This window comes from Xanthomonas sp. NCPPB 2933 (assembly GCF_056725225.1).
Map to the genome: position 1 here is coordinate 574310 of NZ_CM161518.1, position 56991 is coordinate 631300.

Below are 56991 nucleotides of genomic sequence, written 5' to 3' on the forward strand. Positions count from 1 at the left end.
TACCGACGAAGGCAATGGCGAGCTGTGACTATAATACGAAATGGTCACTTTTGTGCGGATTGTGTTTGAGCGCTAAGCTGTTCGCATGAGCAAAGCATCCAGCTATCCCGTTTCAGGCCGTGGTCCGGCTGACCACGATGTGCGCGACCAGATCGTGGCAGCGGCAACCGAGCACTTCAGCCGCTACGGCTACGAGAAGACGGCCGTGTCCGATCTGGCCAAGGCGATCGGGTTCTCCAAGGCCTACATCTACAAGTTCTTCGAATCCAAGCAGGCCATCGGCGAGATGATCTGCACCAACTGCCTGCGCGAGATCGAGACCGAGGTGCGCGCGGCGGTGGACGAGGCCGAGCAGCCGCCCGAGAAGCTGCGGCGGCTGTTCAAGGTGATTATCGAGGCCAGCCTTCGCTTGTTTTTTCAGGATCGCAAACTGTATGAGATTGCGACCTCGGCGGCGACCGAGCGCTGGCAGTCGGTGATCGCTTACGAGGTGCGCATCCAGAAAGTGCTGCAGGACGTGCTGCAGCAAGGCCGGCAAAGTGGCGATTTCGAGCGCAAGACGCCACTGGACGAGGCCACCCAGGCGATCTACGTGGTGATGCGCCCGTACATGAATCCGCTGTTGCTGCAGCATAGCCTGGAGCACGCCGACGAGGTGCCGCTGCTGCTGTCGGGTCTGGTGTTGCGAAGCCTTTCGCCCTGAAAGTCGATAGTGACTATTGACTGATATGGTCACAAGTCTCAAGATGCGAGCCTTCAACAGCACGCACTGGGATTTCCATGCTTCGCCGCCGCCTCGTTATCTCCACTTTCCTGTGTGCGCTGCCGCTGGCATTGATCGCCTGCGGCGAGGCGCCGCCGCCAGACCCCCGCACTGCGACCCCGCTGGTGCGCGTGGCTACCGTCGAAGAGGCCGGTACGGCAGCACGCAGCTTCTCCGGCACGGTCGCCGCGCGGGTGCAGAGCGATCTGGGCTTTCGGGTCTCCGGCAAGGTGCTGGAGCGGCTGGTCGATACCGGCCAGCGGGTCACGCGCGGGCAGCCGTTGCTGCGGATCGACCCGGTCGATCTCCAGCTCGCCGCACGCGCGCAGCAGGACGCGGTGGCAGCCGCGCAGGCACGCGCGCAGCAGACTGCCGACGATGAGGCGCGCTACCGCGATCTGCGTGGTACCGGCGCCATCTCCGCCTCCGCCTACGACCAGATCAAGGCCGCAGCGGATGCCGCCAAGGCGCAACTGAGCGCGGCCCAGGCGCAGGCCGAGGTGGCCCGCAATTCCAAGCGCTACAGCGATCTGTTGGCCGACGCCGATGGCGTGGTGATGGAAACACTGGTTGAACCAGGGCAGGTCGTGGCCGCCGGCCAGCCGGTGGTGCGGCTGGCACATGCCGGGCGCCGCGAGGCGATCGTGCAGCTGCCGGAAACATTGCGCCCGCCGGTTGGCTCGGTCGCGCAGGCCACGCTGTTCGGCAATGCAGGCGTCACGGTGCCGGCCACGCTGCGTCAGCTGTCCGACAGCGCGGACCGGCTGACCCGTACCTTCGAGGCGCGTTACGTGCTCGACGGCGCATTGGCCGATGCGCCGCTGGGCACTACCGTCAGCATCCGCATTGCCGACGGCCCGGCCGCCAGCACGCAGACCGGGCTGCAGGTGCCGCTGGCCGCGCTGTTCGATGCGGGCAAGGGGACGGGGGTGTGGGTCATTGCCGGCAATCCGGCCAAGGTGAGCTGGCGGCCGGTGACGGTGCTGGGCCTGGACGATGACCATGCCAACGTTGCCGGCAAGCTGGCGCGTGGCGAGCGCATCGTGGCGCTGGGTGCGCATCTGTTGCGCGAAGGTGAGCAGGTGCGGATTGCCAATACGATTGCGCCCGCCAGTGGCGCGACCAGTGCTACCAAGACCGCGAGCGCGGCAGGAGCGCAGCCGTGAGCGAGGGCCGCTTCAATCTCTCGGCGCTCGCGGTGCGCGAGCGCTCCATCACGCTGTTCCTGATCTTTCTGATTTCGCTGGCAGGCCTGGTCGCCTTTCTCAAGCTTGGTCGCGCCGAAGACCCGGCATTCACTGTCAAGGTGATGACCATCATCACTGCCTGGCCGGGCGCAACGCCGCAGGAAATGCAGGACCAGGTCGCCGAAAAACTCGAAAAGCGCCTGCAGGAACTGCGCTGGTACGACCGCAGCGAAACCTATACGCGCCCCGGTCTTGCGTTTACGACGTTGACATTGCTGGACAGCACACCGCCCAGCCAGGTGCAGGAGCAGTTCTATCAGGCGCGCAAGAAAGTGGGCGATGAAGTCGGCAACCTGCCGGCCGGCGTGATCGGGCCGATGGTCAACGACGAATATGCCGACGTCACCTTTGCGCTGTTCGCGCTGAAGGCCAAGGGCGAGCCGCAACGCTTGCTCGCGCGCGATGCGGAAAGCCTGCGCCAGCGCATGTTGCACGTGCCGGGCGTCAAGAAGGTCAACATCATCGGCGAGCAGCCCGAACGCATCTTTGTCGAGTTCTCGCACGAACGTCTGGCTACGCTGGGGGCCAGTCCGCAGGAGGTGTTTGCCGCGCTCAATGCGCAGAACGCCTTGAATGCGGCAGGCTCGGTGGAAACGCGCGGGCCGCAGGTGTTCATTCGCCTGGACGGCGCGCTCGACAGCCTGCAGAAGATCCGCGATACCCCGCTGGTGGTGCAGGGCCGCACCCTGAAACTGTCGGACATCGCCAGCGTCAAACGTGGTTATGAAGATCCCTCCACCTTCATGATCCGCAGTGGCGGCGAGCCGGCATTGCTGCTGGGCATCATCATGCGCGATGGCTGGAACGGCCTGGAGTTGGGCAAATCGCTGGATAGCGAAGTGGGCGCGATCAATGCCGAGCTGCCGCTGGGCATGCGCCTGAGCAAGGTCACCGACCAGGCGGTCAACATCGACGCGTCGGTGGGCGAGTTCATGACCAAGTTCTTCGTCGCGCTGCTGGTGGTGATGCTGGTGTGCTTCGTCAGCATGGGCTGGCGCGTGGGCATCGTGGTGGCGGCCGCGGTGCCGCTGACACTGGCAGCGGTGTTCGTGGTGATGCTGGCCACCGGCAAGAATTTCGACCGCATCACGCTGGGCTCGTTGATCCTGGCGCTGGGGCTGTTGGTCGACGACGCCATCATCGCGATCGAGATGATGGTGGTGAAAATGGAAGAAGGCTACAGCCGCGTCGCCGCATCGGCGTATGCGTGGAGCCATACCGCCGCGCCGATGTTGTCCGGCACGTTGGTGACGGCGGTCGGCTTCATGCCGAACGGGTTTGCCGCTTCCACCGCCGGCGAATACACCAGCAACATGTTCTGGATCGTGGGGATCGCGTTGATCGTGTCGTGGGTGGTGGCGGTGGTGTTCACGCCCTACCTGGGCGTCAAGATGCTGCCCGACCTGAAGAAGATCGAAGGCGGCCACGCCGCGATGTACGACACGCCGCGCTACAACCGCTTCCGCACTGCGCTGGAGCGTGTCATCGCACGCAAGTGGCTGGTCGCCGGCTCGGTGATCGGGTTGTTTGTCCTGGCTATCCTTGGCATGGGCATCGTCAAGAAGCAGTTCTTCCCGATCTCCGATCGCCCCGAAGTGCTGGTCGAAGTCCAACTGCCGTACGGCACCTCGATCACCCAGACCAGCGCCGCCACCGCCAAGCTGGAAGCCTGGCTTGCCAAGCAGGACGAAGCGAAGATTGTGACCGCGTATATCGGGCAGGGCGCGCCGCGCTTCTTCCTGGCAATGGGCCCGGAGTTGCCGGATCCCTCCTTTGCCAAGATCGTGGTGCGCACCGACAACCCGCACGAACGCGATGCATTGAAGCTGCGCATGCGCAAGGCCGTCTCCGAAGGCCTGGCACCGGAGGCGCGCGTGCGTGTGACGCAACTGACCTTCGGCCCGTACTCGCAATTTCCGGTGGCGTACCGTGTCAGTGGTGCCGACCCGCAGGTGTTGCGCGGTATCGCCGCGCAGGTGAAGCAGGTCCTGCAGGACAGCCCGATGCTGCGCACCGTCAACACCGACTGGGGCACCCGCACACCAACGCTGCATTTCACCCTGGAGCAGGATCGTCTGCAGGCAGTGGGGCTGACCTCGACCGCAGTCGCTCAGCAGCTGCAGTTCCTGCTCAGTGGTGTGCCGATCACGCTGGTGCGCGAAGATATTCGCAGCGTGCAGGTGGTGGCGCGTTCGGCCGGCGAGACACGTTTTGATCCGGCACGCATCGCCGATTTCACCCTGGCCGGTGCCAATGGCCAACGCGTGCCGCTGTCGCAGGTAGGTAGCGTGGATGTGCGGATGGAAGAGCCGATCCTGCGCCGCCGCGATCGTGTGCCGACGATCACGGTGGGCGGCGATGTCGACGACCAACTGCAGCCGCCGGATGTCTCGGCTGCGATCACCAAGCAGTTGCAGCCGATCATCGACAAACTGCCCAGCGGATATCAGATCAAGGAGGCCGGTTCCATCGAGGAATCCGGCAAGGCGACTGCCGCGATGCTGCCGTTGTTCCCGATCATGCTGGCAGTCACCTTGATCATCATCATCCTGCAGGTGCGCTCGATGTCGGCGATGGTGATGGTGTTCCTGACCAGCCCGCTGGGCCTGATCGGCGTGGTGCCGACCTTGATCCTGTTCCAGCAGCCGTTCGGCATCAATGCGCTGGTGGGCTTGATTGCGCTCTCGGGCATCCTGATGCGCAACACGCTGATCCTGATCGGGCAGATCCATCACAACGAGGCCGAAGGGCTGGACCCGTTCCACGCCCTGGTGGAAGCCACCGTGCAGCGTGCCAGGCCGGTGATCCTGACCGCGCTGGCCGCGATCCTGGCGTTCATCCCGCTCACGCACTCGGTGTTCTGGGGCACGCTGGCCTACACGCTGATCGGCGGCACGCTGGCCGGCACGATTTTGACCCTGGTGTTTCTGCCGGCGATGTATTCGATCTGGTTCAAGATCCGGCCGGAGAACAGCGGCGCACCGACGCCTGCCAAGTACGCATGAGTTGGGTCTGCGACGGTGGCGAAAGCCCCCGTCGCAGAGATCGCGTGGCAGTGTCGCTCGCGCGATTGCCACTCCACTGCCATTGCAGCCTTGCAGCGGCGCGGCGTCTCAGCGGCTTGACCGAGCTTCCGCCCGAAGGCCAGGGCCGGCACGCGTCGGGGAGGTTCCCGGCTTCGGTCGCAGTGCAGGCCCGAATCCCGCCCGGACAGCCGCCGATTCACCCAGAACGGCCGTGTGGCCTCACAATAGGCGGCCAGTTCCCAACCGATGTCGCCATGCGCAAGACCTACCAGCTCAACCTCGAAGGCAAGAACCGCGATCGTCTGCTGGAGTCCAGCAAGAACGATATCCGCAAGTACATCCGCCGCGAGCGCCGCAAGGACTTGCCGGAAGGTGCGGATTATTGGGACTTCGACATGCGCTTCGGGGTGGACGAGGCCAGCGCCGCGCCGCTGCCGCCGGCCGAGCTGATCCGCTCGATCAATGCGCTCACCAGCGAAGGTGGCGAGCAGTTCTTTGTGGAAATCCTGCGCAAGCCCGGCAAGCGCATCCCGCGCGTGGATGGCGATAGCGGCATGGGCGGCGAGCTGGATTTCGAGCAGGACTGAGTCTTCGCCGCATAGACGTGGCGGTGGATTGCCGCTGCGTTGGCAAGATTTTGCTTGGGCGTGATCAGTAATGCGGGTGGCCGTCACCGCGTGTCACCCTCAGCGGATCTAAAGACAGATCGCGTGGTCTACAAGAGACACGTGTTTGGCAGTAGATGTCTGCTCAGTGCGAAGTCGTAATGCGCAACGCGCCAAGAGTGCACAAAACGGGTATTGACGCGTGCTGGACGCTGCCCGGCCTGCGCATATGCCACGTATCAAGTGCGGTTCCCGCGCCTGCCATCTCCGCGTGACGACGGCGCGTTACGGGTGATCGCTCGCTTCAGTCGGGCTTGCCTGCTTGTGCTGCCGCTGCACGTAATTTGTCTTTCTTGCTTGGCCGTTTGCCCTTGATGCCGCCGTTGTCGTCCGGAGCGCGTGTGTCGGTGTTCGGCGTTTCCGTCGCAGGCGCATCTGTCGCCAGGGTCGGTTCAAATCCGGCAACCACACTGGTCGGCACGCGCAGGCCCTGGCGTTTTTCGATCAGGCGCCATTGCGGCTGGCTCTCCGCAGTGACAAAGCTGATCGCCACCCCGCTGGCGCCGGCACGCGCGGTGCGGCCGATACGGTGGGTGTAGTCCACGGTCGAACGCGGCAGGTCGTAATTGACCACGGCCGGCAGCGCGTCGATATCGATGCCACGCCCGGCCAGATCGGTGGCCACCAGCACCTGCACCTCGCGCTGCTTGAAGGCGTACAAGGTGCGCTCGCGACGGCCCTGGCTCAACTCGCCATGCAACGGCTGCGCGTTGATGCCGGTCTTGGTCAGTTTTTCGGCGACCTTGTCGGCGGTGTGCCGGCTGGCGACGAACACCAGCACATGCGACCAGCCATGTTCTTGCAGCAGATGGCGCAGCAGCTGCGTGCGTTGGCCGGCGTCGACCGCGATGGCGCGTTGCTCGATCACAGGCGCAGCGTCTGGCGTGGCGGCAATGGTGATGCGTAGCGGGTCGCGCAGGCGACGCTTGGCCAGCGAGGCGATGCCGGGCGGAAACGTGGCCGAAAACAGCACGCTTTGGCGCTGCGCCGGCAATAGCGCCAGGATGCGATCGAGCTCGGCGCCAAAGCCCAGCTCCAGCAGGCGGTCGGCTTCGTCCAGCACCAGCGTGGCGACCTCGCTCAGGCGCAGCGCGTTGTGATCGACCAGATCCAGCAGCCGGCCGGGCGTGGCCACCACGATGTCGGCACCACCGCGCAGGGCAAGCAGCTGCGGATTGATCGAACTGCCCCCGGTGGCCGTAACGATCTTGAGCCGGCGCGGCAGATGCGCCGCCAGCTGATGCAGCGTGTCTTCGACCTGCGCGGCGAGTTCGCGCGTGGGCACCAGCACCAGCGCGCCGAGCACGCGCGGTGCAATGTCCGGGGCGAGACAGCGTTGCTGCAGCAGCGGCAGCGCATAGGCCAGCGTCTTGCCCGAGCCGGTCTGCGCCATCGCGATCAGATCGCGGCCCTGCAGCATCGGCGGAATCGCCTGCTGCTGGATCGGCGTGGGCGTGTGGTGACCTGCGCGGGTCAGAGCGGTGTCGAAGAACGGCTGCAGCTGCGGCGACAGCGAGAGATGGGCAAATGACATGCGCCGATTATCCAGGCATTCGCATTGCAATGGTCGGTAGCGCGTCATGCTAAACGCCGATCTCGTCGAGGCGCGGTGCCCTCACCGCTTGCGGGACACGCCGCAAGTACGTCCCTGTAGGCTCGGTGGCGGCATCCATGCCGCCACACGGTCCCGCAATCGGCGAGGACACCGCACCAGACAGTTTGCTGATTGCTTTGCTGAAAGCCATGCACACCGACCATCTCGACTGGTCCTTGCCCGCCCACCATCGCGGGACCTTACGCGGCATGGATGCCGCGTAAGAGCCTACATGGACGTATTTGCGGCGTGTCCCGCGATGGTGGGCGGGCAAGGACCCTGCAGCCAAGCCGCAGATCAGCCGCTCTGCAAGTGATCTATCCGCACTGTCCAACCACTCCAAGACAAGAGAAGACAATCGAAATGTCGAGTCGTAGCGCCATTTAGATGTCGTCAAAAAGCTTGGATAGTCGAGCGCGCGGTGCCTTTTGAGGACACTCCGTGAATCCGTCGGTGCAAGCTCGGTGGCGGCATCCATGCCGCACACGGTCCCAGAATCGGTGAGGACATCGCACCAGCCAACGTGGTCGTGTGCTGATGGGAATCACAAAGCCGGCTGCGCCCACCTGCCGATGAGTGAGTGGTTTTATGAGCTGCGCTCAGTTGGCCAACGCCAGATCGTCCAGCAGTGCACGCAGGAAACGTGCGGCTTCGCCGCCGGTGGCGGCGCGGTGGTCGAAGGTCAGCGACAGCGGCATCACCTTGTGGGTTTCCACCCCGCCCATCACCGGGGTGAGCTGGTAGCGCGCGCGGCCGGCGGCGACGATGGCCACGCACGGCGGCACCACCACCGGGGTCGCGTAGCGGCCGGCGAACATGCCGAAATTGGATAGCGAGATGGTGTAGCCACTGAGTTCCGACGCGGCGATGCTGCGATTCTCTACCTGCTGACGCAGCCGGTTGACGCTCTCGCGGATGCCGTGCGCATCCAGCATGTCGGCATTGCGCAGCGCGGGCACGAACAGGCCTTCTTCGGTGTCCACCGCGATGCCGATATCCACCTGCGTGTGCAGGGTGCGGCTGAGTGCCTCGCCGTCGAACCAGGCGTTGAGCGCGGGCACCGCCTGGCAGGCACGCACGATGCCTCGCACCAGCCGCACGGTGACGTCGTTGCCCGGTTGCCAGGCGTGGATGTCGGCATCGTCGTTGAGCGTGGTGGGCACCACCTTGCTGTGCGCATCGGCCATCACGCGCGCCATGTTGCGGCGCACGCCCTTGAGCTGCTCCGGCTGGCCTTTGGCGACCACGCTGGGTGATTGCGTGCGCATGGGTTTGCCGCTGGCAGACAGCGCTGAACGTTGTTGCGCATCGCTCGCTGCAGCGTTTGTTGCCTGCGTGTTTGCAGCGGCGTGTTGCGCGCCTGCATTCGCGTTATTGCCATTGATCGGCGTGACCGAGGCAGTCGCACGCGCCGCAGACATCGGCGCACTTCCGGCCGCAGCGGCCTGCTTTACATCGGCCATCGTGACCGTGCCATCCGGGCCGGTGGCGCGTACCTGCGCCAGATCCACGCGCAGCTTGCGGGCGAGTGCACGCACGGCCGGCATGGCACGCACGCCGCCGACTGCAATGGCCTGCTCGCTCTGCACGGCATTGGAGCTCTGCATCGCGCCGACCACGGTGCCGGCGTCATCGCGGTCGCTCTCGCCGTTGCTGGTGGAGTCGGCATCGGCGATCTCGCCGCCGTTATCGGAAGCGACCATGCGCGCGCTGTCGCCAGCGGCGTGTTGCCCGGTGCTGGGCGTGTGGGCCGGTGTCGGCGCCGGTGCATGACTGTGTGAGTGACCGGTGTCCTGACCATCGGCGCGCTGCGGCTGCGAGGCATCCAGCGCAAACTGCGCCAGCACCGCGCCGGTGACGATGATGTCGCCGGCGGCACCGGCGAGCTTGGTCACGGTGCCGGAGAACGGCGAGGGCACCTCGACCACCGCCTTGGCGGTCTCCATCGACACCAGCGGGTCGTCCAGGCGCACGCTGTCGCCTTCCTTGACGAACCATTCCACGATGGTGGCGTCGGGCAGGCCTTCGCCCAGATCGGGCAGGTGGAAATTCTTGGCTTGGCTCATGGCAGATTCTCTTGCGCCGCAGGCAGCGGCGGCGTGGTGTCGTCGAGGAGTTCGAGGTCGGCGGCCGGCAGCCAGCCCTGCGTGCCATCGGCACGCTCGGACCACCACCAACCGCCATGTTCGTGATGCAGCAACACGTCCTCGCCCTGCATGGCAACGAGTTCGCGTGCGTCGTAATCGCGCAGGGCTTCGGCCAGGCCGTCGCCCAAGGGGCGCAGCCACGCCACCGGCGCCCAGCCGGCATGACCTTGCCCGGTGTTGACCCAGGCAAAGGCCGGCCATTCTTCATCGCGCACGCCGATCGCCACTTGCTGGCCGGCGTGGAAGCGAATCGGGTTGGCGACTCTGGCGTGGTGGTCGCAGAGCAGGCGGGCGCGCATGTCAGCCGGCGGCCACCGCGCGACGGGCGGCGGTGACGATGCGCTCCACGCTCGGCAGGTACTTCATCTCCAGCCGGAACAGCGGGATGTGCGTGTCGTAACCGGTGACGCGCTCGACCGGCGCGAGCAGGTCGTACATCGATTTTTCCGCCAGCTGTGCGGCGATCTCCGCACCGAAGCCGGCAGTGCGCGGGGCTTCCTGCACGATCACGCAGCGGCCGGTTTTCGCGACCGATTCGGCAATGGTGTCGAAGTCCAGCGGGCGCAGCGTGGCCACGTCGATCACTTCGGCACTGATGCCTTCGCCGGCGAGTTTGTCGGCCGCTTCCAGCGCTTCTTTCACCTGCGCGCCCCAGGTGACCAGGGTGACGTCGGTGCCGTCGCGCAGCACGAAGCACACATCCAGCGGCAGCGCTTCGCCATCGTTGGCAACCACTTCCTTGTACTGGCGATAGATGCGCTTGGGCTCCATGTAGATCACCGGATCCGGGTCGCGGATCGCAGCCAGCAACAGGCCGTAGGCGCGCTGCGGCGAAGACGGCAACACCACGCGCAAACCGGGCACGTTGGTGAAGATGGCTTCGTTGGCTTCGCTGTGGTGTTCCGGCGCGCGGATGCCGCCGCCCCACGGCACGCGCAACACCATCGGGCAATGCAGGCGCCCGCGGGTGCGGTTGCGCAGGCGTGCGGCGTGGCAGATCAGGTGATCGACCATGGGATACACGAAGCCGTCGAACTGCGCTTCGGCCACCGGCTTCATGCCTTGTGCGGCCAGGCCAACGCTCAGCCCGGCGATGGTGGTTTCGTCCAATGGCGTGTCCAGCACGCGCGCACTGCCGAAGCGCTGCTGCAGGCCGGCGGTGGCGCGGAATACGCCGCCGTTGACGCCCACATCCTCGCCCAGCACCAGCACCGCAGGGTCGTGTTCCAGCTCCCAGGCCAGCGCCTGGGTGATGGCTTCGATCAGGGTGATGGGCGAACTCATGGCAATCTCTCCGCGCGTGGCTGCGGCGTTGTAAGGCGCACTGGCCTGCTGGGTGGCGGCGATGTGCGAGTGGGTGTGCTCATCCATGACGGGCCTCCAGCGCCATCACTTCGGCGCGCTGGGCCAGCAACTCGGCCGGCGGGTCGCCGTAGAGATAATCGAACATCGCTTCGACCGGCTGCACCGGGGTGTTGAGATAGGCGTTGACCTCTTCGTCCACGCGCGCGCCGCACTCGGTTTTCCAGGCGGCTTCCTGTGCGTCGTCCCACAGGCCTTGCGCGGTGAGATAGCGGCGCAGGCGCAGCAGCGGTTCTCGCGCCCAGCCCTGCTTGACCTCTTCTTCGCCGCGGTAGCGTCGCGCATCGTCGGCGGTGGTGTGATCGGACAGGCGATAGGTCAGGAATTCGATCACCGTGCCGCCGTCGCCGGCCAGTGCACGCACGCGTGCCTGGCGCATCGCTTCGAGCACGGCAACCAGATCGTTGCCATCCACCTGCAGGCAATGCAGGCCGCCGGCCAGGCCTTTCTGCGCCAGCGTCTGCGCACCGGTTTGCGCCGAGCGCGGTACCGAAATCGCCCAGCCGTTGTTGATCACGCACAGGATCAGCGGCAGCTTGTAGGCACCGGCCGAATTGAGCGCGGCATAAAAGTCGGTCTTGGAACTGCCGCCATCCCCGCAACAGGCCACAGCGACCTGTTGCTTGCCCTGCAGCTTGAACGACAGTGCGGAGCCGGCCGCATGCAGGCACTGGGTGGAAATCGGTACGCAGATCGGGAAGTCGATCGCTGCATCGGCATCGCGCGGGTAATCGCTGCCGCGCTCGTCGCCGCCCCAGTACAGCAATACATCGCGCGGGCGAACGCCGCGTTCGAACATGGTGCCGTACTCGCGGTAGCTGGGCGCGAACACATCGCCGCGGCGCATCGAGGCACCGATGCCCACATGCGTGGCCTCGTGCCCCAGCGAGGCGGCGTAGGTGCCCAGCTTGCCGGTGCGCTGCAAGGCGACCGATTTGCTGTCGAAGGTGCGCACGAACAGCATGCGCTTGAACAGGGCGAGCAACTGTTGCGGATTGGCGGCATCGGCCGGCAGGTCGTCGCGGACCCATTGGCCGTCCGCGTCCATGTATTGCAGATATTCGATCTCGAACTGCGCGGCTACGCTCATTGCGGCGACACCTTCACCAAGAAGTTTCAAATGATATGAGTTGCGATGTTAAGGACCACGCAGCAAAAGGCTGTCCTGCACCGCAGCACACAATGATGCTGGGTTGCACAAAAAAAAGGGCGCGGACCAGGCCGCGCCCTTTGTCGCAGTTCAAACTGCGACGTGTTGCACTGCGATCAGCGGCGGCCGGCGCCTCCACCGATCGGAGTGACGATCAGCGCAGCATTGTCGGCCGGGTTGGCATCGGGCGAGATCGAACTGGCACTTGCCTGCACCCGCACCGCGCCTTCAACCGGGATCGGCTTGGCCGCCACGGTTAGCTGGAACGCGGCCTGCGCGCCCGGCTGCAGTGCCGTGGCGGTGCTGCACATGAAGATCGCGCTGCGCAACGACTGCAGTTGCTTGCTGCAACGCCAGCCGCTGGGTGGCACCAGCAGCGACAACGCCGACACCGTATTGCCCTCGATGCGCACGTTGACGCCGGTGGCGGGTGCGTTGCCGCGGTTGTCCAGCAATACCCGGTAAGTGGCGTTGAAGGCGGTGGTCGGCAGCGTGGCGGGGCCTTCCAGACGGACTGCCAGATCGCTGCGCAGGCGTGGCTGCACTGCCACTGCGGCGGTGTCGGTGTTGTTGTCCGGCTGCGGGTCGGGCGTCTGAGAGGCGACCGAAGCGGCCAGGGTGAGGGTGCGTCCCGCCAGTTCCGCGCCAGCTTCAACCTGCACTGCGAAGCGCTGTGCATTGCCGGATGCCAGCGAGGCGATGGTGCAGGTGACCACCGTCTGGGTGCCGGTTTCCGGCGGTTGGCAGCTCCAGCCCGGTGCGGCGGTGACGCGTGGGCTCACCGCGGCATCGAAGGCCAGTGCCACCGCTGCAAACGCTGCGTTGTCGGGTCCACGGTTCTCCACATCCACACTGAAGTCGATACGCTCGCCTTCGGTGACTTGCGCGCGTGCGGCGTTCACCATCACGCCCAGGTCGGCGCGCAACGCTGGCGTCATGCGCAACAGCACGATGGTGGGATCGTGATCTGAAAGACGCGTAGGCGTGTTGGCATCGTTGCGCGCGGTGCCGGGGAAGTCCGCATTGATGCGCGCGTGGCCCACCGACAACGCGGCGATGTTGGGTGCACGCATCAGCGCCTCGTTGGCGATGATGTGATCCAGCGATTGCACGTTGCCGTCGAAGGCGTACGAGTAACTCTGATCGGGCGTGTTGAACCAGGTCAGATCGGTGTAATCCGGATTGACCAGATCCACCCCATCGCCGTTCACCACGGTCTGCGCATCCGGGGCCGGTTTGCCGGTGACGGTGCCCATCGCATCCACATAGCCGTCGTTGAACTCGAAGGCGTTGAAGTCGCCCATCACCAGCACCTGTTCGGCCGGGTCGAGCTGCTGACGCGTCTGTAGCAGACGCGCCAGATACTCGGCCTGGGCCTGACGCTTGGCGCGGATGCGGGTGCCGGCCGCGTCGTCGGTCTCGGCGCCGTTGAGCGAGCGTTGATGCACCACAATGGCGGTCAGCGGCAGCACGCGGCCGTCGGCCTGATGCACCTTGGCGGTGAGCACCAGCGGCGGGCGATCGTTGAGCAGGCTCACGCCGCCTGCCGGTTCGGTCCAGGTGGTTGCCTTGCCTTCCTGGGCGATGGACACCACTTCCACGCGCGGCACGCCGGCCGACACCGCGCCGGTCTTGACCAGGAAGCCGACATCGATACCGCCGACGTCGTTGCCTTCCTGCAGATAGGCCACGTATTGCGGATCGGGCTGGCCGGCTGCCACCGCATCGGTGTTGATGCGTGCAGCCAGGGTCTGCAGCACGCTGATGTTTTCCACCTCCACCGTGCCCAGGATGTCGGGCGTGTGCAGGTAGTTGCGGATCGCCAGCGAGGCCTTGTTGAGGCGGGCCTGGAATGCGGTCGGGGTGAGCACCGGTTCGCCGATCGCCGGGTCGTTCTGGTCGTCGAAGAAGCGCTCCATGTTGTAGGTGGCCACGGCCACGTCGTCGGCCTGCGGCAGCGGTGCCGGGCGCGGTTGGTCGGCACCGTTGCAGTTCACCTGCGGGGTGCGTTCCGGATACAGCGTGTAGCGGCGGAAGCTGTAATCCAGCGGGCCGGTGACATCCAGCACGACGCAACCGGACGCCAGATCCAGCCGCTCGGCGCCCACGCCTGCACTGCCGACCGCGATCACTTCCGGGTTGGTGTTCCAGCGCGGCACGCCGGCAGGCGAACCGGCCGGCAGCGGGTCGGGCAGTTGCACGCCGGGCTCGCGGAAGGCACGCGGCACACCGGTGACCACGGCATGGAACACGCCATTGCTGGTGGCCGTGGCGTTGGTCTCGTTGACGCTGCCGCCGGTGGGCGCATTGACGGTGAGGCTGGCGGCGGTGACGCGCATGCCCTCCAGCGCTTCGAGCTGGTCGTAGGCGCCGTTCGGGTTGGGGAAGTTCGCGCTCAACGCCACCGGCATCGGCAACGGGTTGCCGGTGGAATCCAGCAACACGGTCAAGCTGCCGCCGATCTCGGTCAATGGCGGCTGGGTCGGGTCGGCAGTGGGCACGTATTCGATCACCGTGCCTTGCACGCGCACGCGGTTGCCGATGGCAGCGGTGTCCGGCGGGGCGCTGCCTGTGTAGACGTAGACGCCTTCGGACGTGGTCGGGTCGCCATCGGTTTCGGCATCCGCTGCCTGCAGGAAGAAGCCGGCGCTGCGGCGAGCAGTCACGATGCCCGAGGTGGCAACCACCTGGCCTTCAAGCGGCGAACGCGCACCCTTGCCCTGGATGGCGTGGATCGGCAGCAGGCTGAAGTCGTCGTTGAGGATGGTGCCGGTGGCGCTCAGCGTGGCCGGCAGCGCGCCGGTGAGGCCGCTGATCTGCAGCGCAAAGGTCTCATCGGGCTCGGGCGTGGTGTCGCCCAGCACTTGCACCGCGATGGTGGCGCTGCGTTCGCCGGCGGCAATCTGCACGCTGGTGGCGGGCAGGGCGACATAGTCGCTGCCAGCCACTGCGGTCCCATTTGTGGTGGCGGCGGTGAAGCGCACCCCGCCGGTGCCGGCCGGCTGGCTCAGGCTCAGCGTGAACACGAAACTGCGGCTGCCGCTATTGCCTTCGGCCTGGCTGACATCAGCCAGCGTGGCGATCGGCTGGCCGCCGCCGCTACACAGGCGCGCGCCACTGGCGGCATTGCGCGGGGCCGGCGCGCCGGTGGCGAAATCGGCCGCGTTGTTGTCGGTATCGGTGCAGCCTTCGCCGCCGCGCAGCACCGCCAGCGTATTGCTGGGGGCCGGCGTGGGTGCATTGCCTTCGGCGCAGCTGGCATTGCTGCCGTAGCCGACCAGGTCGGCATTGCCGGTGGGGCAGGCGCCGCTCAACGCGGCAGCCGTGCTGCTCAGTGCCACCTTGCCGGCGGTGCCGCTCATGGCGGTGGTGCCGGTGGCATCGGGCGTGGGCAGCGCAACGCTGCCGCCGCTGCCATCGGCCTGCTTGACCAGGTAATAGCCACCAGCCGGCACGTTGCCCGCCAATGGCGTGACCTGCCAGCTGCTGCCGGCGGCCGAGGCGTATTGCACCGACCAGCCGTCCAGGCTGACCGTGGTGCTGCCGGTGTTGTGCAGCTCGATGAAATCGCTGCGGAAGGTGGCACCGCTGTTGCCGCCACCGCCGTAGACCTGGCTGATGACAACCTGGGCATTGGCGTGGCCGGCAACTGCCAGCGCACAGAAAAGTAAGGCTGCACGACGCTGCAACACATGCATGAGATGAGAGTCCCCTGGTCCTTGAGACGTGAAACGCTCCCCTGGTCCGGCCACGTCCCTGGCCGGCAGCGCCGTTTGATTCTGCATGAATTTGCAGGCTTAGGTTGACCATATGGTTACACCGGCGCAGTGGCTGCGACTGCGCGGCCGGCGGCCCCATCCAATCCCGACTCTCGATTCCCCAATCCCGATTTCCGATCCGGCTGCCAACCCGTCGCCAGCGCGCTACCCTGGCCGACCCCATCGTCAGCGCTACGCCATGCCCGTCGACAAGAACCTGCGTGACCTGGAACCCGGCATCCACACCGATCTGGAGGGGCGGCTGACCTATGGCGGTTATCTGCGGCTGGACCAGTTGCTCTCCGCGCAGCAGCCCTTGTCCGAGCCGGCGCACCACGACGAGATGCTATTCATCATCCAGCACCAGACCTCCGAGCTGTGGCTGAAGCTGTTGGCGCATGAACTGCGCGCGGCGATGGTGCATCTGCAAAACGATCAGGTCTGGCAGTGCCGCAAGGTGCTGGCGCGCAGCAAGCAGGTGCTACGCCAGCTCACCGAACAGTGGTCGGTGCTGGAAACGCTCACCCCGAGCGAGTACATGGGGTTTCGCGATGTGCTGGGCCCCTCGTCGGGCTTCCAGTCGCTGCAGTACCGTTATATCGAATTCCTGCTCGGCAACAAGAACCCGCAGATGCTGCAGGTGTTCGCTTACGACCCGCAGGGCCAGGCGCGGCTGCGCGAGGTGCTGGAAGCGCCCAGCCTCTACGAGGAATTCCTGCGCTATCTAGCGCGTTTCGGGCATGCGATCCCGCAGCAGTACCAGGCGCGCGACTGGACCGCCGCGCATGTGGCCGACGATGCATTGCGTCCAGTGTTTGAGCGCATCTACGAAAACACCGACCGCTACTGGCGCGAGTATTCGCTGTGCGAGGACCTGGTGGATGTGGAAACCCAGTTCCAGCTCTGGCGCTTCCGCCATATGCGCACGGTGATGCGGGTGATCGGCTTCAAGCGCGGCACCGGTGGGTCGAGCGGTGTGGGGTTTTTGCAGCAGGCGCTGGCGCTGACGTTTTTCCCCGAGCTGTTCGACGTGCGCACGTCGGTAGGTGTGGAAAACCGCGCGCCGAGTGGTGGTGAGGCTGCGAAGGGTTGAGGAAAGAAGCTGAAGCTGGCAGAGCGGAAGTTAGTCCGCTGGAGCAGAGTCCGGTCGCACGCAAGGCGAGGGGTTGGGGTGAGGGTACGAGCGTCATCCTGTGCCATCTCCATCACCAAGCCCCCCAATCCAACCCGCTGGCATCGCGCTCCCGAGTCCGGCGAATTTGACGTGAACATGACGTCTAAGTGATCCTCGCGCGTCGCCCAGGGCTCGCCCTGGTGCACCCAGCCATCACTGAATACGCAAGGGACACCTCATGAGCGTTGACGCTACTGCGCCGACTTCCGCTACCACTCCGCCGCAGCCGCCTGCGCCTCCCGAGTTCCCGACACTGCTCGGCCACCCCCGGCCGCTGTGGATGCTGTTCATGACCGAATTCTGGGAACGCTTTGCGTTCTACGGGATTCGTTGGGCGCTGACGCTCTATATCGTGGCCCAGTTTTACGAGGGCTCCGGCGCCGGCGAGGCACCGGCTAACCGCCTCTACGGTGCGTATCTGGCACTGGTATATGCCTCGGCGCTGTTCGGTGGGTTCGTCGCCGACCGACTCATCGGCTACCAGCGCTCGCTGCTGATCGGTGCAGTCGTCATGTCGGTCGGTCTATTCCTGATCGCAGTGCCAAACGAACAAGTGTTCAAAATTGGCTTGGCGACGATCATCGCCGGCAACGGCCTGTTCAAGCCGAACGTCTCGACCATGGTCGGCAAGCTGTATCCGCTGAACGACCCGCGTCGGGATTCGGGATTCACGATCTTCTACATGGGCATCAATGCAGGCGGTTTTTTAGCGCCGATTCTGACTGGCTTGCTCGCCGACAAATTTTTCGGCACCGAGGCGATGCCTGCCTACAAGTACGTGTTCATTGCCTCTGGTGTCGGCATGTTGATCAGCCTTGTGTGGTTCTGGCTGGGACGTCGCCAGCTTGGGCCGGTCGGTTCGCCGCCGGTTGGCGGAGAAGGGATGGGGCGCACCGTGGCAGTGTTGGTAGGCACGCTGTTCGCCATTCCAATCGCCTACGGCTTGTTGTTGATCGATGCCAGCATCCTTGGCTGGATCCTGACCATCTTGTTCCTTGCGCTGTGCGGATTGATTCTGTTCGAAGGCATCCGGGAAGGTAAGGTACAGCGCGACCGCGCCATTGCCATGCTGATCGTCTTCGTATTCAACGTGATGTTTTTCATGTTCTTCGAACAGGCGGGCAGTTCGTTTAATTTCCTAGCGCAGAACATCGTTGAACGTGACCTCGGCGGCTGGATGTTCCCGGTGGGTTGGTTTCAATCGGTCAACACGCTGGCAATTCTCGTGCTTGGGCCTGTGTTCGTCTGGCTGTGGGTCGCTCTGAAGTCTGCCAATCCGTCGATTCCGCGCAAGTTCGGTCTGGGTTTGATCTTCAACGGCCTGGCCTTTGCGTTGCTGATGTATGCGCTGTCCGCACTTGTGGACGATGCCGGGAAGATTCCTTTCTGGACTTTGTTCATGGTCTATGTGATCCAGACAGTCGGTGAGCTGTGCTTGTCTCCTATTGGCTTGTCGATGACGACAAAGCTGGCTCCGGCCAAAGTCGTTGGCCTGGCAATGGGTGGCTGGTTCTTGTCCACAGCAATTGGTAATAACCTGTCTGGCATCTTCGCTTCCGCGGTCAGTGGCGAGACCGGTATGACCGTGGCCTCTGCACTGAAGGGCTACACTTTTGGCTTCTGGTCGCTGATCGCTGCGGGTGTGCTGCTTCTGTTAATTGCCCCCTTGGTCAACAAACTGATGCATGGTGTGAAGTGAGGAGAACCGCAATGCCGATGAAATCCACTGTCTGTGGCCCGCTGCTGGCGGGCATGTTGCTCACAAGCTTGCTGAGTGCCTGCGGGCAGCCCAGCGAGCAGCAGGAGGCGCCACGGCCGCTGGACACCTCGATGCAGAAGCCGCCCAGCGCCGATCCCAGCCAGCCGGTGTCGTCGGGCAATACGCCCACCGCTGCAGATATCGCCGCCGCCGCTGCGCTCAACGCGCAATACGACCCCTCGCGCGATCCGGCCGCAGATCTGGAGACCGCCAAGGTCGAGGCCAAGCGCGGTGGCAAGCGCATCGTGCTCAACGTCGGCAATGCGGCCTGCGAGCCGTGCAAGGCGCTGGACGAGCTGATGGGCGGCGATGCCGAGCTACGCAGCTTCCGCGATGCGCACTTTGTGGTGGTCAAGGTCAACCGCGATGCGGCCAACGAGAACGCCGCGTTCCTGTCGCAGTTCGCTCAACTCAACGACTACCCGTCGCTACTGGTGCTGGATAACGACGGCAAGCCGCTGACCCTGCAGTCCGGCCCGGAGCTGCGCAAGGGCGAGGGCTACGATCGCAAGAAGCTGTTCGACTTCCTCAAGCAGTGGGCGCCGCCGTAGGCGTGATGCTCGCTGCAGCGTCATGCAAACCCCCGCGCTGCGGGTAGCGCTGTTCACTCAGGCGTCTGATCGCGTCTTGGCGACTCGGCGCAGTGTCCCAGCGCAATAAAAAAACGGCGCTTCCCCGCGAAGGGAAGCGCCGTTTTGTTGACCGAACCGCATGGCCGTGCTGCATGGATTGTGAGTGGTCTGCGCCGAAATGCCGATCACCCACAGCGCCTCTCAACGGTGCGACGGCCTCACTCCTTGCCGGCCATCTTCGGCAGCCCATCCTTGGCCAGCCGGTCGATCAGCTTTTCCAGGATCTGCTGCTCCTCGGCGCTGAACACCGACATCAGCCGCTGCTCCATCTCGTTGACCAGCGGGGCCACGGTCTCGTACACCTGGCGCCCGGCCGGCGACAGCGCCAGCATCGAGCGGCGGCGGTCGTCGCCATGGGTTTCGCGGCGGATGAAGCCGCGCTCCAGCAGGCGCGCCACGGCGCGGCTCACTGCAACTTTATCCATCGCGGTGCGGTCGGAGACTTCACTGGCCGAGGAACCCGGATACAGCGCCAGGATGGTGATCACCCGCCACTCGGGAATAGCCATCCCGTAACGATCACCGTAGACCTTGGCGATGTTGCTGCTTATGCGGTTGGACAGCACGCTCAAGCGATACGGCAGGAACTGCTCAAGGTTGAGCAGCACAGGATGTTGCGGCGGAATGGGGGCGTCGAGATCGCTCATGTTGCACTGTGTCTTGATTTTGGTTTCATTTGCAACTACAAACCGTGGGTGGCCTGCACATTCTCGCGGGTCTTCTGCCACCCCGCATAGCCCTGCGGACGGCCCAGCGTGGAGAAACGACGATGAATGCACAACCGAACACCCCCATCAGCCGCCCCGATCCCGGCATGCAGGTCACCACCTTCGACAATCCGATGGGGATCGACGGGTTCGAATTCGTCGAATTCGCCGCACCCGCCGGCCAGGTGGCGCAGCTGCACGACTATTTTCGCAAGATGGGCTTCAGCCCGGTGCTGCGCCATCGCAGCCGCGCCATTACCGTCTATCGCCAGGGTGGGGTCAATTTCCTGCTCAACGAAGACCCCGATTCGTTTGCCGCCGATTTCGCCGCTGCGCATGGCCCGAGCGCCTGCGGCTTTGCGATCCGCTTCCGCACCCCGGCCGAGACCGTGCTGCAGACCGTGCTCGGCAATGGCGGCGAAGCGGTGCAGGGCAAGGCCGACACGCGCGCAGTGCCGGCGCCGGTGGTCAAGGGCATCGGCGATTGCATGCTGTATCTGGTTGACCGCTACGGCGATGCGGGCAGCATCTACGATGCCGACTACGAGCCGATTCCGGGCGCCGACCAGCACCCGGCCGGTTTCGGGCTGACCTTCATCGACCACCTGACCCACAATCTGTACTTCGGCAACATGCAGCGCTGGTCGGATTACTACGAGCGCCTGTTCAACTTCCGCGAGATCCGCTACTTCGACATCAAGGGCGCCAAGACCGGCCTGGTGTCCAAGGCGATGACCGCGCCGGACGGCATCGTGCGCATTCCGCTCAACGAGTCCTCCGACCCCAAGAGCCAGATCAACGAGTATCTGGACGCCTACCAGGGCGAAGGCATCCAGCACATTGCCTGTTTCACCGACGACATCTACACCAGCGTGGAAAAGATGCGCGAGGCGGGCGTGAGCTTTCTCGACACGCCGGACACCTATTTCGACGTGGTGGACCTGCGCATTCCCGACCACGGCGAAGACGTCGCACGCCTGCGCCGCAACAAGATCCTGATAGATGCGGATGTGGACACCAAGCAGCGCAAGTTGCTACAGATCTTCACCACCAACTGCATCGGCCCGATCTTCTTCGAGATCATCCAGCGCAAGGGCAATGAGGGCTTTGGCGAAGGCAATTTCCAGGCGCTGTTCGAGAGCATCGAGCGCGATCAGATGAAGCGTGGGGTGCTGTAAGTCTGGGATTGGTGATTCGCTATTCGGGATTTGTGGTTGGTGCCATTAATTGCGTCGGTGCGGGTTTGAGTGGCACTCGTTGTGATGCCGAACGCCGCAGCTTGTTAAGTCAGGCGCAGCTTTGGTATGGATCAGGCGAATTACGCAGACAAGTCGCATGTAGCAGCCAATTGCGCGCGCGCCAAGCAACGCATGTGTCTGACAACACAGAGTGATGAAAACGTACGTTGCTGAAGCCCCTCTCCCCACGGGAGAGGGGTTGGGGTGAGGGTACGGTGGAACGATGAAAATCAAACCACCATTACCCACCGTCGCACTCACCAACGCGCGTGCGTTACGCACGGAGATGACAGACGCAGAGCGCGCACTTTGGCGCTGTCTACGCAGCAATCAGCTACAAGGTTTCAAGTTCAGACGTCAGCATCCGATTCCGCCGTACATCGCAGATTTTTGTTGTATCGATGCGGCGTTGGTTGTTGAACTGGATGGATCGCAGCACCAAGCATCCAGCGATCAGGCAAGGACGCGGTGGCTGCAATCGAAGGGATGGACAGTGCTGCGCTTCTGGAACAACGATGTGTTGTTTTCGCTGGATGCGGTGGTTGAGACGATCTGCAAGATGGTCGCTACGCCGTACCCTCACCCCAACCCCTCTCCCGGTGGGAGAGGGGCTTAATTCCAGCCCCTGTGGGGGCCAGTCCGGACGCACCCATGCACAACGACCAGCGTTACATGACCGGCTTCGGCAATGAATTCGCCAGCGAGGCAGTAGCCGACACCTTGCCGGTCGGCCAGAACTCGCCGCAGCGGGTGGCGCACGGGTTGTACGCCGAACAGTTGTCCGGCACGGCGTTTACTGCGCCGCGCGGCGAAAACCGGCGTAGCTGGCTGTATCGCATCCGCCCGGCGGCGGTGCATGGCGCGTTCTCGTTGATCGAGCAATCCGCCTTCCACAACGACTTCGGCAGCGGCCCGGTGCCACCGGACCAGCTGCGTTGGAGCCCATTGCCCTTGCCGTCCACGCCGACCGATTTCATCGATGGCCTGTACACGATGGCCGGCAATGGCGGGCCGGAGGCGATGTCCGGTGTTGCCGTGCATCTGTATGCGGCCAATGCCTCCATGCGCGATCGCTTCTTCTACGATGCCGATGGCGAGCTGTTGCTGGTGCCGCAACTCGGCCGCCTGCGTATCCACACCGAGCTGGGCGTGCTGGAGCTGGAGCCGCAGCAGATCGGGGTGATACCGCGCGGTGTGCGGTTTCGTGTCGAGCTGCCCGATGGCAGTGCACGCGGCTATGTCTGCGAGAACTTCGGCGGCCTGCTGCGCTTGCCGGACCTTGGGCCGATCGGCTCGAACGGGCTGGCCAACGCGCGTGATTTCGAAACACCGCATGCCGCCTACGAACAGCGCGAAGGTGCGTTCGAACTGGTGGCCAAATTCCAGGGCCATCTGTGGCGCGCAGACATCGATCACTCGCCGCTGGACGTGGTGGCCTGGCATGGCAACTACGCGCCGTATCGCTATGATCTGCGCCGCTTCAACGCCATCGGCTCGATCAGCTTCGATCATCCGGACCCCAGCATCTTCACCGTGCTGACCTCGCCCAGCGACACGCATGGCACCGCGAACATGGATTTTGCGATCTTCCCGCCGCGCTGGCTGGTGGCGCAGCACACCTTTCGCCCACCGTGGTTCCATCGCAATGTGGCCAGCGAGTTCATGGGCTTGGTGCACGGCGTCTACGACGCCAAGGCCGATGGCTTTGCGCCGGGTGGCGCGTCGCTACACAACTGCATGAGCGGTCACGGCCCGGACGCGCCAACCTTCGACAAGGCCTCGCATGCCGATCTCGCACGCCCTGATGTGATCACCGAAACCATGGCCTTCATGTTCGAGACGCGTGCGGTATTGCGTCCTACCGGGCAAGCGTTGCAGGCGGCGCATCGACAGGGCGATTATCAGCAGTGCTGGTCGGGCTTGCGTGCGGCCTTTCAGCCACCGTCCTCGGAATGATGCGGTGTCAGAGCGGCTGATAAGACGCCGCGAGCGCTCGGCAGGCGGGTGCGGGTAGCGCGCGAGACTCTCGCCCTCCCGGTCGCGCCGTTGTAGCGTGCGCTGGACGGCGTTTCGGTACGGCCAGTGGCGTGGAATCGCTCGCCTTGCTGGACAAAACGGTGCGCACGAAGGGAAGACGCCGCATTGAGCAATGACCGTGCCGGCTGGCGGTGAGCAGCAGTGGTGATGTCGATCGCTTCAGGCCCTTAGCTAGCCCAGGGTGATATCAGGGCGCACCGCTCGCGCTACGCGTCGCTGCTGGATACCGCTGGTGGATCATGCCGCCTGCAACGTATCCGGCAGCAACTCGCCGATGCGTGCACGCACGCGTTCGGCATAGGTTGCCGAGGTGATCTGCGGCAGTTCGCGTAGCGCCTCGGCAATGGCGGCACCGATGGCGTCTTCCGCGCGCGCGGCCTGCAGCTGACGGTGCAATGCGGCAGCGGCGGGATTGCGTTGCAGTTGCAGGATGTCGAGCAGATACAGCCGTGCATTGGTGGCCGCACGCCGCCGCTGACGCTGCAAGTCTTCTTCGGTCTGCTGCGCATCCGCCAGTTGCACGGGCACAGCGGGCGTCGGCTCAGTCGCAGCGGACGTGCCGGGCGCGCTATCCGCGCCTGCACCCGCTTCACCCAGCTGCAGATATCCCATCGCACACAAGGTCTGCACCAGCGTGGCAGCATCGCCGCCCAGCAACTGCGCCAGCGTCGCCAGGTCGCGCTGCCCATCGGCCAGGATCAGGGTGCGCCGCTGCAGCAACGTGAGGGGGCTGCGGTGCGACTGCAGCGCGGTGACAGCGAGTTCGGTCTTGCGTGGGGTCATGGCGGCAGTCCTGCGAAGCCGTCAGCGTGACCGCAGCCAATGAAGCGCCGATGACACCGGCAAGACGCAATGGTCACACCGGCAATGGTCACAGCGTTCTGCACATCACCGCGCTGCGCGCTGTGTAGGCTGTCGCGGAGCCATAAGGAACGCACGCATGACATCCAGACTGCTTGGTTTGATGGGCGCACTGCTGTTACTGGCCGGCTGCAACCGCGCCGACGATTCCAAAATCACTGTTGAGGCAGCTAGCGCGGAGCAAGTGCCTGTCACCGCAGCCCCCAACGACCAGCCGCCTGGCGAGGTGCCACCGGCCACCGCGCCCGCCGGCACGTTTCCGCCGCAACTGCGTCAGGACCCGGCCGCACTCGCGCGTCTGGACGGCTACGGCGATCTGCGTCTGGGCATGGAGGCGGCGCAGGTGCGTGCTGCCTGGGGCGGCGACTTGCGCGGCGAAGCGGCAAGCGATGGCGGCTGTTATCTGTTGCGGCCGCAATGGGCCGACGATGCACGCCGTTTCGGTTTCATGTTCGAGGGCGACCACTTCGTGCGCTATCAGACCAGCGAGCCCAAGGAACTCGCACCCGGTGGCGGCAAGGTCGGTATGACAGTGGCGCAGCTGCGCGCGCTGTATCCCGATGGCCTGATCGAGCAGCCGCACAAATACATCCCCGGCGCGCTCAGCTTGCGCTTTGCCGATGCGGCGGCACAGTCGGCGCTGGTGTTCGAAACCGATGCCCAGGGCAGGGTGACCAACTGGCGGGTAGGGCAGCTGCCGCAGGTGGATTATGTCGAAGGCTCTGGCTGAAGCGCTTGCCGGATCGCGTTCGAACGCCTGGTGCCGCTCAGTCGATCACCCGCCTTTCGAGGCCTAAGTTCAACGCCTAGTGCTGCTCCGACTCTGGCCCCAGATGCTGTTTCTCGGTTTGTTCGTTCTCGCCGACATCGCCCTGCACCTGCGGTAATCCTTCCTCGCGCATCTCGCTCTTGTTCGGCACTTCCGGGCGGTTTTCCATCATCAGCGACAGCGCCGCCTTGGCCATCATGTGCGCGCTGATCGGTGCGGTGATGAACAAAAAGACGGTGATCAGCAACTCGCGCGGTTGCGGGTCCACGCCTAAGAACAGGTGATAGCCCACCGATGCCAGCAGCACGCAACCCACCCCCAGGGTGCTGGCCTTGGTCGGCGCATGCAGGCGCTTGAAAAAGTCCGACAGCTTCACCAACCCGAACGCGCCGATCAGGATGAAGAACGTGCCGACCAGCAACAACGCGCTGAGCAGGTATTCGGTCAGGGCGATCATTCGACGATGTCCCGGCGCAAGACGTATTTACTCAGCACCACCGTGCTGCCGAAGCCCAGCATCGCGATCACCAACGCGGCCTCGAAGTAGATCGGCGAATCCAGATACATGCCCAGCAGCATCAGTTCGGCGATGGCGGTGATGGAGAGCGTATCCAACGCAAGAATGCGATCGGGCACGCTCGGCCCGCGCAGCAATCGCCACAGCGCCATCAGCATGGCCAGGCCTACCGCGTGCATGCAGATGACGATGGTCGATTCGATGAACATGTGGCCGGTCATGGAAAGATCTCCATCAGGGGCTTCTCGTAGCGGGTCTTGATCTCGGCGATCAACGCGTCCGGATCGTCCAGATGCAGCACGTGCACCAGCAGATATTTGCGGTCGTCCGAGAGCGCCGCCGACACCGTGCCGGGGGTGAGCGTGATCATGCTGGTCAGCGCGGCGATGCCATGGATGTTGGCGATATCCAGCGGCACCCAGATGAAACCGGGATGGATGCGCGACTCCGGGCCGAGCACCTGGCCGGCCACCTTGATGTTGGAGCGCACGATATCGCCTGCGGCCACCAGCAGCATGCGCGGCACCGAACGTAGTGAACCGATCTGCGCAAACTCGCGGTCCAGTCGTGCCGCGAAGATCGGCACCACCCAGCCCAGCAACAAGCCGAGCACCCACTGCTGCGGCCCGAAGCTGTCGCTGAGCAGCAACCAGAACACGAACACCATCACGCTCAACGGTGCCGATGGGAACATCCGCCGCCGCAGCGGCACACGCGCGCTCATGGTTGCCTCCGTTGCGGTGTGGTGGCACGCACCTGCTCCACATACGCACCGGGGTCGCGCAGCTGCGCGCCGGCCGCATCGGTGTAACGCATCAACGGACCGGCGCCCACCGTCATCGCCACCAGGCCACTGAGCAGCAACACGGTGGCGGCGGTTTCCACCGGACGCATGCGGCCACGCCGTTGCGGTTGCAGCTCCGGCGCATCTTCCACGGCTTCGGGTACGCGCCAGAACAGGCGCACGCCGGCACGCGTCAGGCCGATCACCACCAACAGGCTGCTGCCGAGGATCGCGGCCCAGACCGGCGCGACCAGACCATCGGGCACATGCTGCAGTAACGCCGCCTTGGCCAGGAAGCCGGACAACGGCGGCAGACCGGCCACCGCCACTGCGGCGATCATGAACATCGTGCCGGGCATCCCACGCCGTGGCAGTGGCGCGACCACTTCCTTGCGATCGCTGGCACTACCGCGACGCCGGCGGATCAGATCCGACACCATGAACAAGGCGGCGGCCACGAAGCTGCTATGCGGCAGGTAATACAGCCCCGCACCCAAGGCGCCGGCATCGTCCAGCGAGAACGCGATGAACAAGGTCGCGGCCGAAAACACCACCAGATACGACACCATCACTCGCAGCCGCGATGCCGCCATCACCCCGATGGCGGCCATCACCAGCGTGGCGATACCCAGCCACAGCAGCGCGTGCCGACCGAAGCCCTGCAGTGCGCCGGCACCGGCGCCAAACCACAGCGACGACACCCGCAATGTCGCGTACAGCCCAACCTTGGTCATGATCGCGAACAACGCGGCCACCGCGGCCGGCGCACGCGAGTAGGTTTCCGGCAGCCATAGATACAGCGGCAGCAACGCGGCCTTGCTGCAGAACACCAGCAGCAACAATCCCAATGCAGCTTTGGCCAGCGGCACATCCTGCGCCGGCAACTCGGCGATGCGTTGCGACAGCTCGGCCATGTTGAGCGTGCCGAACACACCGAACAACAAGCCCAGCGCGACCAGGAACAAGGTCGACGCACACACGTTGAACACCACGTAATGCAGGCCCACGCGCATCTGCAAGCCGCGCCCGCCGCTGAGCAGCAACCCGTAGGAGGCGATCAGCATCACTTCGAAGAACACGAAGAGGTTGAAGATGTCGCCGGTCAGGAACGCACCGTTTAAGCCCATCAACTGAAACTGGAACAACGCATGGAAATGCGGCGCGCGGCGGTCCCAGCCGGCACACGCATGCAGCAGGCAGGCCGAGCCCAACATCAAGGTGGTCAATAGCATCCACGCCGACAAGCGGTCGCCCATCAGCACGATGCCGATGCGTGCCGGCCAGTCGCCCAGCAGATACACCAGCACCTCGCCTTCGGCGGCGCGCGCGAACAGCGCGATCACTGCCGCAGCCAGCAAGGCCATGCTCACCCACGCCACCGTGCGCTGCACGCGTGGCCCATAGCGACGATGCTCGACAAACAGCGACGCAGACGCACCCAGCATCGGGATCAGGATCGGCAGGATCAGCAGATGATTCATCGCCGCGCCTCGCGCGTGTCCACGCCGGTGGTGGCGTCTTCGTGCGCATCCACATGATCGCTGCCGTTGTCGCTGCGGCTGCGGATCGCCAGCACCAGGCTCACTGCAGTCATCGCAAAGGCGATCACGATCGCAGTCAACACCAGCGCCTGCGGCAACGGATCGGTGTAGTGCATCAGATCGGCGGGCACGTCGTCGCGCAGCACCGGCGCCTGGCCGCTACGCACGCGCCCACCCGCGAAGATCAGCAGGTTGGTCGCATACGACAGGAAAGTCATCCCCAGGATCACATCGAAGCTGCGCGCGCGCAGCAACAGGTAGATCGCCAATGCAGTGAGGACGCCGATCGCGCTTGCCAGTGCCAGTTCCATCAATGCTGCTCCGCGGTGCGTGTCGAACGTTGGGTGGGGTCGATCTCGCCGCGCTGCGAACTGCGCGTGCGCGAAGGTTTGATCGTGCCCATCATCGACAGCATCAACATCGCCGCGCCGAATACCACCAGATACACGCCGATATCGAAGCCCAGCGCGCTGGCCAGTTCCAGCTCACCCAATAGCGGCAACGGAATCTCCACATGCCCGCTGCTCAGGAACGGCATGCCGAACAGCAGCGACCCCGCACCGCTGACCAGTGCGAACAACAGCCCGATGCCGATCAGGCGGATGTAATCGAAACCGAAGCGCGATTCCACCGAGGCGGTGCCCTGAATCACGTACTGCATCAGCAGCGGCACCGCCAGCACCAGGCCGGCGATGAAGCCGCCACCGGGCGCGTTATGACCGCGCAGGAACAGGAACAACGACACCGTCAGCGTGAGCGGGAACATGATCTGCGCCAGATCGGCCGGCACCGGCAACTTGATCGGCGGCCCCGGCATGCTGCGCTCCGGCGCCATGCGCGAGCGCCGCAGTAGTGCATGCACCACCAGCCCGGCAATGGCGAACACGGTGATCTCGCCGAAGGTATCGAACCCGCGGAAATCCACCAGGATCACGTTGACTACGTTGTGGCCGTACGCTTCCGGCAGCGCACGATGCAGCATTTCCCCTGCCACGGTGTGGCTGGGCTGTGTCATCAAGGTGTAGGCCAGGGCGGCCAGGCCGGCGCCACCGACGATGGCAATGGCGGCATCGCGGATCTTGCGCAAGCGCGCAGGCTCGGGCAGCGAGCGCTCGGGCAGGTAATTCATCGCCAGCAGCATCAGCACCAGCGTCACCATCTCCACCAGCAACTGCGTCAACGCAAGGTCCGGTGCCGACAGGAACACGAAGGTCAGGCTGACCGCCAGGCCGGTGCCGCCGAGCACCAGCACCGCCAGCAGGCGCTGCTTGTACAGGAACAGGCTACCCAGCGCGCAGGCAATCATCAGTAGCCACACCGTCCAGCCCAGCAGCGGCATCGGCGTGGGGGCAGGCCAGGCCGGCAGCGTGCCGCCTTGCAGGAACGGGACCAGCGCCACCACCACCGCACTCAACACCAGCAACATCAGCATGCGTTGCAGATTGCCGTTGGTGACCGCATCGGTCATGCGCGCGGTGGCGGCATACAGTGCGCGCAGATTCCAGTTGAACAGCGCCTTGCCTGGCGAGCGGTTCTGGATCGCATACAGGTCCAGCGTGCGGCGCAGCGCCATGTACAACAGCGTGCCACCCACCATGCCGGCGATGCTCATCGCCAATGGCCAGTTCCAGCCATGCCACAGGGCCAGGCTGTAGTCGGGCAACCTGTCGCCCAGGATCGCGCTTGCACCGGCGCGTAGCACTGGCGCGATGGTCCATGCCGGCACGATGCCCACTGCCACGCAGATCAGCACCAGTACCTCCACCGGAATCTTCATCCAGCGCGGCGGCTCGTGCGGGGTGGTGTCCAGATCGCGTGGGCCCTGGCCGAAGAAGGTGTCGTGCACGAAGCGCAGGCTGTAGGCCACGCCGAGCAGCCCGGCCAGCAGCGCAGCGATGCTGGCCAACACACGCATCGCCTGCGGCGCTTCGGTTTCCAGTGCGACGGCAAAGAACATTTCCTTCGACAAGAAGCCGTTGAGCAGCGGAACGCCGGCCATCGCCAACGAGGCGATGATCGCCAGCGCGCTGGTGAATGGCATCAGGCGGCGCAGATTGCCCAGCTTGCGCATGTCGCGCGTGCCGGTCTCGTGGTCGATGATGCCGGCGGCCATGAACAACGAGGCCTTGAACACCGCGTGGTTGAGGATATGGAACACGCCAGCCACCACCGCCATCGGTGTGGACAGGCCGAACAGCATCGTGATCAAGCCCAGATGCGAAATGGTCGAATACGCCAGCACGCCTTTGAGATCGTGCTGAAAGATCGCATGCCAGGCACCCAGCAACAGCGTGATCGCGCCGATGCTGGTGACGGTGTAGAAAAACAGATCGGTGCCGGCCAGTGCCGGGTGCAGCCGCGCCAGCAGGAACACGCCGGCCTTCACCATCGTGGCCGAATGCAGATACGCCGAGACCGGCGTCGGCGCAGCCATCGCATGCGGCAGCCAGAAGTGGAACGGAAACTGCGCGCTCTTGGTGAAAATGCCCAGCAGCACCAGCCCCAACGCATACGGATACAGCGGGCTGGCGCGAATGAGATCGCCGGCTGCCAGCACCGCATCCAACTGAAAACTGCCGACGATGCGGCCGATCATCAAGATGCCGCCCAGCAACGCCAGGCCGCCACCGGCGGTCAGCACGAAGGCCATGCGCGCGCCTTCGCGTGCATCCTTGCGGTGCGACCAGAAGCCGATCAACAGGAACGAGCTGATGCTGGTGAGTTCCCAGAACACGATCAGCAACAGCAGGTTGCCCGACAACACCATGCCGAGCATCGCGCCCATGAACAGCATGAGATAGGCGAAAAAGCGCGAGGCGCTGTCGCGTGCGCTCAGGTAGTAATGCGCATACATCACCACCAGCGCGCCGATGCCCAGCACCAGTAATGCGAACATCCATGCCAGGCCATCGAGCCGCAGCGAGAACAGCAAACCGATTTGCGGCAACCAGGCATGTTCGCTGCGGATTACTTCACCGCGCAGTACCGCAGGTGTCAGCATCGCCAGGATCAGCAGCCCGCCCAACGGCGCGGCCGCAGCCAACCACGCAGTGATCGAACGGGAGGTGCGCCAGAACAGCGCGGTGGCGGCCGCCATCACGAAGGGCAGCGCGAGCAGGATTTCCAACGAAAAAGGCATGCAGGGAACACAAGATTCGCGAGCAGGCCAGAGAGCTTAACAAAACGTTGACTAACGGCCGCGTCAACGTCATCGCCGGGCGCATGCGGAAATCGCCGCTGGATCGTCGTCGCATCGCTGCGTTGCACTCGCTATGCTGGGCTCACCAAGACTGCATCCGAGCCCTGTGACCGCTGTCAATCCCGCCCCGTCCACCGCTGTCTCTGCGCCACGCGCCCTGGTGTTCGGCGGCAGCGGGCAGATCGGCGAACGTCTGCTGACGCGGCTATTGAGCCGTGGCTGGCAGGTCACGGCGTGGTCGCGGCAGCCGCGTGCGGCGCGGACCGGATTGATCTGGCGGCAAGGCGATCTGGCCGTGCCGGCAGCGGCAGGCGAAGCGTTCGAGGTGATCTTCAGCTGTGGCCCGCTGGATCATTTCGCGCGCTGGTATACGGAAAATCCGGTGAGTGCCCCGCGGATTGTGGCGTTCGGTTCGACCAGCCTGGAGGTCAAGGAACACTCGATCGATGCGGCAGAGCGCGATGTCGCCCAGCGCCTGGCAAACGCCGAACAGGCGCTGTTTTCTGCAGCGCAGGCGCGTGGCGCAACCGCAACGGTGCTGCGCCCGACGTTGGTCTATGGCGCCGGACGCGACCGTACGCTCACCCAGATCGCCAGCCTGGCGCAGCGCACCGGCGCGTTCGTGTTGCCGGCCAACGCCACCGGTTTACGTCAGCCGGTGCATGTGGACGATCTGGCCAGCGCCGCGCTGGCGGTGGTCACCCAGCCGGCCACGCAGCAGCGCAGTTATGCGGTGGGCGGTGGCGAAGTGTTGGCCTACATGCAGATGGTGGAGCGCGTGCTGGCTGCGTTGCCACGACCGGCGCGGTTGTATCAGGTGCCGCCGACGCTGTTCGGGTTGGCGCTGAGCGCTGCGCAACGCCTGGGCCGCCTGCGTGGCATGAATGCAGCGGCGTTGCAGCGCATGCGCGATGACCTGGTGTTCGATCTGGAACCGGCGCGTCGCGATTTCGGTTATGCGCCGCGTGCGTTTCGTCCGCTGCCGGAAGAACTCGGCGTTCGCGAGTGAGGTTGATGCGTCGAGCTAGTAGCGCCAACCCAGCTGGCGATATAACTTGGCCAACACCCAGATCGGCCCGATCAGCAGATAGGTCAGATCGGTCAGATCGGTCAGAAAGCTCGGCTTGCGGCCTTCGATCTTGTGACCCACGAACTGTGCGATCCAGGCCAGCACAAACACCGCCACGCCCAACGTGAACACGCCGCCCAGGCCAAGCTTGCTCTCGATCAAGCGACACAGACAGCCGAAGAAGAAGAAGATGCCCAGCATGCCCAACCCCAGCGGGCGCGACAGCCGGTTGTAGTACGACCACACCGCAAACATCGACAGCGCCGCCCACACGCCGCTACTGAACCAGGTGCCGCCCACCGGGATGCACCACAGCAAGGCCACCACCGACCACAGGATCGCCGGCACTGCCAGCATATGGATCTGCTGGTTGGTAGCGTTTTGGTGATCGTCGGAATAGCTGGCGAAATAGCGGTCGATCGGCCGCGCGGTCGTGGTGCGTTCGGTCATGTTCCCTCCCAGGAATGACCCAAGCATACGCGCGCGGATGGCGCTGTGGCAGCCGGCCCTTGCCACGCGCCGGTCGCGTGGCAAGGGCCGGCATGCATCAGTTGACCGACACCGCGCTCCACGCTGCGGCAACCGCGCGGTATTGCGTGGAGGTGCTGCCATACAGATCGGTGGCTGCGCTCAACGTGGCCCTGCGTGCGGTCGCGTAGTTGGTCGAAGAGGTCATGTAGACCGTCAACGCGCGGTACCAGATGCGGCTGGCTGCGGCACGGCCGATCGACGTCAACGCGGTATTGCCGTTGCACACCAGCCCGGCCGGCGTCACGTTCCAGCTGGTGCCCGCACCAAAGCCGCTCGGCACCACCGCGCCCTCGGCCAGCAGATAGTAGAAATGGTTGGCCACCCCCGAGCTGTAGTGCACGTTGAGCGAGCCCAGGCTGCTGCTGTAGCAATCCGGCGAGTCGCCATCCAGGCTCGGCTTGAACATGTAGCGCAACGCCAGCGTGCCGCTGCTGTTGCCGGGCACGATCTTTTCGCCGATCAGATAATTGCCCGGCTGCGCGCTGTTGTTGGCGGAGTACTCCACCATCGCGCCCATGATGTCGGAAGTGGCTTCGTTCAAACCGCCGGACTCGCCCGAGTACACCAACCGTGCGGTGCGACTGGTCACGCCGTGGGTCATCTCGTGGCCGGCCACATCCACCGAGACCAGCGGCGTGAATGTGCTGCCGTCGCCATCGCCGAAGGTCATGCAGAAGCAGCTGTCCTGCCAGAATGCGTTGTTGTAACGGCTACCGTAATGCACACGGCTGCGCGCACCGGCGCCGTCGTTGGCGATGCCGCTGCGCGCATGCGTGGTGCGGAAGTAGTCCCAGGTCAAGGCCACGCCGTAATGCGCATCCACCGCTGCCGTCACCGTATCGCTGTTGGCGCCGCTGCCCCAGGCGTTGTCGGCATCGGTGACCAGCGTGCCGTTGCCGGAGGTGCTGTTGCGCATGTTGTAAGTGGCGCCGCTACCGCGGCTCAGGTCGGTCAACTCGTAACCGCTGCTGCAACGCGTTGTCGATAATCCAACGTTGCCTGCATATAGCGAACGCCCGGTGCCGGTTGCGCTGGTGCCGCCACTGCACACGGTGTGCACCGTATCCCAGGATTCGAGAATGCGTTGATTGACCGCATCGACGATGTAATGCATCTCGGTGGGTGTCTGGTCAGGCTTGATGCCGCTGTAGATCACTTCGTAGACCAGCCGCGGTGCGCCTTGGCGCGCATACAGCGCCAGACTTGCGCGTGGCGCGGCGTCGGGTGCTACATCGAACTGCGCACCGGCTGCGCGCACCGCAGTGTCGGCATCGATGCCCGGTACGATGGCCGGGCGCACGTTGGTGTCCATGGTCTGGCTCAACTGACGCATTACCCCGCGCCGCGAATGCACCACCACATCGCCGCCGATGACCGGCAAGCCCTGATAGGTGCGATCGAAGCGCACATGCTCGGTGCCATCGGCATCGACAATGCTGTCGCGCGCGACAAACGTATCGGCGGTTGCACGATTGGCCAACGCCGCAGCGTTGTTGCCCAACAACGATTGCGCGCGCACTACCGCGGCATCGGCGGAAAGATCCGCAGCACTGGCGACAGCAGGCAACGATAGCGCGCAGCAGATCGCTGCGCCCAACACATGGAATTGCATGACGACTCTCTCCCAGGAAACGTGCAATGCAAAGATCGGCGGCGACGAGCATCAGCCGATCGCGAATGGCAGCAGGGTGCCGGCAGCCAACCTTGCACAGTCTGTGAGAGCGCAGTAGTAAAAATTACAGTTGTGTTGCGTTCTGTGCGCCGCGCCACTTTGCGTTGTGGAGCGCATCGCAGACAGATGCAAGATGCGCTGCACGATTGGCGCTCATCGCGCTGCGGACGCGTATCGCAGCGCTGTTCTACAAGGCCGCTGTTTCTACAAGAATGTGTCGGCGCCCAGTGACACGCGGTGCGCCAGGGAGCATGCAGTGGTGTTCGATTGCGGCATCGCTTTCAATCGTGAGCGACGATGGCGATGTCAGAGCGCGCGCACAAAAAAAGCCGGCCAGAAAACTGGCCGGCTTTGTTGATGCATTGCTGCACCCTTAGCGGCCGCCGATGGCGACCTTGTGCTGCTCGTCCTGCGTCTGTTGCTGCTGCGTCTGGCCAGCCAGCAACTGCGCACTGGTCTGCTCCAGCGTGGGAGCGGGCTGATTCAGATCCACTGCCGCACGGAAGCCTGGCGTCGTTCCCATGACGAACGCCTTACCGTTCTGCACCGTCACGTCCTGCAGCTTGTCGGCAGAATCGATGCCGTTCTGCTTGGCCTGCAAGGTGACGTGGGCCGCCGTCTCGTTGGAGATCATGCTTGGCAGCCTGCTGCGGATCGCGGTGTGCAGCGCATGGTCCGGATGCGAGGCATCGTTCAACGATGGGCCCTTCGGCGCGGCATGCTGCGTCTGGCCTGCCTGCGTCTGGGCCTGCGCCGGCAACGCGGACAAGGCGGCCTGTGTATTGCGGCCCACCACGCCATCGGGCTGCAGCCCATGCTGCTTCTGGAATGCGATCACCGCCTCACGCGTGTTGTCGCCGAAGCGACCATCCTCGGCAAGCCGGTTCCCCTGGGCATCGCGCACGCCAAGCCGGTTGAGGTCCTGCTGCATCTTGCCGACATCGGGATTGTGGTCGCCCTGACGCAGCGTGCCGTTGCCAGCGTGTGTCGATGCTTGAGCCTGACGAGCGCCTGATTCCTGATGATGGCCTTGATTCCAGAACGTCTCCGGACTGGTCAGCTTGCCGTTGGCATCGCGCAGTTGGTAATGCACATGCTGTGCGTACTGGTTGACACCGTTCGGGCCGCGTCCCCCCATCGTACCGATGGCATCGCCGGCAGACAGCGCCTGGCCTTCTTTGACCTTCAGCCCTTCCAGATGCAGGATCTCGTGCGAGTTGCCCTGCGCATCGCGAATCTTGACGGTGCCGTAGTTGCCACCGGCGAACGTGACGGTTCCCGTGACCGGCGAATGCACGGTCGGATGCTGCAGATTGCGACCTGCCTGGCCGCCCTCGTAATTAAAGTCCGTACCGCCGTGCGGACCACGGCTGCCGCGGTGTTCGCCGTAATGACCAGTGATATGCGGATCGGTAGTGCCCTGGCCTGGCAGCATGCGCTCCATCGTCTGCTGGAAGTTACTGCGAGTGGCATGGCTGGGTTCGGCTGGGTGCGCCGCTGGCGCCGAGCGATCCACTGCGTTTCCCTGCGTCTGGGCAAGGCGCTGCTCTACGAACTGGGTGTAATTGTCCAGGTGAGGGGCGATTTCGCGCCGGGATAGAGCAAGGCCACCATAATCTTTGCTGGGACCATCGTGGTGATACTTGTAAATATAATCCTCGTCCTGGCCGCGGCTACGCGCGAGATCGCGGTTGTCGATGAAATGTTGCACCAATGCCTGCGACTGCGTCTGCACATCGAAGCGGTTGGCCGTGGTGACGCCATAATGTGCACCGGTGCGATCAATAAATTGACCCAGGCCCGAAGCAGACGTGGTCCCCGCAGCTGCGTCAGGATTGAAGCCCGATTCGACCCGGGCGATGGCTAGAACATAAGCGGTCTCACGCGATGAAAGCCCGGCATCCTGCGAGGCATCGATGAGGCTATCGATCACCCGCGATTGGGTCTGTGGACTGGCATCGCCCCAGCGACGCGATTCGCCGTGCAGTCGGCCATCTGCGCTGTCGATGGGCTCGCGATAATGGCTCCACGGTTTGATCCGGTCGCTGCTGTACGCAGCGCCGCGTGGCTGAAGCATCTCGGTATAGATCGTGTTGTCGGTCATATCGTGCGTTCCTTTCTATGAGACAGATTCTTCCTTGTAACGGGTGCTGCTCCATGTACTGCGTACTGCGTTCGCCATGCACGGCCATTAGCAGTGCATGAGCATCCTTTGCTCAGGGCTGGAAAGGCACCAGTTCCGGGTGCTTTAGTCCCAACGCTTCGAGCTTGTGTTCGTATTCGTCGTTATTCGGGCTCTGCTGGCCGTCCTGCTCGCGAAGCGGTGGTGCCGCGTGATTCAGCAACTGACCCTTTGCGTCATAGAGGAAGAACCACTCGCAGAACTCGCAACCATAGGGAAGCTCGCCATACTGGATGACGAAGTAATTGGTTCCCTTTCCGTCTTCGGCGCAGCCCAGCCCGACCGCCGTGTAGTCCACCATCTCTGCGGGCGGTGCCAATTCCTGGCGCTCGCCATCGCGCTCTATTTCCACGCGCGTTTTGGGAGAATCACCGCTTTTGGACGGTAGCGCGGTCAGGTGCAGACGCGCGCCAGAGCATTCCTTGATCATGTCATTCTGTCCCTGTTTAGCCGCTTCCATCGAAGCGGGGGAATGGGCGTTGGAGGTTGGTGCGACCGGTGCGCTGGCCGTGTTATCTGCGACGCCCTGCTTATCACCGCATGCGGCAAGCAAGACTGTCAAACCGAGGGCGGGCAGGGTGGAGATAAAGCGTCGCATCAGTTCGCTTCCTTGGAGATAAAAGTGACAGGGCCAGTTATCTATGCCTGCAGGAAAACGCTTCCGGTGGCCCATCGCTTCATAACGACTGGTCGTCCACCTTCACTAGCGTCCAGCAGGGCTGCTGGGCGAAGTGGTAGACCTGCTGGTCGCCGGTGTCCGCTGTGCGGACCAGCACCTGTCGGCCTTCAGCCTCCTCGGAGATCGTGACCTCGCGGCCGCCGTTGCGGGCCGCCTCCAGGTTGGGGATCACCGGCCACTCGACCTTGGCCAGCGGAACCGTGCGCGTCACCGGCGCAGGCTCGGGCTGCGCGTCCGGATCGAGCTGGATCATCGTCAGCGGATCGGCCGTAGCCTTTTCCTGCACTGCAATGTCTGCACTGAAGCGTTTCAGAAAGGCGGGGAAGTCGGCATCGGGACAGCTTGTCGCCGGGGCGGGCGTCGTCGGCGCGGCGGCGGGCGTTGAGGCTGCAGGTGCGGCAGGCGTCGCAACGGTAGCTGGACCCGCTTGTTGAGTGCAGGCAGCAAGCGCCAGGCTCAGTGCCAGGGCATGCAGGGAAATTCGGGAAAGGGCCAACGGATCCTCCTGATCGTATCGGGGGCAGCTAAAGCGCGGGCGCGATTTTATCCGTGTGCTGCTTGCAGATATGTGAAGGCTTGCGGCTTCACCGTTTGCACGAGCTGGCGCGCACCAGGCAGATCAATCGGCTTGGCTACCTGTTCGCCTGACCGTCGTCCCGAAGCCCTTGAAGAAGTGCGCTTGGTCAATTTCGCTGTTCGCCGTGTTGCCCTCGGACGCAAGCGTGTTTCAAAACGGCCGTCGATAATGACTAAGCGGCAGTAATTAAAGTCGTGAGTTTGCCGAGTTTGATTGCCAGCAACTAGATTCCGTTTGAAAACACATCGAGTGCATTTGCACTCACCCACCCCTGCACGCAATCGCCGACATACTGGCCTGGTGCGGCTGCATGGCAGGCATCACCGGCGGTAGGCGTCAAGCGTTTGATCGGCCTGTCGCCATACTGCTCGCACAACGCATTGTCCTTGCATTTTGCGACACTGCTTGCGGGGATTGCGACGACATAATAGTAAAGAGGATGCTGCCCTGCGCGGCCGATGCCTTGTACACAGACGAGTTGGCCCTGCGCCAGATTGGCGTTGGCGGACACATTGCTGCCGGTAGTCGGCACGGCACTGAGTGCGTCCACACCCTGTGCCTGCGCTACGCCAGCAAAAAATCCGTCGTCGCCACAGGTAGGCGAAAGCTCCACGTCGTAAAAGTCGCCTGTCTCCACATTGCCAGCCGTGCAGCCTTTTGCAGTCGCTGCGTCGGTGCACTTCACGCCACTTGCCTGTATCAATGCTGCGAGTTGGTCACCGACAGGACTCTGTGCAGGAGCTGGCGGTGCCGTCGGTGCTGTCGATGTGGTCATCGTCGCGGCTGGGGGCACGGACTCGCCCGCAGTACATGCGCTTAATGCAAGCAGCAGCCCCGGCAGCAACGCGCTGCGGAGCATGGGAAAACTGCACAGAGAGAAACGTGACGGAGCCATCGCGACCTCGTTGAACAATAAAGTGCGCCATTGCAGCGTGCCTGTTGGGAAGAGGCTATCTGCTTCTGCATCGCTGACCATTACACACGCTGGCGCGTGATGGCCGAATTGCCAGCTGTCGCTTTCAGAATTCCAAACGCGTGCGCCAAGTAAGTCGCTTGGCGCTCAGGTCATCGCTGCAATGGTGCAACTTCAAAGCCCCGCAACCGGGGCTTCAAACATCAATCAACCGAAATACCCGCCAACCGCTGCAGTGCTTCGGCATATTTCGCACGCGTACGCTCGATCACCTCTGCCGGCAGGCTGGGGCCGGGCGCGGTCTTGCCCCAGTCCAGGGTTTCCAGATAATCGCGCACGAACTGCTTGTCGTAGCTGGGCGGGCTGGTGCCGAGTTCGTATTGGTCGGCCGGCCAGTAGCGTGACGAATCTGGAGTCAGCATCTCGTCCATGATGTACAGGCGGCCATCGGCGTCGGTGCCGAATTCGAACTTGGTGTCGGCCAGCAGAATGCCGCGTTCGGCGGCAAAATCGGCGGCGAAGCGGTAAATGCGCAGCGTGGCATCGCGCACGCGCTCGGCAAGCTCTGCACCCACCGTCTTGACCATCGCATCGAAGTCGATGTTTTCGTCATGGTCGCCCACGGCGGCCTTGGTGGATGGGGTAAAGATCGGTTCGGGCAGTTTCTCGGCCTGGCGCAGGCCGTCGGGCAGTTCGATGCCGCTGATCTTGCCGGTGCGCTGGTAATCCTTCCAGCCGCTGCCGATCAGATAGCCGCGTGCGATCGCTTCCACCGGCACCGGCTTGAGCTTGCGCGTGACCACGGCGCGCTTGGCATACAGCGCCGGGTCCACACCCTCGGGCAGCACCTGCTCCACGCGGATATCGACCAGATGGTTGGGCATCAGATGGTCGGTCTTGTGGAACCAGAAGTTGGAGACCTGGCACAGCATCTCGCCCTTGCCGGGGATCGGGTCGGGCAGCACCACGTCGAACGCGGACAGGCGGTCGGTGGCCACCATCAGCAGATAGTCGCCCGGCGGCGCATCGGCGGGCAGGCGCTCGCGGGGAATGTCGAAGACATCGCGGACCTTGCCACGGTGACGCAACGGCAGGCCGGGCAGATCGGATTGCAACAGCGTGGTCGACACAGGCACTCCTAAGGACGTCGCAATGACGCTGTCCCCGGGACCCGGCGGGCCCGCGGGTGGGCAGCGGGCCGCGTAGTGTACGGCGCTTCGGTGCGCGCCGCTGGATTTATTGGAGGCCGCCGCGCGGCCGCGTGCAGACCGTGTCAGCCAGGCCGGTCGGGCGTTCGGGTACTATCGCCAACCCGCCTCCCCGCCCCCGATCGCCCATGTCCTGGTACGGAAAACTGCTCGGTGCACTGGCCGGCGCCTTGCTGTTTCGCGGGGCACCGGTGGTGGGACTGATGATCGGCCTGGCGATCGGCCACGCAGTGGACGCCGGCTGGTTCAAGCGTCGTGCGGAAAATCCGTATGAAGCGCTCGGGCTGGAGCCGGACGCCACCACTGCCGAGATCGACCTGGCCTATCGCCGGCTGATGTCGCGCTACCACCCCGACAAGGTGGCCAATGCCGGCCCGGAGGCCCGCAGTCAGGCCGAAAAAAAGGCCAGTCAGATCAACGCCGCCTACGACCGCATCCAGCGGCTGCGCAAGCGCTGATTGAAGGCCTGGCGCCTGGTCTCTGGTCGCAGCGCCCGGCCTTGCAGCGACCCGCTCCGGGATCGAGGCCGAAACCCACGCAATAAAAAAAACGCCTGACCGTTTCAAGGCCAGGCGTCGTGGTCACTCACATACACAAGACTCAGAAACGATACGTCGCCGTCAGCCGCACTGCATTGGCCGAGAAATCGGTGTCGGTGCGACGCAGGTCGGTACCGGCCGGATTAACGCGCAGGAACGGATTGGTCGCCGGTGCGGTGCCCGGCCCGACGCGCACGCGGGTGTCTTCGTCCTCCAGGCGGGTGAACAGGTATTCCACGCCAACCGAGACGTTGTCGCTCAAGCGGCGCTGCAGGCCCACACCGGCCTGATAGCCGTCCGCGCTGTCGCCACCGCTGCTGGTAAAGCTGTTGGCGGTGTTGCTGCTGGAGAAGCTGTGGTCGAACTCGCCGCGTGCCACGCCGGCGGTGAAATAGGCCAGAAAATCGCCCTGCTCGCCAAAGGCATACCCGATCCGGCCACGCAGGGCGGCGGTGCGGTTGAGCTGGCGGGTGAAGGTGTAGAACGCCGGGGTGGTGCTGAAGGCGCTGACGCTGTCGCGCAGGTCGTTGCGGGTGTACTCGGCGACCACGCCGTAGACCCAGTTGCCGGCCTGCCAGTCGTAACCGAGACGCGCGCCATATTCGGCACCGCCCTTGTCCTTGCTGCAGCCACTGGCCGGGGTGCGGCCGGCTGCGGCGCCACCGCAGAAGCCGGGCGAGAACGCATCGGCACCGGTGGCGGTGCTGACCTGGTCGCCATCGCGGCCGTCCAGATTGGTGTCGAAGCCGAAGCGGCCGCCGGAGACGCCACTGACGTCGGCGCCGCCGACATTGGCGCCAATGGAGAAGCCGGACCAGTCGGCCGGGCCGGTTTGTGCCCAGGCGGACGGGGCGAGGGCCAACAGAACGATGGCGGCAGAAGCGAGCGGGGTGGTTTTCATGCGTTCTCCTTAATCGGGCGCAGCGCGCCAGTTCTGTGTGTACGCACGATGGCGGCGCACGGATGCAGGACGCTTTCGTCCTGACGCTTTCATCCTGCGATCGCGGTTGCGAGAATGTGCGCTCCGTTACCTTCCGAGCTGCCCATGCAACCGACGGCGATCGCCCCGTCCATCCTGTCCGCCGATTTCGCCCGTCTTGGCGAAGAGGTGAACAATGTCCTGAAGGCCGGCGCAGACTGGGTGCACTTCGATGTGATGGACAACCACTATGTGCCCAACCTCACCATCGGCCCGATGGTGTGCCAGGCGCTGCGCAAGCACTGCATCACCGCGCCGATCGACGTGCATCTGATGGTCGAGCCGGTGGACCGCATCGTGCCGGACTTCGCCGATGCCGGCGCCACCACCATCAGCTTTCATCCCGAAGCCAGCCGCCACGTGCACCGCACGATCCAGCTGATCAAATCGCACGGGTGCCAGGCCGGGCTGGTGCTCAATCCGGCCACGCCGGTGGACATTCTGGACTGGGTGCTGCCGGAGCTGGATCTGGTGCTGGTGATGTCGGTCAACCCCGGCTTCGGCGGGCAGGCCTTCATTCCCTCGGCGTTGGACAAGCTGCGTGCGATCCGCACCAAGATCGATGCGCTCGGCAAGCCGATCCGGCTGGAGATCGATGGCGGGGTCAAGGCCGACAACATCGGCGCGATCGCCGCCGCCGGTGCCGATACCTTCGTGGCCGGCTCGGCGATCTTCAACGCGCCCGACTATGCGCAGGTGATCGCGCAGATGCGCGCGGCGGTGGATGCCGTGCGATGAGCCAGGCCCCGCTGCAGATCCGCAGCGCCACGCCCGATGACGCCGCGCTGCTGCACGAACTGGTCACCGCACTGGCGGTCTACGAACACGAGCCCGACGCGGTCAAGGCCAGCCCGGACGCGTTGCGCGCCAGCCTGTTCGGCGACGGCGCCACCGCGCACGCGTTGATTTGCGAGCAGGACGGGCAGGCGCTGGGATTTGCGGTGTATTTCTTCAATTACTCGACCTGGCTTGGCCGCAACGGTCTGTATCTGGAAGACCTGTTTGTGCGTCCAGAAGCGCGCGGGCAGGGCGCTGGCCTGGCGCTGTTGCGGCATCTGGCCCAGTTGGCCGTGCAGCGTGGCTGCGGGCGGTTCGAGTGGTCGGTGCTGGACTGGAACGCGCCGGCCATCGCGTTCTACCAGGCCGTCGGTGCGCGCCCGATGGAGGGCTGGACGGTGTACCGGCTCGACGGCGAGCGCCTAGCGGCATTTGCCGCTGGTGCTTGATCCAAGCGCGGCGCGCAACAGCGGCACATAAAAAGAAGGCCGCTCCCATTGGAGCGACCTTCAAGAAAATTGGAGGCTGATCCTGCCCCCGCCCGTCGTCCCTGCTATGGACTTCCATCCTCCGGGTCATCGATGACATGCCAATGACAGCCCGGTGGCAATGCGTATTCACGATGCACGCAGCGGCCCGCTGCTAGCCTGCGCGCATCACTCCCACAGCATTGGCAGCGCGCATGGCCCCGTCCCACTGGCGTCTGATCCTCAACGGCAAGTCCACCGACAATCTGGACCTGCGTGAGGCGGTGGGAACGCTGCGCAAGCGCGGCATCCAGCTCGATGTCCGGGTCACCTGGGAAGAGGGCGACGCCGAGCGTTATGTCGGCGAAGCCGTCGCCGATGGCGTGCACACCGTGGTCGCCGCCGGAGGCGACGGCACCCTGAGCGAAGTGGCCGCTGCACTCGCCCATCACGACACCGATGCCGCTACGCTGCCTTCGCTGGGTCTGGTGCCGCTGGGTACCGCCAACGACTTCGCCACCGCCGCCAACATCCCGCTCGAGCCGCTCGACGCGCTGACGCTGATCGCCGAACGCCCGGCGCAACCGATCGACCTGCTGCGCATCGACGCCGAGCACGGCCCGCATTGGTGCGCCAATGTCGCCAGTGGCGGCTTCGGTACCCAGGTCACCGTGGAAACCGACGAGGGTTTGAAGAAGATGCTCGGCGGCCTGGCCTATCTGATTACCGGCATGTCGCGGCTGGGCCGGATCGACCCGATCAGCGCCCGCTTCAGCGGCCCGGATTTCAGCTGGGAGGGCGAGTTCATCGCACTCGGCCTGGGCAACGGGCGCCAGGCCGGTGGCGGCCAGGCGCTGTGCCCGGAAGCCTTGATCGACGACGGCCTGCTCGACGTCACCATCGTGCCCGCGCTCAACGGCGAAGTGGCCGCCACCCTCGGCACCCTGGTCACCGGCGGCAAACAGGCCGCGCTGGAACGCGTTGCCGTGCGCGCCCGGCTGCCCTGGCTGGAGATGGTCTCGCACCAACCCCTGACCTTGAATCTGGACGGTGAACCTGAGACCTCGCAGCATTTCCGCATCGAATGCGTGCCGGCGCGGTTGCGCATGCATTTGCCGGTGGAGTGCCCGTTGCGCAGCGCTTGAAGCTGGGAATAGGGAATCGGGAATCGGGAATCGGGATTCAAGCGAAGCAACTGCGGCTCAAGCGAAGCAACCGCCATCGCACCGCTGTAAGCCCCTCTCCCTCCGGGAGAGGGGTTGGGGTGAGGGTCCCTGTGCCGACACACATGCCGCTACCAGGCATCTCGCCCTGACATTGGCCAACAGCAAGTCGTCGCAGACAGCCCACAGCCCAATACACCTATCAACGACAAACACGCGCCATCCGGCCCGGATGTCGCTCAGCTTGAAAAGCCACACCCAACAACACACAACCCAACCCACTTTCGCAATTCGCACATCTTCGGTACCGCGCCTGCTGCCCTAAACCAGCAGTTGCGCTACAGTACCCACGTGTCCCGCCTGACGACTTCACGCTCCTTCTCTTCCGCTCGCCGCTGGTGGCGATGGTGGCCCGTTGCCGTCGTCCGCCCCGCCACAGAGTCCCGGAAGGAAAGTCGTCTTGATCACCGCAGAGCAGTTCCAGCGCCAGGCCGCTGAAGGTCACACCCGTATTCCCGTTGTCCGCGAAGTGCTGTCCGATCTGGACACGCCGCTGTCGGTCTATCTGAAGCTCGCCGACGGCGCCTATACCTATCTGTTCGAATCGGTCGAAGGTGGCGAACGCTTCGGGCGCTATTCCATCATCGGCCTGCCCGCGCGGCGCGTGTACAGCTTCCGCGGGCATACGCTGGAAATCAGCGAGCACGGCGAAGTGCTGGAAACCCGCGAGGTTGCCGACCCACTCGCCGAAGTCGATGCACTACGCGCCGAGCATTCGGTGCCGCAGCTCGACGGCCTGCCCGGCTTCACCGGCGGCCTGGTCGGCTGGTTCGGCTTCGAGTGCATCCAGTACATCGAGCCGCACCTGGGCGGCGGCGACAAACCCGACGAACTCGGCACGCCCGACATCCTGCTGATGCTCTCCGAAGAGCTGGCGGTGTTCGACAATCTCAAGGGCCGCCTGTACCTGATCGTGCATGCCGACCCGCGCCAGCCGCAGGCCTATGTGCGCGCCAATCGGCGCCTGGACGAACTGGCGCATCGCCTGCGTCAGGGCGGTGCGGGGTATCCGCAGGCACAGATTTCCGATGCGATCGACGAGTCGGATTTCCGTTCCTCGTTTACCCGCGAGGAGTATCACGCGGTGGTGCGCAAGGCGCAGGAATACGTGCGCGCCGGCGACATTTTTCAGGTGGTGCCTTCTCAGCGTTTGCGCGTGCCGTTCCGCGCGCGCCCGGTGGATGTGTATCGCGCCTTGCGCGCGCTCAATCCATCGCCGTACATGTATTTTCTCGATGTCGGTGGCACCCAGGTGGTCGGTTCCTCGCCGGAAATCCTGGCGCGCCTGCGCGATGGTGTGGTCACCGTGCGGCCGATCGCCGGCACCCGTCCGCGTGGTGCCACGCCCGAGCTGGACAAGGCGCTGGAAGCCGAACTGCTGGCCGACCCGAAGGAGCGTGCCGAGCACGTGATGCTGATCGATCTGGGGCGTAACGATGTCGGCCGCGTTGCCGAACCTGGCTCGGTGAAAGTCGGCGAGCAGTTCGTGATCGAACGCTACAGCCATGTCATGCACATCGTCAGCGAAGTGACCGGTACGCTCAAGGCCGGCCTGAATTACAGCGATGTGCTGCGCGCCACGTTCCCGGCCGGCACCGTCAGCGGCGCACCGAAAATCCGCGCGCTGGAAATCATCCGCGAGCTGGAGCCGGTCAAACGCAACGTGTATTCCGGTGCAGTCGGTTACATCGGCTGGCACGGCGATGCCGACACCGCAATCGCGATCCGCACCGCGGTCATCCAGGACGGCTACCTGTATGTGCAGGCCGGCGGCGGGGTGGTCTACGACTCCGATCCCGACCTGGAATGGCAGGAGACGATGAACAAGGGCCGCGCGCTGTTTCGTGCGGTTGCGCAGGCAGCCAAGGGGTTGTGATGGACGGGCAGGGCAGCGCCGTACGCATCAGTTTTCGCAACGACTACAGCGAGGGCGCGCACCCGCGTCTGCTGCAGGCACTGGTGCAGGCCAGTGCCGAGCAGAACGCCGGCTACGGCACCGATCGCCACAGCGAACGTGCGATTGCGTTGATTCGGCAGGCGGTCGCGCAACCACAGGCCGACGTGCATCTATTGGTCGGTGGCACGCAGACCAATCTGACCGCGATTGCCGCATTTCTGCGCCCGCATCAGGCCGTGATCGCAGTCGAAGCCGGCCATATCGCCACGCACGAAACCGGTGCGATCGAAGCGACCGGCCACAAGGTGCTCACCGTGCCCGCGCTGCACGACAAGCTGACCCCGGCGCTGATCCAGCCGGTGCTTGGCGTGCATGGCAACGAGCACATGGTGCAACCGCGCCTGGTCTACATCTCCAACAGCACCGAGAGCGGCACCATCTACACGCGTGCCGAACTCGACGCGCTGTCGCGTTTCTGCCGCGCGCACGACTTGCTGCTGTATCTGGATGGCGCGCGCCTGGGCGCAGCGCTGACAGCGGATGGCAATGATCTGGATCTACCGACGATCGCTGCGCTGACCGATGCGTTCTACATCGGCGGCACCAAGAACGGCGCCTTGCTCGGCGAAGCCTTGGTCATCGTCACTCCTGCCTTGCAGGCCGACTTCCGTTATCTGATCAAGCAGCGCGGCGCGCTGCTGGCCAAGGGCATGGTGCTGGGCGCGCAGTTCGCCACCTTGTTCGAGGATGGATTGTTCTTCGAGCTGGCTGCGCACGCCAATGCGATGGCGCAGCGTTTGCGCTCAGGATTGCGGGCCGCTGGCGCGCAGTTCACCAGCGACTCGCCGACCAATCAGCAGTTCATCGCCGTCAGCGCGCAGCAGGCCGCGCAACTGGCGCTGCGCTATGACTTCGAGCGCTGGGAAGTACGCGCCGATGGCAGCCACGTGATCCGCTTCGTAACCTCGTGGGCGACCACGGCAGCGTCGGTCGATCGGCTCTGTGCGGACGTCGCTGCGCTCAGCCACTCCGTCTCGCATCCATAACCACCTCTCTCATCAAGGAAGAACCCGATGAAGCAAATTGCCGGTTGGATTTTCGCAAGCCTGCTGATGCTGCCGCTCGCCGCGACAGCACAGGTCAACAGCCTGCCGTCGCAGCCGCATTTGCTGGTGAAGGGCCAGGCTTCGCGGACGGTTGATCCGGACCGTTTCATCCTAGATCTCAAGGTCGTCAAGACCGATATCCAGCCGGATGTAGCGCGAAAGTTCGTCGAAGACCGCGCAAGGCAGGTCTTGCAGGGGCTGCAGCGCAATCGTGTCATGAAAGATTCGCTCTATGCATCGGCGCTGTCGATCTCGCCGCAATCACGCTACGAAAATGGAACAACCGTTTTCTCAGGCACTCAAATAGAGCGCAGGATTCGCGGGACCTTTACCTCGCTGGTGGATGTGCGCGCTTTCCTTGGTGGGCTCGATGCCAACGAGAACGTGCAAGTGCTTTCGCTGCAAAGCAGCTACGCCGACGTAGCGCGGCTGCGTGCCGACCTCAAAGGTGAGGCAGCCAAGCAGTCGCGTGAATCGGCGCAAGGTCTGGCCGCCGCTTACGGCGTGCGCTTGACCGGGATTTACAGCATTTCTGATGTTGCACCGAGCTTCTCGTACGGCATCCAGGCCGGTACTTGGTCGGCCCCAGCATCGCCGACGCCAGCGTCCATCGTGTCGCCTCCGTCACCTCCAGCACCGCAAGCGCCGTCCAGCGGAGGTGGCAGTGCGCAAGGCGAAAGCCTGCTAACCGGCACCATCACCTACACCGAAAACATCTATGCGGTCTTCCTGATCGCGCAATGAGTCCCTGCCGTCCGGATCGTCAGCAAGGAAGGTGTCTATGTCATTGCCGAGCGCCTGCCCACCAGGGCACGCGAACCGCATATCGCGCACCCCGCGCGAAGCAAAATTTGGGCTGGTGACAACGCAAGGTATTTAGGTGCCGAGCGGAGCCAGCTCGCGGACCAGATCGAGCAATAGGCGCAAGCCAGTAGGCAGTTGCCGTCGGCTCGAGTAGTAAAGATGAAAGCCGGGTCCAGGGCTGGCCCAGTCCTCCAGCACGAGCCGGGCAGTGCCTGCCGCAAGCAACGGAGCCAGCACTGGCTCGGGCGCATAGACCAATCCTGCCCCACCTGTGAGTAGGGCCAGGCCTAGCCTGGTGTCGTCAATCGTCATTGTCCCGGGCACGTCGATAGTCAGGAATTCGCTGTCTTTTTCGAGTTCCCAGCGATAGATGCGGTCATTACCCAGCTGGATGCGCACGCACTGATGATGGTGAAGGTCGAGCGGATGCTGCGGTATGCCATGGCGTGCGAGGTATGTGGGCGCCCCGGCGACCACCCATCGGATGTCCGGCGATAGCCGTTGGGCAATCATGTCTTCCGGCACGGTTCCACCGTAGCGAATCCCCGCATCAAAGCCTCCCTCGACGATGTCGATCATCCGATTGGTCGAAACAAGATCGACTTCCACCTTGGGATAGCGTTCCGCAAAGATCGGTAGCACCGGGCCGAGCAGGAGCGGCACTGCATCGTTGATGACATTGAGCCGGATACGGCCGGCGGGCGAATTCCTGTGCTGGTTCAGCAGCTCTATGGCCTCGCCAATGGCTCCAAACGGCCCAGATATCGCCTGCAGCAGCTGTTCGCCGGCAGCTGTCAGCGTGACGCTGCGGCTGGTGCGATGAAGAAGCCTGACTGCCAGGCGTGTTTCCAGTCCCTTGATGGCGTGGCTCAGCGCTGAAGAACTCACCCCAAGCTCTGTGGCAGCACGGCTAAAGCTCAGATGCCGCGCAATTGTCAGGAAATAGACAAAGTCGGCCAAGTCTGCGCGATTAAGATTCATCTGTTTTCATCGGCATTCTGATTTGTAGTGCTGGAGATGATTCGGGCGCCAGATTCATGGCTGATCGTGTGAGTGAGCTTCGTCAAACAAGACCCCGCCTCGCGGCTGTTCTTTGATCGCGACCGCGTACATGGGCCATACGCCAGGTTCGACTTTCATGGACTCGCGTATCTCTGCAGTCGCGCTACGGTTCATTCCTCCTTCCACTTCCCAAGTTCCACGGCGAGCAGGTCGATTGCCAGGCGTGATCGGAGCGGTAAGTAATGCATGGCTGGCCATACCGCGCTGCATTCCATGACCGTGCTTGGCCGATTTCCCCAGATTTCTACAAGCGCTCCACGCTGCATCCGTTCCCGAACCAGCCAGTAGGGTAGCCACGCCAGCCCCATCCCTTCTGTTGCTGCGTCTGCAATCACCTCAAGATCGTTGAGGCGCATGCGTGAGCTGACCGCAACGTCGACTAGCTCACCCTCGGCATTTGGAAGACGCCAGACAAGACCCTGTCCATTACGCCAGTATGGAAGCAATGCATGGTCTGCAAGATCCTCAAGTGTGCGCGGCTCACCATGTGTCGCCAGGTAGTTCTTAGAGACACACAGAACCTTGCGTTGACTTATCAGGCGGCGAGAACGCAATGACGATCCGCTGGCTACTCCTCCATTACGCACTGCCAGATCAAAGCCCTCTGCAATTAAATCCACACTGCGATCACTCAGGTGCAGCTCAAGTTCCAGCTTGGGATGCTGCCGTGCATACGCGCGCAATATAGGCGCCACGCAATGCCGGCCGAACAGGACGGGGAGGGTGACGCGAAGCTTGCCGGCCACTTCGCGTTGGCCGTTCTCCAACATGACCTCTCCGACCCGCAACTCTTCTATCGCGCGAAGGCAGCGCTCGTAGTACTGCTGACCATCTTCGGTCAGGCATTGTGATCTGGTAGTCCGCTGAAAAAGCTGGACGCCGAGCCGATCTTCCAAACGCGCTATGGCTTTGCCCACCGCTGAACGCGTGAGCGAGAGTCGCTGGCCTGCTTTTGCGAAGCCTCCGGCCTCAACAACCTCGACGAACAACTGCACACCATCAAATCTGTTTCGCACGTGATGGTCCTTGCGTTCTCGGATTGTGGAGAAAAGGGGCTGAAGTAGAAATGACGACCGTGGAAAATCCTGGCCGCTCCGCACTGGATACCGGAAAAAAACGTTGTCGTACTAAATCGTTCTTCATTGGATTGTCTGGTGGATTGTCTGGTGGCCTACTTCGTGAGTGTATTGCTCTCATCGCATCGCTGCTGCTTCGTAGAATCCTGGATAGATCTTACGCGAGCTCCTTGTCGCTGCCATTGTAGAAAATGCGGATGCATCCTCCGGAAAAATGGCCGCCAATGCTGGCTCGGCTTCTACTTTATAGTCCCGCAGGTGCGTATCGAATGCACCGGAGACAGATGAGTAATACGCGCCTGACTCGGTCGACTCCGCGCGAGGAGGCACCACAGCACCAAAATTGACAGGTAGGCAGATGCTGATTTCTATCGTATATGACAGCGGTTTTGGCCATACGGCCCGAGTCGCTGAGGCCGTGGCAAAGGGCGCCAGAGAGGTTGACGAGGTCGATGTCAGGCTGATTGCAGTGGCCGATGACAGGATCGACTGGATGGTGCTTGAAGCAAGTGATGCGATCGTTTTTGGATCGCCTACTTACAACGGAATGATCAGCGCGAGGTTGAAGAAGTTCTTTGAAGATTCGACCAAGGCGGCATGGACGCGCATGAAGTGGCGCGACAAGGTCGCGGCAGGCTTCACCAACTCTGGTGCGCAGCACGGAGACAAACTCAATTCCCTGATATCGATGGCGTTGTTTGCCGCGCAGCACGGGATGATCTGGGTGGGTCTGGATCTAATGCCCGGGAACAGTAGCAGCAGTGGAGGCGTCGACGATCTCAATCGCCTCGGGAGTTGGCTTGGCGTGATGACGCAGTCGAACAACGACCAAGCTCCAGAGCTTGCTCCTCCTGCCAGTGATCTCAGAACGGCAGAGTACCTAGGTCGCCGTGTTGCCGAGACGACCCGTCGCTTTTGCAGCACTTGAATCGTCTGACAGCCAACCAAGGACATTGACCATGAGATTGCTTTGCCTCGACATCCCGCAACCGGGTGCAACCCTGGAAAAGTACAAGCCGTATATGCTGGAAGAAGTCCAGCACAGTTGGCAGCGCTACAAGGACGGCGTTATTCGTGACATCTACTTCCGACAGGATCGTCCCGGTGTCGTGATCATTGCAGAGGCGGATTCGGTAGCAGCTGCAAAGTCCGCACTCGCTGAGTTCCCTCTGGCCAAGGCCGGCCTGATCGATTGGGACGTGATCCCGTTCGGACCCTTCTTTAACTGGGAAGTTCTGTTTGCGGCGGGCGGTCACTGACTATTGCTGCTTTGTCATTGGCAAGACTTACTCAAGAATTGAGGAAATCGAAGGGGCGTCTCACGCGGTCAAGCCGATCCTCTGAGCGTCAAGTACACAGAGCGTGGCCTCGCATATGCAAGGCCACGCTCCTCACGCATTACAAGGTGATTCCTGCGTGCCATCAGGAAATAGCCGAGTTCTCTGATGATCAGCCCGGACGCGTCTCCAGATCACCGCCACTCGCTCAGCGCAATCAAGGGCGATCACAGATTCAATTGCGAAGTTGAACTATGCGCGGTTGTTCATGCGATCGAACATTGCTTCTCCCAACTCGCGCGTTCTTGCGGAGATGCCGACAAGCACCTCGTCCTTACCCTGTTCAAGCTGCGCGAATGCCTCGTCGACGAAATTTTCTGCACTGACCATCATGTTGTTGGAGACACCTTCGCTGCGCGTGTTGCCGCCCAAACCCGTATCAACGATAGGGGGAGCGATCTCGATCACACGGATGTTCGTGTCCCTCAACTGATGCCGCAGACTGAGCGTGAACGAGTGGATTGCAGCCTTCGTGGCGCAGTAAACCGGGACATCGGCCATTGGCGAAAAGGCCAGGCCAGAGCTGACATTGACGATATAAGCGTTGGTCTGCCGCTGCAGTAACGGCAATAGATGGCTGATCAAGTGAATGGGAGCAGTGAAATTGATAGCCACTTCTTGGTCGAGGGTGTCCATCGCGGGGTCGGCCATGAAGTCGCGATGCACCTGAATCCCCGCATTGTTGACGATGGCGTTGAGGGTGGGGTGCTCGTCCTGCAGCCACTGTGTCAATGCGTTGCGGCTATTTGGATCTGCCACATCGCAGATGCGCGTGATCAAGGCGGGGACTTCGGCCTTTGCTTGCGCAAGAGAGGAGGCATTGCGGCCGCAGATGATGACCTGGTTGCCGTCTGCGGAGAAGCGCCTTGCCAAGGCAAGACCAATTCCCGTTGCGCCGCCGGTGATGAGGATGGTGTTATGTGTGAGTTTCATCGTCTTGGATCCTTCGCTAAAAAATGGAGAAGGTATGTCGACGATGAACCAGGCATCAGCGGCCACACCTTCGCTACCGGCATGCCGGGGCGGGAGGTGTCGCGGATACCCTGAGGCGGGAGGAGTTGCCATTCACTTGAACAGCGACCGGGCTACCATCCGGTCAGCACTCTTTCGACAGCCGCTTTCTACCATGGCGCCTCTTTCGCTACAACTGCTCTCCTCTTGCGACATTCAACAAACCCAAGGCGAGTATCTGAAAAGGCGCTGATTGCCCACGGAAACGCAGAGCGTCGTTCGGTCTTTGAGCGTAAATGCGTCGACACCAGAAGCCGCTAGGGCGTGTCTTTGGAAAAATGCTCGCATAGAAACTCGACGAACGCGGTCACCTTGGGGCTTACCAGGCGGCGTGACGCATGCAACACCCAGCCTTCGAGCGGCGGTGCCTGTACGACGCCCCATTCGGCAACCCTCCCGCCGGCGATGTCTTCCACCACGGCGGACCGCGGCACCACTGCTGCGCCGGCACCAGCCAGTACTGCGTTTCTGATCAGGAGCGGCGTCGAGTACCAGAGCACCGGCCTGGGGAGGTAGGTGCAAATTTGCCCGTCTTTATCGACGACCTTCCACGGAGGAATGACCTTGCGGCCGATGCGTGTGATGACCTGGAGTTCTACACCGGAGGGAGCCGCTTCGCTGGCTTGAGGACGACTCAAGCCCGGTGGGGCAACCAGCACCAATTGGTCGTTGAGAAAGCGCCGGCCGACCAGCTTGTCGTCCGTCGGAGGGTTGAAGCGAATCACGATGTCGTATCCGTCTTCCACCAGGTCGACAAGGCGGTCTTCAGCAGTCACCTCCAGTTGCACCTCTGGATGCGCGCGCAGGAAGGCGGCGCCGATACGCCCCATGGCAATGTGTGAAAACAGCAGCGGCGCACTGATGCGTAGCACGCCGCGTGGCCGACCGATGCCTGATTTCAGCTCTTCAACCACCTGGGCGATTTCGCCGAAGGGGTCGGACGTTCTCGCGTGGAGAACTTCGCCTTCCGGTGTGAGCCGTAGCGTGTGGCCGCCCCGCTCGACAAGCCGTATGCCAAGGCTCTCTTCAAGCGAACGTACTCGACGAGACAAGGTGGCCTTGGGTTGCCCGCTGGCACGGCTTGCGCTTCCGAAGCCCCCGTGGATGACGACAAGGTTGAAGTCTGCGAGGGCTGCGATATCCAAGGGATGTTCCATTTGCAAGACATCATGTCCAGGTATTCGAGACTATGCGCTTGGTTTGTGCGGGCGAACAATGGCGGCGTCGACAGGATCCCGGAGTTCGTAGGTGCGCTCAGCCTGCGATGTGATTCGGGTTGTCATTTCATTCACTCACGTCTTCAAGGAATGCTCGCATGAAAGCAGTACGTTTCCACGCCTATGGTGGCTCTGATGTCCTCAAGATCGAACAGATCAATGAGCCAGTGCCGGGTCCGGGGCAAGTTCGCATCCGGGTCAAGGCGGCAGCAGTCAATCCGATCGACTGGAAACTCCGTGCCGGATACATGCATGCAATGATGCCGCTTGCGTTTCCCGCAGGAAGCGGATGCGAGGCTTCAGGCGTTGTCGATGCCGTTGGTGAAGGCGTCCCGGCCGATCTGCTGGGCAGCAGCGTGTTTGGCAAGGGCAACGATACGATGGCCGAATACGCCATCCTGGATGAGTGGGCCGCCAAGCCTGACGCACTGACATTCGAAGAAGCGGCTGGCCTCTCGGTCGCTGCCGAAACGGCTGCACGCATCATCGAGCAGGTGGGAGTCAAGCCCGGGGAGACGCTATTGATTAGCGGTGCTGCTGGCGGCGTGGGTTCTGCCGCACTTCAACTCGCGCGTGTTGCTGGTATCCGCACAATCGGCACGGCAAGCGAGCCAAAGCATGACTATCTACGTTCGTTGGGAGCGATCCCGACCACCTACGGCCCGGGTCTTTCGCACCGTGTTGCCGAACTCGCACCAGAAGGGGTACAGGCCGCGCTCGATGTGGTCGACTCTGGAATGATTCCGGAGTTGGTGGCAATCACCGGTAGCCCGTCGAAAGTGGTGTCGATCGCCGATCTCACTGCACCGCAATACGGGGTGACGACCTCCTTTGAGCCGATGGATAAGCAAAGCGCGACGAAAGTGCTGGAGCAGGTTGCGGCACTCTGTGTCGCGGGATCCTTTACGTTGCCGGTAGCGCAGACATTCCAACTGCAGGACCTTGCAGCGGCGCATGACCTGAGTGCCCAGGGGCATGTCACCGGACGGCTCGTTGTGACTTTTGACTGAGCTTGAGTGACGATGATAGATCTCTACTATTGGCCCACCCCCAACGGCCACAAGGTCACCTTGTTTTTGGAAGAGGCTGGTCTGGACTACACGCTCAAGCCGGTCAACATCGGCAAGGGCGACCAGTTCGCACCTGAGTTCCTGCGGATTTCGCCCAACAACAAGATGCCGGTCATTGTCGATCATGCTCCCGCCGATGGCGGTGCACCGCTGAGCGTTTTCGAGTCCGGCGCGATCCTTCTGTATCTTGCCGAGAAGACCGGTCGGTTCCTGCCTGCTGACGCACGCGGCCGCCTTGTTGCTCTGGAGTGGTTGTTCTGGCAAGTGGGTGGCCTTGGTCCGATGAGCGGCCAGATGGCTCACTTCAGCGTCTATGCGCAGGAGAACATTCCCTATGCCATCGATCGCTACACTGCCGAGGTGCGTCGATTGCATCGCGTGCTCAACCAGCGCCTGGCCGAGCACGCCTTCGTTGCTGGCGCCGAGTACGGCATCGCCGACATGGCCAGCCATCCCTGGTTCGAGGTCTATGGCGAGCTGAAGCCCGATTACGACGCGTTCCCGCATCTGCAGCGCTGGCAGGGTGACATTGCTGCACGCCCGGCAGTGCAGCGTGCCTATGCGCTCAAAGACCAGGTGAACCCGAATGCCGGGCAGCCCCTCAGTGATGAGGAGCGCCACCACATGTTCGGCAGACGCTGAGGACTGCTCCGGCAGGCTCCGGGACAGACGCCTTGCGATGGTTGCCTCTGACCTGCGCCTGGTGCCCAAACGCGACAAAGTGATTGCTGAAAAATTCTCATGAGCGCATCCCGGCCCGACCAGCGTCGATGCTCCTGGGGTCTGGTACAACAGCTTGCCATGCGCTCGTGTGCGCATCCCCAGCCCTGTTGGCAACTGAGCCGTCTGTTGGGCAGGAAACTACAGCACGCGATCGCACTGCCCGATACGCAGCTTTCGCATGCTGCGCTGGAGATACGCTCAATGAAGTTCGACACGCCGGCAGGCATCACTCCCATCGACCAGCTCAGGGTGGTCGGCAAGCCCGTGGACCGTATCGAAGGCCCGCTCAAGGTGACGGGCACCGCGCCCTACGCCTACGAGTGGCACGACAACGTGCAGGATCTGGCGTACGGCTACATCGTCGGTGCCGCGATCGCCAAGGGGCGTATTGCGCACATCGACACGACCGACGCTGCGAAAGCTGCCGGCGTGCTGCATGTGCTCACCTACAAGAACGCCCAGGCACTGGCAACCGGCGAGTTCTACGTGCAGCGCTTCCTGGCCGCGCCCGAGGTCGAGCATTATCACCAGCCCGTTGCGGTGGTGGTGGCCGACACCTTCGAGCAAGCGCGTGCGGCGGCTGCGCTGGTGCGCGTGGAGTATGTGCGTGAGGCCGGCCGCTATGACCTGGCGCAGCAGCTGGACAGTGCGCCGATCGCACAGCAGGCGCCATTTGGCGGTCCACCGCAAACCTCGGTGGGCGACTTCGCCGCGGCCTTCGCAGCCGCGCCGGTCAAGGTCGATGCCAGCTACACCACGCCGGATCAGGCGCACGCGATGATGGAGCCGCATGCCAGCATCGCCAGTTGGCAGGGCGATCAGCTCACCTGCCGCACCTCGATCCAGCAAATGAACTGGGGCCGGCGCGATCTGGGCAAGATCCTCGGCATTCCCAAGCAGCACATCCGCTTGCTCTCGCCGTATATCGGCGGCGGCTTCGGGGGCAAGGGCACGGTCCAGTCGGATCTGGTCATGGCCGCACTCGCCGCCAAAGCGGTCGGTAGACCCGTCAAGGTGACGCTGCAACGGCCGCTGATGTTCAACAGCACCATCCATCGGCCAGCGACGATCCAGCGCGTCAGGCTGGGCGCCACACGCGATGGGCGCCTCACCGCCATCGGCCACGAAAGCTGGTCCGGTAATCTGCCCGGCGGGCGTACCGAGCCCACCACGCTTTCGACCCGCGTGCTGTACGCAGGTGCGAACAGGATGACGCAGGTGCGCCTTGCCGTGCTCGACCTTGCCGAAGGCAACGCGATGCGCGCGCCCGGCGAGGCGCCCGGCATGATGGCGCTGGAAATCGCCATGGACGAGCTGGCCGAACAGCTCGCGCTGGATCCGGTTGCGCTGCGCATCCTCAACGACACCCAGGTGGATCCGGAGAACGCGGGCAAGCCGTTTTCCACGCGCGCGTTCGTCGAGTGCCTGCGGGTCGGTGCCGAGCGCTTCGGTTGGAGCCAACGGCTGGCGCGGCCGGCAAGCGTGCGCGATGGGCAGTGGCTGATCGGCATGGGCATGGCCGCCGCCGTGCGCGGTGCACCGATTTCCAAGGCAGGTGCGCGTGCGCGTCTGGATCGCACCGGCACGGTGACCATCGAAACCGACATGACCGACATCGGCACAGGCAGCTACACCATCGTGGCGCAGACCGCTGCCGAGATGCTGGGCGTGCCATTGCAGCAGGTCGTCGTCCGCCTGGGCGATTCCAGCTTTCCGGAGACGCCAGGGTCGGGCGGTCAGCAGGGCGCGGCCTCGGTTACCGCAGGCGTGTATGCAGCGTGCGTCGCCCTCCGTCACGCGATCGCCCAGCGGCTTGGCATGCAGGCGGACGCGGCGCAGTTTGCCGATGGCATGGTGACGGCCGGCACGCGCCGCGTGCCTTTGCGCCACGCGGCAGAGCAGCACGACATCGTGGTCGAGGATGCGATGGAATTCGCTGGCT

50 protein-coding genes (1 of these 50 running past the window's edge) are annotated in these 56991 nt (G+C 63.7%); 24 read left to right on the forward strand and 26 right to left on the reverse strand.

Features of this window, described 5'->3' with window-relative positions; translation table 11 throughout:
• Window positions 1–85 precede the first annotated feature (85 nt).
• The 4 genes from AC1PLU_RS02450 to AC1PLU_RS02465 all read left to right on the forward strand — a co-directional run bounded on the left by AC1PLU_RS02450 (window position 86) and on the right by AC1PLU_RS02465 (window position 5623).
• On the forward strand, window positions 86–703 hold the full coding sequence (locus AC1PLU_RS02450; RefSeq protein WP_023902336.1) for a TetR/AcrR family transcriptional regulator: 618 nt from the start codon (window positions 86–88) through the stop codon (window positions 701–703).
• A 77-nt stretch (window positions 704–780) separates the two neighbouring features.
• Window positions 781–1929: an efflux RND transporter periplasmic adaptor subunit gene (locus tag AC1PLU_RS02455; protein ID WP_481107609.1), complete on the forward strand. Its 1149-nt coding sequence runs from the start codon at window positions 781–783 to the stop codon at window positions 1927–1929.
• On the forward strand, window positions 1926–5015 hold the full coding sequence (locus tag AC1PLU_RS02460; RefSeq protein WP_481107610.1) for an efflux RND transporter permease subunit: 3090 nt from the start codon (window positions 1926–1928) through the stop codon (window positions 5013–5015). The genes AC1PLU_RS02455 and AC1PLU_RS02460 overlap by 4 nt, the downstream gene beginning before the upstream one ends.
• Before the next feature lie 275 nt (window positions 5016–5290).
• Window positions 5291–5623, forward strand: coding sequence for a DUF6172 family protein (locus tag AC1PLU_RS02465; protein WP_006448752.1), 333 nt, complete (start codon window positions 5291–5293; stop codon window positions 5621–5623).
• Between the two features lie 322 nt (window positions 5624–5945).
• Here AC1PLU_RS02465 and AC1PLU_RS02470 read toward each other — a convergent pair whose 3' ends face one another.
• The 6 genes from AC1PLU_RS02470 to AC1PLU_RS02495 all read right to left on the reverse strand — a co-directional run bounded on the left by AC1PLU_RS02470 (window position 5946) and on the right by AC1PLU_RS02495 (window position 15652).
• Window positions 5946–7235, reverse strand: a complete 1290-nt coding sequence (locus AC1PLU_RS02470) for a DEAD/DEAH box helicase (RefSeq protein WP_481107611.1) — start codon at window positions 7233–7235, stop codon at window positions 5946–5948.
• A gap of 659 nt (window positions 7236–7894) precedes the next feature.
• Window positions 7895–9361 (reverse strand): dihydrolipoamide acetyltransferase family protein, encoded by a 1467-nt coding sequence (locus tag AC1PLU_RS02475; RefSeq protein ID WP_481107612.1) that lies wholly within the window; start codon window positions 9359–9361, stop codon window positions 7895–7897.
• Window positions 9358–9741 carry an SH3 domain-containing protein gene (locus tag AC1PLU_RS02480; protein WP_006448748.1) on the reverse strand — a complete coding sequence of 128 codons (384 nt, stop codon included), beginning with the start codon at window positions 9739–9741 and terminating at the stop codon, window positions 9358–9360. Before AC1PLU_RS02480 ends, AC1PLU_RS02475 begins: the two co-directional genes overlap by 4 nt.
• A gap of 1 nt (window position 9742) precedes the next feature.
• Window positions 9743–10813, reverse strand: a complete 1071-nt coding sequence (locus AC1PLU_RS02485) for an alpha-ketoacid dehydrogenase subunit beta (RefSeq protein ID WP_023902342.1) — start codon at window positions 10811–10813, stop codon at window positions 9743–9745.
• Window positions 10806–11894: a pyruvate dehydrogenase (acetyl-transferring) E1 component subunit alpha gene (gene pdhA / locus AC1PLU_RS02490; RefSeq protein WP_229009365.1), complete on the reverse strand. Its 1089-nt coding sequence runs from the start codon at window positions 11892–11894 to the stop codon at window positions 10806–10808. Before pdhA ends, AC1PLU_RS02485 begins: the two co-directional genes overlap by 8 nt.
• A 176-nt stretch (window positions 11895–12070) precedes the next feature.
• Window positions 12071–15652 (reverse strand): lamin tail domain-containing protein, encoded by a 3582-nt coding sequence (locus tag AC1PLU_RS02495; protein WP_481107613.1) that lies wholly within the window; start codon window positions 15650–15652, stop codon window positions 12071–12073.
• Window positions 15653–15911: 259 nt separating this feature from the next.
• Between AC1PLU_RS02495 and AC1PLU_RS02500 the strand changes: the two genes are divergently transcribed.
• The 3 genes from AC1PLU_RS02500 (at window position 15912) to AC1PLU_RS02510 (ending at window position 19196) form a co-directional block, all read left to right on the forward strand.
• Window positions 15912–16805, forward strand: a complete 894-nt coding sequence (locus tag AC1PLU_RS02500; protein ID WP_104592210.1) for a tryptophan 2,3-dioxygenase — start codon at window positions 15912–15914, stop codon at window positions 16803–16805.
• Between the two features lie 259 nt (window positions 16806–17064).
• Window positions 17065–18585, forward strand: coding sequence for a peptide MFS transporter (locus AC1PLU_RS02505; RefSeq protein WP_023902346.1), 1521 nt, complete (start codon window positions 17065–17067; stop codon window positions 18583–18585).
• Window positions 18586–18596: 11 nt separating this feature from the next.
• Window positions 18597–19196 carry a thioredoxin family protein gene (locus tag AC1PLU_RS02510; protein WP_481107614.1) on the forward strand — a complete coding sequence of 200 codons (600 nt, stop codon included), beginning with the start codon at window positions 18597–18599 and terminating at the stop codon, window positions 19194–19196.
• 239 nt (window positions 19197–19435) lie between these two features.
• Here the strand turns inward: AC1PLU_RS02510 and AC1PLU_RS02515 are convergent, their stop codons facing one another.
• Window positions 19436–19924, reverse strand: coding sequence for a MarR family winged helix-turn-helix transcriptional regulator (locus tag AC1PLU_RS02515; protein WP_043888877.1), 489 nt, complete (start codon window positions 19922–19924; stop codon window positions 19436–19438).
• A 122-nt stretch (window positions 19925–20046) separates the two neighbouring features.
• On the opposite strand from AC1PLU_RS02515, the gene hppD reads away from it, so the two are divergent.
• From hppD to hmgA, 3 genes are all read left to right on the forward strand, one after another.
• Entirely contained in the window at window positions 20047–21162 is a 1116-nt protein-coding gene (gene hppD, locus AC1PLU_RS02520; RefSeq protein ID WP_481107615.1) for a 4-hydroxyphenylpyruvate dioxygenase, read from the forward strand.
• A gap of 283 nt (window positions 21163–21445) precedes the next feature.
• The gene (locus AC1PLU_RS02525) at window positions 21446–21838 is read left to right on the forward strand and encodes an endonuclease domain-containing protein (RefSeq protein ID WP_183086625.1); all 393 of its coding nucleotides are present in this window, start codon (window positions 21446–21448) and stop codon (window positions 21836–21838) included.
• Window positions 21839–21873: 35 nt separating this feature from the next.
• On the forward strand, window positions 21874–23178 hold the full coding sequence (gene hmgA, locus AC1PLU_RS02530; RefSeq protein WP_481094059.1) for a homogentisate 1,2-dioxygenase: 1305 nt from the start codon (window positions 21874–21876) through the stop codon (window positions 23176–23178).
• Window positions 23179–23496: 318 nt separating this feature from the next.
• Here hmgA and AC1PLU_RS02535 read toward each other — a convergent pair whose 3' ends face one another.
• On the reverse strand, window positions 23497–24042 hold the full coding sequence (locus AC1PLU_RS02535) for a hypothetical protein (RefSeq protein ID WP_481107616.1): 546 nt from the start codon (window positions 24040–24042) through the stop codon (window positions 23497–23499).
• Between the two features lie 181 nt (window positions 24043–24223).
• On the opposite strand from AC1PLU_RS02535, the gene AC1PLU_RS02540 reads away from it, so the two are divergent.
• Window positions 24224–24850: a lectin gene (locus AC1PLU_RS02540; RefSeq protein WP_481094114.1), complete on the forward strand. Its 627-nt coding sequence runs from the start codon at window positions 24224–24226 to the stop codon at window positions 24848–24850.
• 76 nt (window positions 24851–24926) lie between these two features.
• Here AC1PLU_RS02540 and AC1PLU_RS02545 read toward each other — a convergent pair whose 3' ends face one another.
• From AC1PLU_RS02545 to AC1PLU_RS02570, 6 genes are read right to left on the reverse strand one after another with little or no spacing between them, the layout of a single operon-like run.
• Window positions 24927–25346 (reverse strand): Na+/H+ antiporter subunit G, encoded by a 420-nt coding sequence (locus tag AC1PLU_RS02545; protein ID WP_481094057.1) that lies wholly within the window; start codon window positions 25344–25346, stop codon window positions 24927–24929.
• Complete coding sequence (locus AC1PLU_RS02550; protein WP_023902357.1) at window positions 25343–25627, reverse strand: K+/H+ antiporter subunit F; 285 nt, start codon at window positions 25625–25627, stop codon at window positions 25343–25345. Before AC1PLU_RS02550 ends, AC1PLU_RS02545 begins: the two co-directional genes overlap by 4 nt.
• Window positions 25624–26130, reverse strand: coding sequence for a Na+/H+ antiporter subunit E (locus AC1PLU_RS02555; RefSeq protein WP_023902358.1), 507 nt, complete (start codon window positions 26128–26130; stop codon window positions 25624–25626). Before AC1PLU_RS02555 ends, AC1PLU_RS02550 begins: the two co-directional genes overlap by 4 nt.
• Entirely contained in the window at window positions 26127–27671 is a 1545-nt protein-coding gene (locus tag AC1PLU_RS02560; protein ID WP_104551385.1) for a monovalent cation/H+ antiporter subunit D, read from the reverse strand. The genes AC1PLU_RS02555 and AC1PLU_RS02560 overlap by 4 nt, the downstream gene beginning before the upstream one ends.
• Window positions 27668–28042, reverse strand: a complete 375-nt coding sequence (locus tag AC1PLU_RS02565) for a Na+/H+ antiporter subunit C (protein WP_006451720.1) — start codon at window positions 28040–28042, stop codon at window positions 27668–27670. Before AC1PLU_RS02565 ends, AC1PLU_RS02560 begins: the two co-directional genes overlap by 4 nt.
• Entirely contained in the window at window positions 28042–30870 is a 2829-nt protein-coding gene (locus tag AC1PLU_RS02570; RefSeq protein WP_481107617.1) for a monovalent cation/H+ antiporter subunit A, read from the reverse strand. The genes AC1PLU_RS02565 and AC1PLU_RS02570 overlap by 1 nt, the downstream gene beginning before the upstream one ends.
• 166 nt (window positions 30871–31036) lie before the next feature.
• Here AC1PLU_RS02570 and AC1PLU_RS02575 point away from each other — a divergent pair, with 166 nt between their 5' ends.
• On the forward strand, window positions 31037–31939 hold the full coding sequence (locus tag AC1PLU_RS02575; RefSeq protein WP_481107618.1) for an NAD-dependent epimerase/dehydratase family protein: 903 nt from the start codon (window positions 31037–31039) through the stop codon (window positions 31937–31939).
• 15 nt (window positions 31940–31954) lie between these two features.
• Here the strand turns inward: AC1PLU_RS02575 and AC1PLU_RS02580 are convergent, their stop codons facing one another.
• From AC1PLU_RS02580 to AC1PLU_RS02610, 7 genes are all read right to left on the reverse strand, one after another.
• The gene (locus tag AC1PLU_RS02580) at window positions 31955–32449 is read right to left on the reverse strand and encodes an Mpo1 family 2-hydroxy fatty acid dioxygenase (RefSeq protein WP_481107619.1); all 495 of its coding nucleotides are present in this window, start codon (window positions 32447–32449) and stop codon (window positions 31955–31957) included.
• Between the two features lie 97 nt (window positions 32450–32546).
• Window positions 32547–34142, reverse strand: coding sequence for a M4 family metallopeptidase (locus tag AC1PLU_RS02585; RefSeq protein ID WP_481107620.1), 1596 nt, complete (start codon window positions 34140–34142; stop codon window positions 32547–32549).
• A 433-nt stretch (window positions 34143–34575) separates the two neighbouring features.
• Entirely contained in the window at window positions 34576–36306 is a 1731-nt protein-coding gene (locus tag AC1PLU_RS02590; RefSeq protein ID WP_481094051.1) for a peptidoglycan-binding protein, read from the reverse strand.
• 112 nt (window positions 36307–36418) lie between these two features.
• A complete protein-coding gene (locus AC1PLU_RS02595; RefSeq protein ID WP_481094050.1) occupies window positions 36419–36982 on the reverse strand; it encodes a hypothetical protein in 564 nt (187 codons plus the stop codon).
• 79 nt (window positions 36983–37061) lie between these two features.
• Window positions 37062–37559 (reverse strand): hypothetical protein, encoded by a 498-nt coding sequence (locus AC1PLU_RS02600; protein ID WP_481094049.1) that lies wholly within the window; start codon window positions 37557–37559, stop codon window positions 37062–37064.
• A 304-nt stretch (window positions 37560–37863) separates the two neighbouring features.
• The gene (locus tag AC1PLU_RS02605) at window positions 37864–38535 is read right to left on the reverse strand and encodes a hypothetical protein (protein WP_481094113.1); all 672 of its coding nucleotides are present in this window, start codon (window positions 38533–38535) and stop codon (window positions 37864–37866) included.
• 221 nt (window positions 38536–38756) lie between these two features.
• Window positions 38757–39683, reverse strand: a complete 927-nt coding sequence (locus tag AC1PLU_RS02610) for a phosphoribosylaminoimidazolesuccinocarboxamide synthase (RefSeq protein ID WP_170118537.1) — start codon at window positions 39681–39683, stop codon at window positions 38757–38759.
• Between the two features lie 206 nt (window positions 39684–39889).
• Here AC1PLU_RS02610 and AC1PLU_RS02615 point away from each other — a divergent pair, with 206 nt between their 5' ends.
• On the forward strand, window positions 39890–40219 hold the full coding sequence (locus tag AC1PLU_RS02615; RefSeq protein WP_006448472.1) for a J domain-containing protein: 330 nt from the start codon (window positions 39890–39892) through the stop codon (window positions 40217–40219).
• Between the two features lie 142 nt (window positions 40220–40361).
• Here the strand turns inward: AC1PLU_RS02615 and AC1PLU_RS02620 are convergent, their stop codons facing one another.
• Window positions 40362–41201, reverse strand: a complete 840-nt coding sequence (locus AC1PLU_RS02620; RefSeq protein WP_006448473.1) for an outer membrane protein — start codon at window positions 41199–41201, stop codon at window positions 40362–40364.
• 144 nt (window positions 41202–41345) lie between these two features.
• Between AC1PLU_RS02620 and rpe the strand changes: the two genes are divergently transcribed.
• From rpe to AC1PLU_RS02650, 6 genes are all read left to right on the forward strand, one after another.
• Complete coding sequence (gene rpe / locus AC1PLU_RS02625) at window positions 41346–42017, forward strand: ribulose-phosphate 3-epimerase (RefSeq protein ID WP_481107621.1); 672 nt, start codon at window positions 41346–41348, stop codon at window positions 42015–42017.
• Complete coding sequence (locus AC1PLU_RS02630) at window positions 42014–42505, forward strand: N-acetyltransferase family protein (RefSeq protein ID WP_481107622.1); 492 nt, start codon at window positions 42014–42016, stop codon at window positions 42503–42505. The genes rpe and AC1PLU_RS02630 overlap by 4 nt, the downstream gene beginning before the upstream one ends.
• Window positions 42506–42738: 233 nt before the next feature.
• A complete protein-coding gene (gene yegS / locus AC1PLU_RS02635) occupies window positions 42739–43668 on the forward strand; it encodes a lipid kinase YegS (protein WP_006448476.1) in 930 nt (309 codons plus the stop codon).
• Between the two features lie 478 nt (window positions 43669–44146).
• Window positions 44147–45622 (forward strand): anthranilate synthase component I, encoded by a 1476-nt coding sequence (gene trpE / locus AC1PLU_RS02640; RefSeq protein ID WP_006448477.1) that lies wholly within the window; start codon window positions 44147–44149, stop codon window positions 45620–45622.
• Window positions 45622–46689, forward strand: a complete 1068-nt coding sequence (locus AC1PLU_RS02645) for a threonine aldolase family protein (RefSeq protein WP_481107623.1) — start codon at window positions 45622–45624, stop codon at window positions 46687–46689. The genes trpE and AC1PLU_RS02645 overlap by 1 nt, the downstream gene beginning before the upstream one ends.
• Before the next feature lie 27 nt (window positions 46690–46716).
• The gene (locus AC1PLU_RS02650; RefSeq protein ID WP_481107624.1) at window positions 46717–47493 is read left to right on the forward strand and encodes an SIMPL domain-containing protein; all 777 of its coding nucleotides are present in this window, start codon (window positions 46717–46719) and stop codon (window positions 47491–47493) included.
• A 132-nt stretch (window positions 47494–47625) separates the two neighbouring features.
• Here the strand turns inward: AC1PLU_RS02650 and AC1PLU_RS02655 are convergent, their stop codons facing one another.
• Together AC1PLU_RS02655 and AC1PLU_RS02660 are read right to left on the reverse strand one after the other, a co-directional pair.
• Window positions 47626–48534: a LysR family transcriptional regulator gene (locus tag AC1PLU_RS02655; protein WP_481107625.1), complete on the reverse strand. Its 909-nt coding sequence runs from the start codon at window positions 48532–48534 to the stop codon at window positions 47626–47628.
• 191 nt (window positions 48535–48725) lie between these two features.
• Window positions 48726–49631 (reverse strand): LysR family transcriptional regulator, encoded by a 906-nt coding sequence (locus tag AC1PLU_RS02660; protein ID WP_481107626.1) that lies wholly within the window; start codon window positions 49629–49631, stop codon window positions 48726–48728.
• Window positions 49632–50049: 418 nt separating this feature from the next.
• Between AC1PLU_RS02660 and AC1PLU_RS02665 the strand changes: the two genes are divergently transcribed.
• Together AC1PLU_RS02665 and AC1PLU_RS02670 are read left to right on the forward strand one after the other, a co-directional pair.
• The gene (locus AC1PLU_RS02665; RefSeq protein ID WP_481094040.1) at window positions 50050–50619 is read left to right on the forward strand and encodes a flavodoxin family protein; all 570 of its coding nucleotides are present in this window, start codon (window positions 50050–50052) and stop codon (window positions 50617–50619) included.
• 31 nt (window positions 50620–50650) lie between these two features.
• Entirely contained in the window at window positions 50651–50950 is a 300-nt protein-coding gene (locus tag AC1PLU_RS02670) for a YciI family protein (RefSeq protein ID WP_481094039.1), read from the forward strand.
• Window positions 50951–51220: 270 nt separating this feature from the next.
• On the opposite strand, the gene AC1PLU_RS02675 is transcribed toward AC1PLU_RS02670, so the two are convergent.
• Complete coding sequence (locus tag AC1PLU_RS02675; protein ID WP_481107627.1) at window positions 51221–51961, reverse strand: SDR family oxidoreductase; 741 nt, start codon at window positions 51959–51961, stop codon at window positions 51221–51223.
• A gap of 335 nt (window positions 51962–52296) precedes the next feature.
• Entirely contained in the window at window positions 52297–53196 is a 900-nt protein-coding gene (locus tag AC1PLU_RS02680) for a LysR family transcriptional regulator (RefSeq protein WP_481107628.1), read from the reverse strand.
• Between the two features lie 158 nt (window positions 53197–53354).
• Here AC1PLU_RS02680 and AC1PLU_RS02685 point away from each other — a divergent pair, with 158 nt between their 5' ends.
• From AC1PLU_RS02685 to paoC, 3 genes are all read left to right on the forward strand, one after another.
• Window positions 53355–54266: an NADP-dependent oxidoreductase gene (locus tag AC1PLU_RS02685; protein ID WP_481107629.1), complete on the forward strand. Its 912-nt coding sequence runs from the start codon at window positions 53355–53357 to the stop codon at window positions 54264–54266.
• Between the two features lie 12 nt (window positions 54267–54278).
• Window positions 54279–54968 (forward strand): glutathione S-transferase N-terminal domain-containing protein, encoded by a 690-nt coding sequence (locus AC1PLU_RS02690; protein ID WP_481107630.1) that lies wholly within the window; start codon window positions 54279–54281, stop codon window positions 54966–54968.
• Between the two features lie 282 nt (window positions 54969–55250).
• A protein-coding gene (gene paoC, locus AC1PLU_RS02695; protein ID WP_481094034.1) for an aldehyde oxidoreductase molybdenum-binding subunit PaoC crosses the window boundary here: on the forward strand, window positions 55251–56991 show its 5' portion. The gene runs 473 nt beyond the window's last position; 1741 of the gene's 2214 nt are visible here — the first part of the coding sequence; it begins with the start codon at window positions 55251–55253; its stop codon lies off the right edge, out of view.

What these genes read in the sequence shown, in the direction of transcription:
- AC1PLU_RS02450 (WP_023902336.1), top strand. Translation starts at nt 86, where the DNA reads ATGAGCAAAGCATCCAGCTATCCCGTTTCAGGCCGTGGTCCGGCTGAC.
- AC1PLU_RS02455 (WP_481107609.1), top strand. Translation starts at nt 781, where the DNA reads ATGCTTCGCCGCCGCCTCGTTATCTCCACTTTCCTGTGTGCGCTGCCG.
- AC1PLU_RS02465 (WP_006448752.1), top strand. Translation starts at nt 5,291, where the DNA reads ATGCGCAAGACCTACCAGCTCAACCTCGAAGGCAAGAACCGCGATCGT.
- AC1PLU_RS02470 (WP_481107611.1), bottom strand. Translation starts at nt 7,235, where the DNA reads ATGTCATTTGCCCATCTCTCGCTGTCGCCGCAGCTGCAGCCGTTCTTC.
- AC1PLU_RS02475 (WP_481107612.1), bottom strand. Translation starts at nt 9,361, where the DNA reads ATGAGCCAAGCCAAGAATTTCCACCTGCCCGATCTGGGCGAAGGCCTG.
- AC1PLU_RS02480 (WP_006448748.1), bottom strand. Translation starts at nt 9,741, where the DNA reads ATGCGCGCCCGCCTGCTCTGCGACCACCACGCCAGAGTCGCCAACCCG.
- AC1PLU_RS02485 (WP_023902342.1), bottom strand. Translation starts at nt 10,813, where the DNA reads ATGGATGAGCACACCCACTCGCACATCGCCGCCACCCAGCAGGCCAGT.
- pdhA (WP_229009365.1), bottom strand. Translation starts at nt 11,894, where the DNA reads ATGAGCGTAGCCGCGCAGTTCGAGATCGAATATCTGCAATACATGGAC.
- AC1PLU_RS02495 (WP_481107613.1), bottom strand. Translation starts at nt 15,652, where the DNA reads ATGCATGTGTTGCAGCGTCGTGCAGCCTTACTTTTCTGTGCGCTGGCA.
- AC1PLU_RS02500 (WP_104592210.1), top strand. Translation starts at nt 15,912, where the DNA reads ATGCCCGTCGACAAGAACCTGCGTGACCTGGAACCCGGCATCCACACC.
- AC1PLU_RS02505 (WP_023902346.1), top strand. Translation starts at nt 17,065, where the DNA reads ATGAGCGTTGACGCTACTGCGCCGACTTCCGCTACCACTCCGCCGCAG.
- AC1PLU_RS02510 (WP_481107614.1), top strand. Translation starts at nt 18,597, where the DNA reads ATGCCGATGAAATCCACTGTCTGTGGCCCGCTGCTGGCGGGCATGTTG.
- AC1PLU_RS02515 (WP_043888877.1), bottom strand. Translation starts at nt 19,924, where the DNA reads ATGAGCGATCTCGACGCCCCCATTCCGCCGCAACATCCTGTGCTGCTC.
- hppD (WP_481107615.1), top strand. Translation starts at nt 20,047, where the DNA reads ATGAATGCACAACCGAACACCCCCATCAGCCGCCCCGATCCCGGCATG.
- AC1PLU_RS02525 (WP_183086625.1), top strand. Translation starts at nt 21,446, where the DNA reads ATGAAAATCAAACCACCATTACCCACCGTCGCACTCACCAACGCGCGT.
- hmgA (WP_481094059.1), top strand. Translation starts at nt 21,874, where the DNA reads ATGCACAACGACCAGCGTTACATGACCGGCTTCGGCAATGAATTCGCC.
- AC1PLU_RS02535 (WP_481107616.1), bottom strand. Translation starts at nt 24,042, where the DNA reads ATGACCCCACGCAAGACCGAACTCGCTGTCACCGCGCTGCAGTCGCAC.
- AC1PLU_RS02540 (WP_481094114.1), top strand. Translation starts at nt 24,224, where the DNA reads ATGGGCGCACTGCTGTTACTGGCCGGCTGCAACCGCGCCGACGATTCC.
- AC1PLU_RS02545 (WP_481094057.1), bottom strand. Translation starts at nt 25,346, where the DNA reads ATGATCGCCCTGACCGAATACCTGCTCAGCGCGTTGTTGCTGGTCGGC.
- AC1PLU_RS02550 (WP_023902357.1), bottom strand. Translation starts at nt 25,627, where the DNA reads ATGACCGGCCACATGTTCATCGAATCGACCATCGTCATCTGCATGCAC.
- AC1PLU_RS02555 (WP_023902358.1), bottom strand. Translation starts at nt 26,130, where the DNA reads ATGAGCGCGCGTGTGCCGCTGCGGCGGCGGATGTTCCCATCGGCACCG.
- AC1PLU_RS02560 (WP_104551385.1), bottom strand. Translation starts at nt 27,671, where the DNA reads ATGAATCATCTGCTGATCCTGCCGATCCTGATCCCGATGCTGGGTGCG.
- AC1PLU_RS02565 (WP_006451720.1), bottom strand. Translation starts at nt 28,042, where the DNA reads ATGGAACTGGCACTGGCAAGCGCGATCGGCGTCCTCACTGCATTGGCG.
- AC1PLU_RS02570 (WP_481107617.1), bottom strand. Translation starts at nt 30,870, where the DNA reads ATGCCTTTTTCGTTGGAAATCCTGCTCGCGCTGCCCTTCGTGATGGCG.
- AC1PLU_RS02580 (WP_481107619.1), bottom strand. Translation starts at nt 32,449, where the DNA reads ATGACCGAACGCACCACGACCGCGCGGCCGATCGACCGCTATTTCGCC.
- AC1PLU_RS02585 (WP_481107620.1), bottom strand. Translation starts at nt 34,142, where the DNA reads ATGCAATTCCATGTGTTGGGCGCAGCGATCTGCTGCGCGCTATCGTTG.
- AC1PLU_RS02590 (WP_481094051.1), bottom strand. Translation starts at nt 36,306, where the DNA reads ATGACCGACAACACGATCTATACCGAGATGCTTCAGCCACGCGGCGCT.
- AC1PLU_RS02595 (WP_481094050.1), bottom strand. Translation starts at nt 36,982, where the DNA reads ATGCGACGCTTTATCTCCACCCTGCCCGCCCTCGGTTTGACAGTCTTG.
- AC1PLU_RS02605 (WP_481094113.1), bottom strand. Translation starts at nt 38,535, where the DNA reads ATGGCTCCGTCACGTTTCTCTCTGTGCAGTTTTCCCATGCTCCGCAGC.
- AC1PLU_RS02615 (WP_006448472.1), top strand. Translation starts at nt 39,890, where the DNA reads ATGTCCTGGTACGGAAAACTGCTCGGTGCACTGGCCGGCGCCTTGCTG.
- AC1PLU_RS02620 (WP_006448473.1), bottom strand. Translation starts at nt 41,201, where the DNA reads ATGAAAACCACCCCGCTCGCTTCTGCCGCCATCGTTCTGTTGGCCCTC.
- rpe (WP_481107621.1), top strand. Translation starts at nt 41,346, where the DNA reads ATGCAACCGACGGCGATCGCCCCGTCCATCCTGTCCGCCGATTTCGCC.
- AC1PLU_RS02630 (WP_481107622.1), top strand. Translation starts at nt 42,014, where the DNA reads ATGAGCCAGGCCCCGCTGCAGATCCGCAGCGCCACGCCCGATGACGCC.
- yegS (WP_006448476.1), top strand. Translation starts at nt 42,739, where the DNA reads ATGGCCCCGTCCCACTGGCGTCTGATCCTCAACGGCAAGTCCACCGAC.
- AC1PLU_RS02645 (WP_481107623.1), top strand. Translation starts at nt 45,622, where the DNA reads ATGGACGGGCAGGGCAGCGCCGTACGCATCAGTTTTCGCAACGACTAC.
- AC1PLU_RS02650 (WP_481107624.1), top strand. Translation starts at nt 46,717, where the DNA reads ATGAAGCAAATTGCCGGTTGGATTTTCGCAAGCCTGCTGATGCTGCCG.
- AC1PLU_RS02655 (WP_481107625.1), bottom strand. Translation starts at nt 48,534, where the DNA reads ATGAATCTTAATCGCGCAGACTTGGCCGACTTTGTCTATTTCCTGACA.
- AC1PLU_RS02665 (WP_481094040.1), top strand. Translation starts at nt 50,050, where the DNA reads ATGCTGATTTCTATCGTATATGACAGCGGTTTTGGCCATACGGCCCGA.
- AC1PLU_RS02670 (WP_481094039.1), top strand. Translation starts at nt 50,651, where the DNA reads ATGAGATTGCTTTGCCTCGACATCCCGCAACCGGGTGCAACCCTGGAA.
- AC1PLU_RS02675 (WP_481107627.1), bottom strand. Translation starts at nt 51,961, where the DNA reads ATGAAACTCACACATAACACCATCCTCATCACCGGCGGCGCAACGGGA.
- AC1PLU_RS02680 (WP_481107628.1), bottom strand. Translation starts at nt 53,196, where the DNA reads ATGGAACATCCCTTGGATATCGCAGCCCTCGCAGACTTCAACCTTGTC.
- AC1PLU_RS02685 (WP_481107629.1), top strand. Translation starts at nt 53,355, where the DNA reads ATGAAAGCAGTACGTTTCCACGCCTATGGTGGCTCTGATGTCCTCAAG.
- AC1PLU_RS02690 (WP_481107630.1), top strand. Translation starts at nt 54,279, where the DNA reads ATGATAGATCTCTACTATTGGCCCACCCCCAACGGCCACAAGGTCACC.